General features: G+C 70.8%; 48 protein-coding genes, 1 tRNA gene and 1 pseudogene (2 of these 50 only partly in view). 27 read left to right on the top strand and 23 right to left on the bottom strand.

Translation table 11 applies throughout. The features are described from left to right. A protein-coding gene (locus tag ACWC2T_RS17420) for a sugar phosphate isomerase/epimerase family protein (RefSeq protein ID WP_450671210.1) crosses the window boundary here: on the top strand, positions 1-791 show its 3' portion. Its footprint begins 10 nt before the window's first position; the window shows 791 of its 801 coding nt (coding positions 11-801); the start codon falls outside the window, past its left edge; it ends in the stop codon at positions 789-791. Positions 792-913: 122 nt separating this feature from the next. On the opposite strand, the gene ACWC2T_RS17415 is transcribed toward ACWC2T_RS17420, so the two are convergent. The 5 genes from ACWC2T_RS17415 to ACWC2T_RS17395 form a co-directional block, all read right to left on the bottom strand. Next, the gene (locus ACWC2T_RS17415) at positions 914-1,528 is read right to left on the bottom strand and encodes a hypothetical protein (protein WP_450671209.1); all 615 of its coding nucleotides are present in this window, start codon (positions 1,526-1,528) and stop codon (positions 914-916) included. A gap of 70 nt (positions 1,529-1,598) precedes the next feature. Beyond that, positions 1,599-3,452 (bottom strand): glycoside hydrolase family 3 protein, encoded by a 1,854-nt coding sequence (locus ACWC2T_RS17410; protein WP_450671208.1) that lies wholly within the window; start codon positions 3,450-3,452, stop codon positions 1,599-1,601. 362 nt (positions 3,453-3,814) lie between these two features. Next, positions 3,815-4,207: a hypothetical protein gene (locus ACWC2T_RS17405; RefSeq protein ID WP_450671207.1), complete on the bottom strand. Its 393-nt coding sequence runs from the start codon at positions 4,205-4,207 to the stop codon at positions 3,815-3,817. A gap of 143 nt (positions 4,208-4,350) precedes the next feature. Further along, on the bottom strand, positions 4,351-8,070 hold the full coding sequence (locus ACWC2T_RS17400; protein ID WP_450671206.1) for an ABC transporter ATP-binding protein: 3,720 nt from the start codon (positions 8,068-8,070) through the stop codon (positions 4,351-4,353). A gap of 236 nt (positions 8,071-8,306) precedes the next feature. Then, a complete protein-coding gene (locus ACWC2T_RS17395; protein WP_450671205.1) occupies positions 8,307-9,227 on the bottom strand; it encodes a serine hydrolase in 921 nt (306 codons plus the stop codon). A 146-nt stretch (positions 9,228-9,373) separates the two neighbouring features. Here ACWC2T_RS17395 and ACWC2T_RS17390 point away from each other — a divergent pair, with 146 nt between their 5' ends. Next, entirely contained in the window at positions 9,374-11,617 is a 2,244-nt protein-coding gene (locus ACWC2T_RS17390) for a glycosyltransferase family 39 protein (RefSeq protein ID WP_450671204.1), read from the top strand. Positions 11,618-11,882: 265 nt separating this feature from the next. On the opposite strand, the pseudogene ACWC2T_RS17385 reads toward ACWC2T_RS17390, so the two are convergent. Further along, positions 11,883-12,319, bottom strand: a pseudogene (locus ACWC2T_RS17385) (hypothetical protein); the annotation flags it as partial. Beyond that, a complete protein-coding gene (locus tag ACWC2T_RS17380) occupies positions 12,319-12,729 on the bottom strand; it encodes an ATP-binding protein (RefSeq protein ID WP_450671203.1) in 411 nt (136 codons plus the stop codon). The pseudogene ACWC2T_RS17385 and the gene ACWC2T_RS17380, both read right to left, overlap by 1 nt. A gap of 204 nt (positions 12,730-12,933) precedes the next feature. Between ACWC2T_RS17380 and ACWC2T_RS17375 the strand changes: the two genes are divergently transcribed. The 3 genes from ACWC2T_RS17375 to ACWC2T_RS17365 all read left to right on the top strand — a co-directional run bounded on the left by ACWC2T_RS17375 (position 12,934) and on the right by ACWC2T_RS17365 (position 14,348). After that, the gene (locus tag ACWC2T_RS17375; RefSeq protein WP_450671202.1) at positions 12,934-13,785 is read left to right on the top strand and encodes a helix-turn-helix domain-containing protein; all 852 of its coding nucleotides are present in this window, start codon (positions 12,934-12,936) and stop codon (positions 13,783-13,785) included. 8 nt (positions 13,786-13,793) lie between these two features. Continuing rightward, complete coding sequence (locus tag ACWC2T_RS17370) at positions 13,794-14,009, top strand: DUF397 domain-containing protein (protein ID WP_450671201.1); 216 nt, start codon at positions 13,794-13,796, stop codon at positions 14,007-14,009. A gap of 93 nt (positions 14,010-14,102) precedes the next feature. Next, the gene (locus ACWC2T_RS17365) at positions 14,103-14,348 is read left to right on the top strand and encodes a DUF6210 family protein (RefSeq protein ID WP_450671200.1); all 246 of its coding nucleotides are present in this window, start codon (positions 14,103-14,105) and stop codon (positions 14,346-14,348) included. Between the two features lie 3 nt (positions 14,349-14,351). Here the strand turns inward: ACWC2T_RS17365 and ACWC2T_RS17360 are convergent, their stop codons facing one another. The 4 genes from ACWC2T_RS17360 to ACWC2T_RS17345 all read right to left on the bottom strand — a co-directional run bounded on the left by ACWC2T_RS17360 (position 14,352) and on the right by ACWC2T_RS17345 (position 19,684). Continuing rightward, complete coding sequence (locus tag ACWC2T_RS17360; protein ID WP_450671199.1) at positions 14,352-15,242, bottom strand: helix-turn-helix domain-containing protein; 891 nt, start codon at positions 15,240-15,242, stop codon at positions 14,352-14,354. A gap of 241 nt (positions 15,243-15,483) precedes the next feature. Beyond that, positions 15,484-17,172 carry a thiamine pyrophosphate-binding protein gene (locus ACWC2T_RS17355; protein WP_450671198.1) on the bottom strand — a complete coding sequence of 563 codons (1,689 nt, stop codon included), beginning with the start codon at positions 17,170-17,172 and terminating at the stop codon, positions 15,484-15,486. Continuing rightward, positions 17,169-18,149 (bottom strand): agmatinase, encoded by a 981-nt coding sequence (gene speB / locus ACWC2T_RS17350; protein WP_450671197.1) that lies wholly within the window; start codon positions 18,147-18,149, stop codon positions 17,169-17,171. The genes ACWC2T_RS17355 and speB overlap by 4 nt, the downstream gene beginning before the upstream one ends. A gap of 74 nt (positions 18,150-18,223) precedes the next feature. Beyond that, positions 18,224-19,684 carry a sodium:solute symporter gene (locus ACWC2T_RS17345; protein WP_450671196.1) on the bottom strand — a complete coding sequence of 487 codons (1,461 nt, stop codon included), beginning with the start codon at positions 19,682-19,684 and terminating at the stop codon, positions 18,224-18,226. A gap of 115 nt (positions 19,685-19,799) precedes the next feature. On the opposite strand from ACWC2T_RS17345, the gene ACWC2T_RS17340 reads away from it, so the two are divergent. Then, positions 19,800-21,305: a PucR family transcriptional regulator ligand-binding domain-containing protein gene (locus ACWC2T_RS17340; protein ID WP_450671195.1), complete on the top strand. Its 1,506-nt coding sequence runs from the start codon at positions 19,800-19,802 to the stop codon at positions 21,303-21,305. A 77-nt stretch (positions 21,306-21,382) separates the two neighbouring features. Then, on the top strand, positions 21,383-22,171 hold the full coding sequence (locus tag ACWC2T_RS17335; protein ID WP_450671194.1) for a phosphatase: 789 nt from the start codon (positions 21,383-21,385) through the stop codon (positions 22,169-22,171). Positions 22,172-22,247: 76 nt separating this feature from the next. On the opposite strand, the gene ACWC2T_RS17330 is transcribed toward ACWC2T_RS17335, so the two are convergent. The 4 genes from ACWC2T_RS17330 to ACWC2T_RS17315 all read right to left on the bottom strand — a co-directional run bounded on the left by ACWC2T_RS17330 (position 22,248) and on the right by ACWC2T_RS17315 (position 25,543). Then, positions 22,248-22,571 (bottom strand): hypothetical protein, encoded by a 324-nt coding sequence (locus ACWC2T_RS17330; protein WP_450671193.1) that lies wholly within the window; start codon positions 22,569-22,571, stop codon positions 22,248-22,250. Between the two features lie 212 nt (positions 22,572-22,783). After that, complete coding sequence (tesB, locus tag ACWC2T_RS17325; RefSeq protein WP_450671192.1) at positions 22,784-23,650, bottom strand: acyl-CoA thioesterase II; 867 nt, start codon at positions 23,648-23,650, stop codon at positions 22,784-22,786. A gap of 36 nt (positions 23,651-23,686) precedes the next feature. Beyond that, a complete protein-coding gene (locus tag ACWC2T_RS17320; protein WP_158921020.1) occupies positions 23,687-24,844 on the bottom strand; it encodes an acyl-CoA dehydrogenase family protein in 1,158 nt (385 codons plus the stop codon). A 99-nt stretch (positions 24,845-24,943) separates the two neighbouring features. Next, positions 24,944-25,543, bottom strand: coding sequence for an SACE_7040 family transcriptional regulator (locus ACWC2T_RS17315; RefSeq protein WP_450671191.1), 600 nt, complete (start codon positions 25,541-25,543; stop codon positions 24,944-24,946). Between the two features lie 109 nt (positions 25,544-25,652). Between ACWC2T_RS17315 and ACWC2T_RS17310 the strand changes: the two genes are divergently transcribed. Genes ACWC2T_RS17310 through ACWC2T_RS17295 form a run of 4 tightly spaced genes read left to right on the top strand, consistent with a single transcriptional unit; the run spans position 25,653 to position 31,304 of the window. After that, positions 25,653-27,269, top strand: coding sequence for a carboxyl transferase domain-containing protein (locus ACWC2T_RS17310; RefSeq protein WP_450671190.1), 1,617 nt, complete (start codon positions 25,653-25,655; stop codon positions 27,267-27,269). An 11-nt stretch (positions 27,270-27,280) separates the two neighbouring features. Continuing rightward, positions 27,281-29,197, top strand: a complete 1,917-nt coding sequence (locus ACWC2T_RS17305) for an ATP-binding protein (protein ID WP_450671189.1) — start codon at positions 27,281-27,283, stop codon at positions 29,195-29,197. Beyond that, positions 29,194-30,138: a hydroxymethylglutaryl-CoA lyase gene (locus ACWC2T_RS17300; protein WP_450671188.1), complete on the top strand. Its 945-nt coding sequence runs from the start codon at positions 29,194-29,196 to the stop codon at positions 30,136-30,138. The genes ACWC2T_RS17305 and ACWC2T_RS17300 overlap by 4 nt, the downstream gene beginning before the upstream one ends. A gap of 5 nt (positions 30,139-30,143) precedes the next feature. Continuing rightward, positions 30,144-31,304, top strand: a complete 1,161-nt coding sequence (locus tag ACWC2T_RS17295) for an acyl-CoA dehydrogenase family protein (protein ID WP_450671187.1) — start codon at positions 30,144-30,146, stop codon at positions 31,302-31,304. Here the strand turns inward: ACWC2T_RS17295 and ACWC2T_RS17290 are convergent. Beyond that, positions 31,273-31,935: a biliverdin-producing heme oxygenase gene (locus tag ACWC2T_RS17290; RefSeq protein ID WP_450671186.1), complete on the bottom strand. Its 663-nt coding sequence runs from the start codon at positions 31,933-31,935 to the stop codon at positions 31,273-31,275. The two genes, ACWC2T_RS17295 and ACWC2T_RS17290, sit on opposite strands and share 32 nt — an antisense overlap. Continuing rightward, positions 31,932-33,062, bottom strand: a complete 1,131-nt coding sequence (locus ACWC2T_RS17285; protein WP_450671225.1) for a polyprenyl synthetase family protein — start codon at positions 33,060-33,062, stop codon at positions 31,932-31,934. The genes ACWC2T_RS17290 and ACWC2T_RS17285 overlap by 4 nt, the downstream gene beginning before the upstream one ends. A 257-nt stretch (positions 33,063-33,319) precedes the next feature. Here ACWC2T_RS17285 and ACWC2T_RS17280 point away from each other — a divergent pair, with 257 nt between their 5' ends. The 7 genes from ACWC2T_RS17280 to ACWC2T_RS17250 all read left to right on the top strand — a co-directional run bounded on the left by ACWC2T_RS17280 (position 33,320) and on the right by ACWC2T_RS17250 (position 41,298). After that, the gene (locus ACWC2T_RS17280) at positions 33,320-34,366 is read left to right on the top strand and encodes an ABC transporter substrate-binding protein (protein ID WP_450671185.1); all 1,047 of its coding nucleotides are present in this window, start codon (positions 33,320-33,322) and stop codon (positions 34,364-34,366) included. A gap of 10 nt (positions 34,367-34,376) precedes the next feature. Then, complete coding sequence (locus ACWC2T_RS17275) at positions 34,377-35,198, top strand: siderophore-interacting protein (RefSeq protein WP_450671184.1); 822 nt, start codon at positions 34,377-34,379, stop codon at positions 35,196-35,198. A gap of 76 nt (positions 35,199-35,274) precedes the next feature. Continuing rightward, a complete protein-coding gene (gene desA, locus ACWC2T_RS17270) occupies positions 35,275-36,717 on the top strand; it encodes a lysine decarboxylase DesA (protein ID WP_450671183.1) in 1,443 nt (480 codons plus the stop codon). Then, a complete protein-coding gene (locus ACWC2T_RS17265; protein WP_450671182.1) occupies positions 36,701-37,978 on the top strand; it encodes a lysine N(6)-hydroxylase/L-ornithine N(5)-oxygenase family protein in 1,278 nt (425 codons plus the stop codon). The genes desA and ACWC2T_RS17265 overlap by 17 nt, the downstream gene beginning before the upstream one ends. Next, positions 37,975-38,520: a GNAT family N-acetyltransferase gene (locus tag ACWC2T_RS17260; RefSeq protein ID WP_450671181.1), complete on the top strand. Its 546-nt coding sequence runs from the start codon at positions 37,975-37,977 to the stop codon at positions 38,518-38,520. The genes ACWC2T_RS17265 and ACWC2T_RS17260 overlap by 4 nt, the downstream gene beginning before the upstream one ends. Then, entirely contained in the window at positions 38,517-40,289 is a 1,773-nt protein-coding gene (locus ACWC2T_RS17255) for an IucA/IucC family protein (RefSeq protein ID WP_450671180.1), read from the top strand. The genes ACWC2T_RS17260 and ACWC2T_RS17255 overlap by 4 nt, the downstream gene beginning before the upstream one ends. Before the next feature lie 343 nt (positions 40,290-40,632). Then, on the top strand, positions 40,633-41,298 hold the full coding sequence (locus ACWC2T_RS17250; RefSeq protein WP_450671179.1) for a transglycosylase SLT domain-containing protein: 666 nt from the start codon (positions 40,633-40,635) through the stop codon (positions 41,296-41,298). A 163-nt stretch (positions 41,299-41,461) separates the two neighbouring features. On the opposite strand, the gene ACWC2T_RS17245 is transcribed toward ACWC2T_RS17250, so the two are convergent. Next, positions 41,462-43,129, bottom strand: a complete 1,668-nt coding sequence (locus ACWC2T_RS17245) for a beta-N-acetylhexosaminidase (protein WP_450671178.1) — start codon at positions 43,127-43,129, stop codon at positions 41,462-41,464. Between the two features lie 62 nt (positions 43,130-43,191). Between ACWC2T_RS17245 and ACWC2T_RS17240 the strand changes: the two genes are divergently transcribed. Continuing rightward, positions 43,192-44,067, top strand: a complete 876-nt coding sequence (locus tag ACWC2T_RS17240) for a DUF4429 domain-containing protein (RefSeq protein WP_450671177.1) — start codon at positions 43,192-43,194, stop codon at positions 44,065-44,067. A 51-nt stretch (positions 44,068-44,118) separates the two neighbouring features. On the opposite strand, the gene ACWC2T_RS17235 is transcribed toward ACWC2T_RS17240, so the two are convergent. After that, a complete protein-coding gene (locus ACWC2T_RS17235) occupies positions 44,119-45,684 on the bottom strand; it encodes a fibronectin type III domain-containing protein (RefSeq protein ID WP_450671176.1) in 1,566 nt (521 codons plus the stop codon). Positions 45,685-45,849: 165 nt separating this feature from the next. On the opposite strand from ACWC2T_RS17235, the gene ACWC2T_RS17230 reads away from it, so the two are divergent. Both ACWC2T_RS17230 and glmS read left to right on the top strand, forming a co-directional pair. Next, positions 45,850-46,107, top strand: a complete 258-nt coding sequence (locus ACWC2T_RS17230) for a hypothetical protein (RefSeq protein WP_351207360.1) — start codon at positions 45,850-45,852, stop codon at positions 46,105-46,107. A gap of 12 nt (positions 46,108-46,119) precedes the next feature. Beyond that, positions 46,120-47,937, top strand: a complete 1,818-nt coding sequence (gene glmS, locus ACWC2T_RS17225; RefSeq protein WP_450671175.1) for a glutamine--fructose-6-phosphate transaminase (isomerizing) — start codon at positions 46,120-46,122, stop codon at positions 47,935-47,937. A gap of 70 nt (positions 47,938-48,007) precedes the next feature. On the opposite strand, the gene ACWC2T_RS17220 is transcribed toward glmS, so the two are convergent. Both ACWC2T_RS17220 and ACWC2T_RS17215 read right to left on the bottom strand, forming a co-directional pair. Further along, positions 48,008-48,550 (bottom strand): GPR1/FUN34/YaaH family transporter, encoded by a 543-nt coding sequence (locus tag ACWC2T_RS17220; protein ID WP_450671174.1) that lies wholly within the window; start codon positions 48,548-48,550, stop codon positions 48,008-48,010. A gap of 149 nt (positions 48,551-48,699) precedes the next feature. After that, positions 48,700-49,227, bottom strand: coding sequence for a universal stress protein (locus tag ACWC2T_RS17215; RefSeq protein ID WP_351207354.1), 528 nt, complete (start codon positions 49,225-49,227; stop codon positions 48,700-48,702). 327 nt (positions 49,228-49,554) lie between these two features. Between ACWC2T_RS17215 and ACWC2T_RS17210 the strand changes: the two genes are divergently transcribed. From ACWC2T_RS17210 to ACWC2T_RS17195, 4 genes are all read left to right on the top strand, one after another. Continuing rightward, a complete protein-coding gene (locus ACWC2T_RS17210) occupies positions 49,555-49,824 on the top strand; it encodes a hypothetical protein (protein ID WP_450671173.1) in 270 nt (89 codons plus the stop codon). Between the two features lie 379 nt (positions 49,825-50,203). Further along, entirely contained in the window at positions 50,204-51,421 is a 1,218-nt protein-coding gene (locus tag ACWC2T_RS17205) for a helix-turn-helix domain-containing protein (protein ID WP_450671172.1), read from the top strand. Positions 51,422-51,577: 156 nt separating this feature from the next. After that, complete coding sequence (gene orn, locus ACWC2T_RS17200; RefSeq protein ID WP_450671171.1) at positions 51,578-52,180, top strand: oligoribonuclease; 603 nt, start codon at positions 51,578-51,580, stop codon at positions 52,178-52,180. 129 nt (positions 52,181-52,309) lie between these two features. Next, positions 52,310-52,382: transfer RNA gene (locus ACWC2T_RS17195), tRNA-His, on the top strand. A 56-nt stretch (positions 52,383-52,438) separates the two neighbouring features. Here ACWC2T_RS17195 and sigJ read toward each other — a convergent pair. Together sigJ and ACWC2T_RS17185 are read right to left on the bottom strand one after the other, a co-directional pair. Next, positions 52,439-53,371: an RNA polymerase sigma factor SigJ gene (gene sigJ / locus ACWC2T_RS17190; protein WP_450671170.1), complete on the bottom strand. Its 933-nt coding sequence runs from the start codon at positions 53,369-53,371 to the stop codon at positions 52,439-52,441. 92 nt (positions 53,372-53,463) lie between these two features. Continuing rightward, on the bottom strand, positions 53,464-54,519 hold the full coding sequence (locus tag ACWC2T_RS17185) for a LacI family DNA-binding transcriptional regulator (protein WP_450671169.1): 1,056 nt from the start codon (positions 54,517-54,519) through the stop codon (positions 53,464-53,466). Positions 54,520-54,903: 384 nt separating this feature from the next. Here ACWC2T_RS17185 and ACWC2T_RS17180 point away from each other — a divergent pair, with 384 nt between their 5' ends. Together ACWC2T_RS17180 and ACWC2T_RS17175 are read left to right on the top strand one after the other, a co-directional pair. Further along, entirely contained in the window at positions 54,904-56,235 is a 1,332-nt protein-coding gene (locus ACWC2T_RS17180; protein ID WP_450671168.1) for an ABC transporter substrate-binding protein, read from the top strand. Further along, positions 56,232-56,893: the 5' portion of a carbohydrate ABC transporter permease gene (locus ACWC2T_RS17175; RefSeq protein WP_450671167.1), read on the top strand. Its footprint extends 364 nt past the window's final position; only the first 662 of its 1,026 coding nucleotides appear in the window; it begins with the start codon at positions 56,232-56,234; its stop codon lies beyond the right edge, outside the window. The genes ACWC2T_RS17180 and ACWC2T_RS17175 overlap by 4 nt, the downstream gene beginning before the upstream one ends.

Genomic DNA, 56,893 nt, shown 5'->3' with positions numbered 1-56,893 from the left:
CGTTCTCCACTCTCGGTGTCCCCGGCCTGCCCCTCCCTGAGGTCCTGGCGCTCGCGACCGCGCACGGCTACCACGGCGTCGAACTGCGCGCCCACCCGGAAGAGCCGGTCCACCCCGGCCTCTCCGCCGCCGAACGCGCCGCGGCCGCGGCCCTGTTCAAGGAGGCCGGGATCGAGGTGCTGGGCCTCGCCGGGTACGCGCGTGCCGCCGCGCCCGGTGACGACGCACCCGTACTGGCGGAGATCCGGGACCTCCTCCACCTCGCCCACGACCTGGGCGCGCCCTACGTCCGGGTCTTCCCCGGCGCGGACCCCGAGCGCCCCGTCGAGGAGTCCGACGCCCTGGCCGCCCGGCGGCTCGGCAGCGCCGCGGAGGACGCCGCCGCGCTGGGGGTGCGGATCCTGCTGGAGACGCACGACTCGCATCGCACCGGTGCCGACGCGATCCGGGTGCTGGGCCCGGTCGGGCACCGGCAGGTGGGTGCGCTGTGGGACGTCATGCACACCTGGCTGGGCGGCGAGCAGCCCGCCGACACCTACGCGGCGCTGGCTCCGCACCTGGGGTATGTGCAGGTCAAGGACATCGCGTCGGCCCAGGACACGGCGCCGCTGCCGCTGGGCTCAGGGGTGCTTCCGCTCACCGAGTGCGTGGACGTGCTGTGCCGGCACGGGTGGGACGGGTGGCTCTGCTGGGAGTACGAGAAGCGGTGGTATTCGGCTGCCGCGCCGCTGGAGGGGTTGCTGGGGGCGGGGAGGGAACACTTGCTGAGGCTGCTGGACGAGGCGGCGTAGGGGCGGTGGATGTGCGCGGCGGCTTGGTGGCCTGGGGCGGCGGCGCGAGGGCGAGCCGCTCGTCCGGAGCGTCCAACTCCTGCGGGTAGCAGGCGAGTTCAGCGGGCCGCAGCTTCAGGCCGTCAGAGCCGTCGTGCGCAGCCCACCGGGTCGGTTCCGCCCAGTTGGACGTACAGCGCCGTCGACGGCGGGCAGTCCGCGCGCGTCCGTGCCGCCCTGGTGATGCGGTACTGGGGGCGGTGGGCGCCGGAGCCGTTGCAGGGGGTCTCGCGGACCTGGCCCTTGCCGGAGGCGTACACGCAGTCGCCGGGGATCGTCCGGGGGCCTCCCCCGCCGCCGGGGTCGCCGGGGTGCGGGGGCTCCAGGTTGCGCATGCAGGCGTAGCCCTGGGGGACGGCGCCGTCGCCGTTCTCGGCACCGGCCGCGGACCGGTCGCTGATGTGCAGCACGAAGTCGGTCGTCGCCGGGCACAGCGGGCCGTCGGTGCTCGCGCCGTCGTAGCGGGCGACGACCCTGGCCGCCGCCCGCTCGCTGGCGCAGGGCACCTCGGTGAAGCTGGTCGTACCGAAGGAGCTGCACGCGCCGACCGCGAGGAACTCGGCGCCGTAGCCGCTCGTGACGGGGGTGGGGCGGGCGTCACCGACGGGGGTGCCCGCCGTGCCCCGGCAGCCGGCCAGCAGGGCGGCCGGCAGCAGGCAGGCGAGGCACGCGGCCCTCACGGCACCTTTCCCACGCATGGCCACCCCCCTGACACCCCGGTCCAGCGTGGCCCTCGGCGGCACGGCCACGCCAGACGTGCGGGAGGATTTACCCCTGTTGGGGGTATTGCGCCCGGTGTGTGGCGTACGGCTGGTACGTCAGCCCATGCCCGATCGGGTACAGCACCTGCGTGGGGTCGTCGGCCCGCTGCACCGGTACCGGCAGCCTGCCGCGCGGGCCGACGCGTCCGGCGATCACCCGTGCTGCGGCGCGCACCTCGACATCCGTCCAGCCGTAGGACGTCAGACAGGCCTTGAGGGAGGGGAACTGGGCCACGTCGTACGGGTTGCGGACGGCCAGTGCCGCGACCGGCCTGCCGGTGGCCGCCAGCTGCTCCACCAGGGTGCGCTGCGCGTCGCCCGCCGTCACGTTGTAGGTCGCGACGACCACGGCGTCCGCGTCCTGCGCGGCCGTGACGGCACGGGCGATGGCCGCGGCGGAGGGTGCGGTGCCGGTGGACAGGGCCGTGGCGGTGAAGCCCAGCTCGGTGAGGGCGGCGGCCAGGACGGCGGTGGGCGGGCCGTCGGTGCCGGTGGGGGAGGCCGGGTCCGCGCCGACGACCAGGAGGCGGGGCACGGCGCTCGGGGAGAAGGGGAGGGTGGCGTCCTCGTTGACCAGCAGGGTCGTGGTGCGTTCGGCGATCCGGTCGGCGGCGGCCAGATGCGCCTGGGTGCCCACCGTGCGCTCGATGCTCGTCCGGCCGGCCCGCCGGTCGTCGAAGAGGCCGAGCCGGGCCTTCATGCGCAGGATGCGCAGGATCGATTCGTCGAGGCGGGCCTCGGTCAGCTCGCCGTCCTGGACGGCCCGCAGTACGGCGTTCCACGCCACGTCGAGGGACGGCGGGTTCAGCAGCTGGTCCACCCCGGCCTTCAGCGCGAGCACCGGCACCCGGTCGTCGCCGTACTTGGTGCGGACGCCCTCCATGCCGAGGGAGTCGGTGATCACGACCCCGTCGTAACCGAGTTCGCCGCGCAGGATGCCGGTGAGGATCGGGGGCGAGAGGGTGGCCGGGTCGCCGGAGTCGTCCAGGGCGGGGAACTGGATGTGCGCGGTCATGATGCAGTCGATGCCCGCGGCGATCGCGGCCCGGAAGGGGACGGCGTCCAGCTTCTCCCACACTTCACGGCTGTGGGTGATGACCGGGAAGCCGGTGTGGCTGTCGGTGGCCGTGTCGCCGTGGCCCGGGAAGTGCTTGGCGGTTGCCGCGACCCGGGACGCCTGATAGCCCTTCACCTCGGCGGCCACCAGCGCGGCGACCGCGTCCGGGTCGGCGCCGAACGACCGTACGCCGATGACCGGGTTGGCCGGGTTGACGTTGACGTCGGCGTCCGGGGAGTAGTCCTGGTTGATGCCCATCGCGCGCAGTTCGGCGCCGGAGATCCGGCCGAGGGTGTGCGCGTCCGCGCGGGAGCCGGCGGCGCCGAGGGCCATGGCGCCGGGGAAGAGGGTGGCGGGCTTGCCGACCCGGCAGACCGCGCCGTGCTCCTGGTCGGTGGCGATGAGCACCGGCAGGCCGCGCGGCTGGTCCAGGGAGGCCTGCTGGATGCCGTCGGAGAGGCCGGCGATCTGGTGCGGGTCGCGGGTGTTGTGCGTCCAGGTGAAGTAGATGATCCCGCCGACCCGGTACTTCGCGATCAGCTCGGCGGCCGTGCGGACGCCGATCTCCTTGAGGTTGGCGTCGATGTCGGCCTGGTCGGGAGCGGTGGCGGAGTGGCCGTAGACCCGCATCACGAAGAGCTGGCCGACCTTCTCCTGGAGCGTCATCCGGGAGATCAGGGCGCGCAGCCGGCTCTCGTCGCCGGGCGTGGCGGCGCGGGCGGTCGTCGGTACGGTGAGCGCGGCGGTGAGGCCCGCGGTCGCGGCGAGAACGGCGCGTCTGGAGGGTCTGCTGGGGTCGGACACGTGCGCTCCTTCCGGAGGAGGAACCACTGAAGGAAACTTCCAGGGAGTCACCAATATCCGGGAGGTTTCTTTCCGTCAAGGCAATGCACAGGCAAGGCACAGTACCCAGCGAGGGGCCGCCGTCGGCGCATTGAGGGGGCGCGCGCCGACGGCGGCGGGCTGTCGGCCGGGTGCGGCGGAGAGGGTGCGTCGGCGCTCGCTGCCAGGCGTACAGGCCGACACCGCACCACGGAGACTCGTCCGGCAGCCTGGCCGTTGGACGGGCGCGGGCCGACGACGGTTCCCCCGAGGACCCGGCCGTCCAGTGCGCGCCCCCTGTGCTGCGACGACACGACGACACCGAGAGGCCTATGCGTACCGCGTCAGCAGAGAATCCACCCCTTGCTGACCGACCCCTGGCCCACCGCGCCCTTGATCCACACACACCGGTGGCCTGCGTGCACCGTCACCGGCCCGGCGTGGTACCGGTAGGTGCCCGTGTCGACGACCGGGCGGCTGCCGCGGGCCTGGACGCTCACGGACATCGTCTGGGCGGGGCCGGGCTGCCGGGCGACGGTGACGGCGCAGACGTACCCGTCGCTCTTGTAGATGTGGGTGACCCCGGTACTGAACGGCAGGGACCGCACCTCCGGCCCGGCGCAGCCGCCGCCCGTGTCCGCCTGGGCGGTGCCGGACGTCACGAGGGCGAGCACCCCGCTCGCGGCCAGCACAGCCGCTCCGAGCGCCAGACGCCTGCGTATCCCACCACTGTCCACTGTCGTCCTCCCCGTACTACTCGTACTCCCCCGCCGGCCGTACTGATGTACGGACGCACGACGTATGTCGGATGGTTGCACGGCCGTCAGCGACACGCGTCGACAGGGTCGGCGGGAGGGAGCAGCCGGAGGCAACGCGGGCCTCAGCGGGTGGCGGTGACCGGCTCCTCCGGTTCGGGGCGGCCGACGAAGGTGCGCCACAGTTCGGCGTACCGGCCGTCGCGGGCGAGGAGTTCGTCGTGGGTGCCGTCCTCCGCGACCCGGCCGTGGTCCATCACCACCACCCGGTCCGCACGGGCCGCCGTGGTCAGCCGGTGGGCGACCACCAGCGTCGTACGGCGGCCGGCCAGGCGGTCGGTGGCCTGGTTGACCTGGGCCTCCGTGGCCAGGTCCAGGGCGGCCGTGGCCTCGTCCAGCAACAGCACGTCCGGGTCGACCAGTTCGGCGCGCGCCAGGGCGATCAGCTGGCGCTGGCCGGCCGAGAGGTTGCGGCCGCGCTCGGCGACCTCGTGCAGATAGCCGCCCTCCAGCGTCGCGATCATCTCGTGCGCGCCGACCGCCCGTGCCGCCGCCTCCACCTCGGCGTCGGTGGCGTCGGGACGGCCGTAGGCAATGGCGTCCCGGACGGTGCCGGGGAACAGGTACGCCTCCTGCGGGACGACCCCCAGCCGGTGCCGGTACGAGGTCAGGTCCAGGGCGCGCAGATCCGTGCCGTCGACCGTGACCCGCCCCGCGGTGGGGTCGTAGAACCGCGCGACCAGCTTGACGAGGGTCGACTTGCCGGCGCCCGTCTCGCCGACGAAGGCCACCGTCTGCCCGGCGGGAATCGTCAACTCGATGCCGGTGAGTGCCTCTTCGTCGGCGCCGTACGCGAAGTGGACGTCCTCGAAGGCGATCTCGCCCCGCAGGGACAACACTTCCCGGGGCTCGTCCGCCGACCTCGTGGACGTCGGCTCGCGCAGCAGCTCCTGGATGCGGCCCAGGGAGACGGTGGCCTGCTGGTAGCCGTCGAAGACCTGGGACAGCTGCTGGACCGGCGCGAAGAACAGGTCGATGTAGAGCAGGTAGGCGACCAGGGCACCGGTCGTCAGGGTGGCGGCCTCGATACGGTGGGCGCCCGCGATCAGCACGCTCGCCGCCGCCACCGAGGACAGCAGCTGCACGAACGGGAAGTAGACCGATATCAGCCACTGGCCGCGGATGCGGGCGCGCCGGTAGTCGGCGCTGCGCTCGGCGAACCGCCGCCCGCCGTCCCGCTCGCGCCGGAAGGCCTGCACGATCCGCAGCCCGGCGACCGACTCCTGCAGGTCGGCGTTGACCACCGAGACGCGTTCCCGCGCGAGTTCGTACGCCTTCACGCTCGCCCGGCGGAAGAAGAAGGTCGCGACGATCAGCGGGGGCAGCGTCGCGAAGACCACCAGGGCGAGCTGGACGTCGATCACCAGCAGGACGACCATGATGCCGAAGAAGGTGACGACCGAGACGAACGCGGTGACGAGCCCCGTCTGCAGGAAGGTGGACAGGGCGTCGACGTCCGTCGTCATCCGGGTCATGATCCGGCCGGTCAGCTCGCGCTCGTAGTAGTCGAGGCCGAGCCGCTGCAGCTGGGCGAAGATCTTCAGCCGCAGCGTGTACAACACCCGCTCGCCGGTACGGCCGGTCATCCGGGTCTCGCCGATCTGCGCGGCCCACTGCACCAGCACGGTCAGCAGGGCGAGCAGTGAGGCCGCCCAGACCGCGCCGAGGGCCATCTTCGACACGCCCGAGTCGATGCCGTGCCGGATCAGCACCGGCAGCAGCAGGCCCGCGCCCGCGTCCACGGCGACCAGCAGCAGGCTGAGCAGCAGGGGCAGGCCGAACCCGTGCAGCAGGCGGCGCACGCCGTAGGAGTCCTCCGGCCTGACCGCCCGGGCCTCGTCGACGCCGGGGGTGTCGGTGGCCGGGGGCAGCGCCGCCACCTGGGCGAGGAGTTCCGGGGTGGCGGGGGTGCCGCTGAGCGGCTGGTCCCTGGGGGTGCGATCGCCGGTCCACAGCCTGGGGGTCACCCCCCGCTCGGCGTCGAACTCGGCGTCCAGCTCCTCACGGACCGAGGTGTCCTCGTGCACTGCGGCGGGCTCGGCGTGCCCCGGGGATACCCCGCCCAGCTCGTCCGGGTCGGTGAGCAGGCGGCGGTAGAGGGCGGACCGCTGCTGGAGTTCCTCGTGGGTGCCGAGGTCCGCGAGCCGGCCGCCGTCCAGGACGGCGATGCGGTCGGCGAGGTTGAGGGTGGAGCGGCGGTGCGCGATCAGCAGGGTCGTACGGCCCTCCATGACCTGCTTCAGCGCCTCGTGGATCTCGTGCTCCACGCGGGCGTCCACGGCCGAGGTGGCGTCGTCCAGGACCAGCAGCCGCGGGTCGGTGAGCAGGGCGCGGGCGAGCGCGATGCGCTGGCGCTGGCCGCCGGAGAGGGTCAGGCCCTGCTCGCCGACCTTGGTGTCGTAGCCCTCGGGCAGCTCGGCGATGAAACGGTCCGCCTGGGCGGCGCGGGCGGCGGCCTCGATCTCCTCCCGGGTGGCGTCCGGGCGGCCGTACGCGATGTTGTTGCGCACGGTGTCCGAGAAGAGGAAGGAGTCCTCGGGGACGAGCCCGATCGCCGCCCGCAGGCTCTCCAGGGTGAGCTCGCGGACGTCGTGGCCGCCGATCAGGACCGCGCCGTGGGTGACGTCGTAGAAGCGCGGCAGCAGCAGGGAGAGCGTGGACTTGCCGGAGCCGGAGGAGCCGACGACGGCGAGGGTCTCGCCGGGCCGGATCTCGAAGGTCAGCCCGTCCAGGACCGGGCGCTGATGGTCGTACCCGAAGGACACGTCGTCGAACTCGACGGTCGCGGGCGCGTCGGCCGGGAGGGTCTTGCCGCCCTCCCGGAGCGTCGGCTCGGTGTCGATCAGCTCCAGGACGCGCTCGGTGCCGGCGCGGGCCTGCTGGCCGACGGTGAGGACCATCGCGAGCATGCGGACCGGCCCGACCAGCTGGGCGAGGTAGGAGGAGAAGGCGACGAAGGTGCCGAGCGTGATGTGCCCGCGCACGGCCAGCCAGCCGCCGAGGGCCAGCATCGCGACCTGGCCGAGGGCGGGGACGGCCTGCAGGGCGGGCGTGTACTTGCTGTTCAGCCGGATGGTGCGCAGCCGCCCCGCGAACAGCCTGCGCCCGACCTCCCGGAGCTTGCCGGTCTCCTGCTCCTCCTGCCCGAAGCCCTTCACCACGCGTACGCCGCTGACGGCACCGTCGACCACGCCCGCGACGGCCGCGGCCTGGGCCTGGGCGTACCAGGTGGCGGGGTGCAGCTTGGTGCGGCTCCGCTTGGCGATGTAGCCGAGCGCGGGCGCGACGGCCAGGGCGACCAGGGTCAGGGGCAGCGACAGCCAGGCCATGATCACCAGGGAGATCAGGAAGAGCAGGACGTTACCCAGCGTCATGGGCAACATGAACAGCAGCCCTTGTATCAGCTGCAGGTCGCTGGTGGCCCGGCCGACGACCTGGCCCGTGGACAGCTCGTCCTGGCGGCGGCCGTCGAGCCGGGTGATCGTGCCGTACATCTCGGTCCGCAGGTCGTGCTGGACGTCGAGGGCGAGGCGGCCGCCGTAGTAGCGGCGGATGAAGGTGAGGACGTAGACGAGCAGGGCGGCGGCCATGAGGGCGCCGGCCCAGGGGGCCATGGAGCGGGTGTGGTTCCCGATCACGTCGTCGATGATCACCTTGGTGATCAGCGGCACGACGGCCATGACGGCCATGCCGGCGAGGGAGGAGCCGAGGGCGAGGACGACGTCCTTCGGATACCGCCAGGCGTATGCCGCCAGGCGCCGTGCCCATCCCCGTTGCGCTGCCACGCCGGTGCCTTCCTGTTGTCCTGCTCTACCAGAGAGCACCAACGCGCAGGTGAGCGGATTTCATCCCTCCGCAACAAAACGCTCCGCTGGTTCGGCCGTCTTCCACGTGCGGGTCCGTTGTGGCTTGTCGCGCCCACGCGGCGGAGCCGCATATCGATACCGCCCCGCGCCCCTGGGTTGGCCGCCCCTCCCGAAGTCAGATCCGAACCCTGGTGATCGTCCGGCGGGGCACCGCGTCAGCCCTGGGGCGGCACCGCGACGAACGCCTCGCTGGGCCGGCTGGTCGGGGTGTACACCGCCGTGCCGGGGCTGGTCGGCACGATGTCCTTGTGGATGGCCTTGGCGACGTTCTGGATGGTGGTGACGCCGTAGTCCATGGTGCTGTTGTCCTGCGTCAGCACCGAGATCATGTAGTCGTGCCCGGCGCCGTTGAAGGTGCCGAGGCTGTGCACCCGCCAGCCGTGGGTCGCGCGCTGCAGCCAGCCGTTCTTGACGTGCACGGAGACCGTGGACGGCGCCCCGGCCGGGGTGCCCCAGCGCTGCGAGGAGATGACCTGGCCCATCAACTTCAGGATGTAGGCGCGGGAGTTGTCGCTCAGCACGCTGTTGCTTGCGGTGATGAGCTTGAGGAGCTTCTGCTCGTCGGTGACGTTCTCCTGGGTCAGGCCCCAGTAGCCGTTCGCGCCCGGCACGGTCTTCGTCATCCCGGCGGCGGCCAGGAAGCCCTTGATCTTCGTCAGGCCCAGCTGTTTCCACAGCGTGGTCGTGGCGTTGTTGTCCGACTGGGTGATCATGGCCTTGGCGAGCGAGGCCTCCCGGTCCGTCAGGTACCGGTTGTGCTTCTTGGCGTCCCACAGCAGCGTGGCGAGCACGGTGACCTTGACGGTACTGGCCGAGTCGTAGGAGCTGGTGGCGCGCAGGGTGCAGGTCGTGCTCGTGCTGCGGTCGTACAGGCCGAGGGCGACCGTGCTCCTGCGGTTCGCGAGGGCGGCCGTGATGTCCTTCTGCAGCTTGGCGGCGAGGCCCGCCTTGGCGGACGTGCAGCTGACGGTGGGCGTGGCCGCGACGGCGGGGGTGGCGGCGGTGACGGCGGTGACCGCCGGTATGAGCAGGGCGGCGACGAGCGCGCCGGTACGCCTCGATGTCCGGGAATTCATGCCCCAGTTGACTCACGGAGGCGGTCCAATGGTTGCACTCCGTTCTTACCGAGGGGATCGGGGACCTTACCCGGCTTTCACCGACCCACAGCTTCCGCCCAGGTGCACCACAGCGCGCACCCATCGCCGGTCTGCAGGGTGCAGTGGTGACATCTGCCACCGATCCCCTCCCTCGCGCCACGACGACGACCCCCGCTCCCTGGGCACCGGACGCCGTACCGCCGGAGCGCGCACCGCGCTGGTCGCTGCCGGCGCTGCTCGCGATCCTGCTGCTGGCGGCCGTGCTCTACACCTGGAACCTCTCGGGCGCCGGCCTCAACAGCTTCTACAGCGCGGCCATCTACAGCGGCACGCAGAACTGGAAGGCGTGGTTCTTCGGCTCACTCGACGCCGGGAACTTCCTCACCGTCGACAAACCGCCGGTCGCCGACATGGTCATGAGCCTGTCGTGCCGGATCTTCGGCTTCGGCACCTGGCAGATGATGCTGCCGGAGGTCGCGGCCGGGCTCGCCACGATCTGGATCCTGCACTCCTCCGTGAAGCGGGTGTTCGGGCACGCGGCGGCGGCCGTGGCCGCGCTGGTCCTCGCGCTGACCCCGATCACGGTCGCCATCAACCGGGACAACAACCCCGACACGATCCTCGTCCTGCTGATGGTCGGGGGCGCGGCCCTCGCCCTGCGCGCGGTGACGAACGGCCGCCTGCTGCCGCTGCTCGGCTCGGCGGTGTGCTTCGGCCTGGCCTTCAACACCAAGATGCTGGCGGGCTACATCGCCCTCCCCGGCGTCTTCGCGGTCTACCTGCTCGCGGCGCGCCCGAAGCTCGCACGACGGATCGTGAACCTGCTGCTCGCCGGTGTGGTCCTGGCGGTCTCCAGCTTCTGGTGGGCGGTCGCCGTGTCCCTCGTCCCCGCCTCCGAACGGCCGTACATCGGCGGTTCGACGGACGGCACCGCCTGGGACCTGATCATGGGTTACAACGGCCTCGGCCGGATCTTCGGCGGCGAGGGCAACGGCGGCGGGGGCGGCGGAGGCGGCTTCTCCGGCTCCGCGGGCCTCGGCCGGATGTTCAACGACATCCTCGGCGGCCAGATCTCCTGGCTGCTTCCCTTCTCCGCCGTGGCGCTGGCCGCCGGCCTGATCCTGTGCGGCCGAGCCCCGCGCACCGACCTCACCCGGGCCGCGCTGATCCTCTGGGGCGGCTGGACGGTGCTGCACTACGTGACCTTCGCGACCGCCGAGGGCACGATGCACCCGTACTACACGACGGCCCTGGCACCCGGCATCGCGGCGCTGTGCGCAGGCGGTGGCGTGCTGTTGCTGCGCGCGTTCCGTACCGACAAGCGCTGGGCGTGGGTGCTGCCGACGGGTCTGGCGGTGACGGCTGTCTGGGCGGTCGTGTTGCTGCGCCGGGCCGCCGGCTGGAACACCTGGCTGTGGCCGGCCGTCGGTGTGCTCATGACGGCGGCGATCGCCGGCCTGTTCGTCTTCCGGTCGGGGGGCCGGGTACGGCTGCTCGCGGCATCCGTGGCGGCGGCCGTGGTGGCGGCGCTCGCGGGCCCGGCGGCGTACGCCTGGTCGGTGCCGTCCGGTTCGGGTGGCGGCATGAGCGGGGTGAACCCGACGGCTGGGCCCTCGACGGGTGGCGGCTTCGGCGGCCCCGGTGGGGGCCGGGGCTTCGGCGGGAGCCGGGGCGGCTTCCCGGGCGGTGGTGAGCTGCCGGGGCAGAGCGGCGGGACCGTGCCCGACGGACCGGCGAGCGGCGCGCCCGGGGGCGCCTCGGGCGGAGTGCCGGGCGGAGCCTCCGGTGGACAGATGCCGAGCGGCGGACAGCAGTCCGGTGGCTTCCCCGGCGGCGAACTCCCCGGAGGCCAGGGCGCGTCGGGCGATACGGCCCCGGGCGGAACCGGCGCCCCGAACGGCGGCACGGCAGGCACGGGCGGCCGTATGGGAGCCGGAATGCGCGGCGGCATGATGCGCGGCGGCATGGGCGGGGCGAACAGCGAGCTGATCGCCTACCTGAAGAAGCACCAGGACGGCGCCACCTGGCTGCTCGCGGTCTCCAACTCGCAGAGCGCGGCCCAGATCGAGCTGAGCGCCAAGGTCCCGGTCATCTCCATGTGGGGGTTCACCGGCACCGACAAGGCGATGACCGTCGCCAAGCTCGAGGAACTGGTGAAGAAGGGCGAGCTGCACTACATCCAGCTCGGCGGCGGCATGATGGGCGGCGGCCCCGGAGGGAACAACAACAGCGTGTCGTCCCTGGTGACGGCCTGGGTGAAGAAGCACGGGACGCTGGTGAAGGAGAGCGCGTACAGCAAGAGTTCAAGCTCTTCCTCCTCCGCCAACCAGTCCACGCTCTACCGTCTGGACCCGTCGGACGTGAGCTGAGACGGACGTCGACAGCGCGCCAAGGGCCTCGATGCCGCTGGCGCGCTGTGCTGTTCGATCAGCCGGCCGGCCGGCTCGGAGCAGGGTCGAAGCTCAGCCCGTTCTCGTCGAGGGCGTTGAAGATCGTCACTCGGCCTGTCTCGAAGGCGAAGCGGACGTCGACGTTCCCCTGAGCGACATCCTTGCCCGTCCACTCGAGCAGTTCGGCACCCTTGAGGGCCAGGCCCCGCAGAGCCTGCAGTTCCGGGAGAGGCTCGGGACGCGCATCGATGGTCCGCAGGGCGGCGGCCAGGGATTGCAGTTTGGCCGCAGCCTGCGGTCCACGCCCGTGTGTCATGGCCGAGAGCACCGCAAGGGGGACGTCCTTCTCGGCCTGCCGCTCGTCCGCGATCACCGGCACATTGTCCGGACCCAGCACCAGCGGACGTACCGTCAGCGAGTGCCAGTCGCGGAAGCCGAGCCGGATCGGGCGCGAGGCCCACTGGGCGGTCCTGCTGCTCTGGGTGATGACGATCAGCACCGGCTCGCAGCGGTACTTCTCGTACAGGTAGGACAGGTAGTACGGCCAGCTGCCCCGCTTGCGCTCGTCCACCTTCCCCTGCGACTCCACCACCAGTAGATAACTTTCTGTAACGCCTTCGTCAGCAGCGTCGGATCCTTCTGGAAGATCCGGTGCAACGCCTCCTGCGACGAGCCGACCATCACGCGACCCCCAGCTCACACCACACGTACTTCCCCCGGTCCCCGAACCGAGCCGTCGGCTGCCACCCCCAGTACTCCGCACACGCCTTCACCAGGCCCAGCCCCCGCCCCTCCTCCAACTCCCCCACGTGCTCCAGCGGACGCGGCGGGTCCGGCGGCGCCGGGTCGGTGTCCCACGCCCCGATCCACACGGTGCCCTCCGGGGTTCGGCGGACCCTGAGCGCGGCCGGTCCCTTCGTGTGGCGTACGGCGTTCGACACCAGCTCCGTCGCCAGCAGCTCCGCCGGGTCCACCAGGCCGATCAGACCGTGCAGAGTCAGGATCAGACGCAGGGTGTGGCGGCAGACCGTCCCGGCTCTGAGGTCGTTCGGGATGTAGAGCGTGTCGTCCCAGGTCTCGATTTCGGGCATGCGTCATCGACTCCAGTCGGTGAGTGGGGAGTTCGCGCGCGGTGGCCTGCCGCAGCCGTCATGGCAGGACGGCGCGGTGCGCTTCCGCTGCGTGTGCGGTACGTCACCGAAGGTAGACCTTAGAATTAAGAGCAAGCAAGCCGATCCCGTAATCTGACCCCGAACGAGTCGCATAGTCAGGCGTGTTGAAACGAGGAGCGGCCGATGGGGACCAAGCGCGAACCCACAGCGCGGCAAATGCGGCTGGCCGTGGAACTGCGCCGACTCCGGGAGGCAGCAGGCCTCAGCTCCCGCGAGGCGGCCGCGATGCTCGGTGTGAACTCCGTTCAGATCAGTCAGATCGAGGCCGGTACCTCAGGGGTGAGTGAGCAGCGCCTGCGTCGCATGGCTGCCAACTACGCCTGTGCCGATGCAGAGCTGATCGATGCCCTCGTAGCCATCGCGTCCGACCGGACCCAAGGTTGGTGGGAGGAGTACCGGAGCGTCCTTCCCGCCGCCTACCAGGATCTCGCCGAGCTGGACCATCACGCGACGTTCCGCAACGACGTGGCCGTCATCCACGTACCGGGGCTCTTCCAGACGGAGGACTACGCCCGAGCCCTCTTCGCCTACATGAACCCCGAGTTCCAGGACAGCGAAGTGGACCTCCGCGTGGAGCACCGAATGAAGCGGAGGGTCGTCATCGACGGGCCCGAGCCCATCCCGTACGAGACCGTGATCCATGAGGCGGCACTCCGCATCCAGGTCGCCGGACGGGCGGCCTCCCGGACTCAGCTGAGTCGCATTCTCGAAGCGTCCGAGGCCGACCACGTCTCCGTGCGGGTCATTCCCTTCGCCTTGCACGACTTCGCGGGAGCCGGAAGCACCATGGTGTACCTCGGCGGAGCAGTCCCCCGGCTGGACACCGTCGTACGCGACGCTCCACACGGCACGGCCTTCGTCGACTCCGAAGCCCAACTGGAGCGCTTTCGAACACTTTTCCGTAAGGTGAAGGAACAGGCACTGCCCCCAGAGCAGTCACGTGACCTCATCCACCAGTTGGCGAAGGAGCTGTGAGGACCAGCATGATCACCCCTGCCTCATGGAAGAAGTCGCCCTTCTCCGGCGGAGGCGAGGGGAACGACTGTGTCGAAGTCGCCCACCTGGACTCCCACATAGCCGTCCGCGACTCAAAGGCCCCCGCCCGGGCCACCCTCACCTTCCCGGCCGCCGCCTTCGCCCCGTTCCTCGAAGCCCTGAAGGAGGCTCACTCCACGCAGGCGGGCTTCACTCACCGGTGAGGTACATCTACCTCGACCCGGACGGCACAGGCACCGGTTGGGTGTTCGTCATCGTCGCGGCCGAGACCGGCGTCGTCTACGAGGTGCAGGGTGGTGAAGGAGATCTTCGTCGGCGCCTGGAAGGGACACGGTGCCCGCCACGCGGACTGGCCTCCGGCGCTGCTCGACCGGCTGCGCGCGGCCGTCGCCTCCCATGTGTACGGTTCCGCGAACCGGGACGACCTCTTCCCCACCCCGCTCGCCCTCGACGAGTCCCGCCTCGCCGACGTCGACGAGGCGTGGGTGCCGGTCGTCACCCCCGACGGGCCCGGGGTGCTCGTCTGGGAGAACTCCGACTAGCCCCTACAGCTCCGGACCGAAGCAGTGCCGTTTGCCGTCCCGGACCAGGCAGGCGCGCACCTGGTCCAGGTCGGACGGGGTGGCGGCGACCATCGGGGTCGACAGTGAGTCCTTGGCGTCGTACCGGTCCTTGACCTCGATCCGCCAGGGCGCGTGATGCGGTACGAGGATCTCCGCGCGGTCCCCCACCTCGCCCAGGTCGATCCGCGCCCACACCGCACCGCAGGCCGTACTGTGCCGGATCTTCACCACTGTCGGCCCGGGGAAGCTCTGCCGCCCCAGGGTCACCGGCACGGGGTCGGCTCCGCAGCCGTACATCTCGGGGTCCTTGCCCGTGCAGCCGGTGCCGTGGCATCCCTGCACCGGTACGGGTGCGGAGGGAGACGGGGACGGGGATGCGTCCGAGCCGGACTCGCTGAAGGCGCCGGTGGCCGCCAGTGTCAGGACGAGCGCGGCTACCGTGAGCCCACCGCCCATGACTCCGGCGATCAGGCCGCGCCGGGCCGGACGCGGAACCGAAAGCGGGAGGGACTCGGCGGGGTCAGGCGCGGGCACTGCCGTAGGAGGGAGCCCGCCCGCCGCACGCCCGGCAGAGGCCGCCCCACCCGCCGTACGTCCGCTCGCCGCCCGCCCACTGGACACCGCGTCGGCCAGCTGCCACAGCGCGAGCGCCCGTCCGGGGTCCTCGCCCGCCAGGTCGCACAGGTCCGCGACGGCCTGCCGGGGCGGGACGGTCCTGCCGTTCAGGTAGCGGTCCCAGGACGACTTGCTGTACGGCGTCTTCGCGGCCAGCGCGGCCAGGCTCAGCCCGGTCCGGGCCCGCAGCCCGCGCAGGGTCTCCGCCAGCCGCTCGCACTCCAACGGACGGCCGGCGGACGGGTCACCGGAGGTCATTTCCGCAGCACCCCCCATGTGTGGCATGCGCCGAGGCCGGCCGACCGACGACGTGGCCTACGTGAGGTTCTCCAACCACCCGGCCATCTGCATGAAGCCCGGCGAGGGATGGGCATTCAACGGGGCGCACCCGACGCAGGTCCACATCAGCAGCTCCAGCACCTGCCACTGAGGCCGCCCCGGCCCCGGACGGTCCGCCCCGGCGCAGGTTCCGCACCCGCGCCGGGGCGGCGCCGGGCGCTCACTGACCGAGATGCGTCGGCGCGAACATCCGCAGCACCGCCGGGAGGACGACCACCGACGGCCCCGGAGCCGACAGCGCCTTCCGCAGGTCCTCCTCCAGGGTCTCCGGGGTCGTACGGACGCCCGGCACCCCGAAGGACTGCGCCAGCGCCACGTAGTCCGGGCGCGTCAGCTCCGTCGCCGTCGCCTGGCCGAAGGCGTCCGTCATGTACTCGCGGAGAATGCCGTAGCCGCCGTCGTCGACGATCAGCCAGGTGACGGGGAGGTCGTACTGCTTGGCCGTGGCCAGCTCGGCGATCGAGTACAGAGCTCCGCCGTCGCCCGACACCGCCAGCACCGGGCGAGCCGGGTCGGCCGCCGCCGCGCCCAGCGCCGCCGGGAAGCCGTAGCCGAGGCCGCCGGCGCCCTGCGCGGAGTGCATGGTGTTCGTGCCCCGGGGGTCGAAGGCCGACCACGCCCAGTACGCCAGGATCGTCATGTCCCAGAAGGACGGGGAGTCGGCGGGCAGGGCGCGCCGTACGGCTCCCAGCACCTCGTGTTCCAGGGTGAGTTCCTGGGACGCGATGCGCTCACCGACTCGGGACAGCAGCCCCCGCACCCGCTCCGGGGCCGAGTCGTCCGTGCGCTCCTCCACCGTCTCCAGCAGCGCCTGCAACGCCAGGCGCGCGTCCGCGTGGATGCCCAGCGCCGGGTGGTTGGACTCCAGCTTGCCGAGGTCGGCCTCGATCTGGACGACCCGGCCGCGCGGCTTGAACGTGTGGTAGTTGGAGGAGAGTTCACCGAGGCCCGAGCCGACCACCAGGAGTACGTCCGCGTCCTCCAGGAAGTCCGTCGTGTACCGGTCCTCCAGCCAGGACTGCATCGACAGCGGGTGCTCCCACGGGAACGCGCCCTTGCCGCCGAAGGTGGTCACGACCGGCGCCCGCAGCTTCTCGGCCAGCTGAAGCAGCTTGCCCGAGGCATCCGACCGTACGACCCCGCCGCCGGCGATGATCGCCGGACGTTCGGCCCGCGACAGCAAGTCGGCGGCCACCGCCGTCAGTTCGGGGCGCGGGACCAAGTCCTCGGGAGTCGCGTCCGGCGCCGTCACCACCGGCAGGGCGGTCGGAGCCAGCAGCACGTCCTGCGGGATCTCCACCCACACCGGGCCGTGCGGTGCCGTCAGCGCCGACTTCCAGGCCGCCGCGATCGCGGACGGGATCTGGGACTGCGTGCGGACCGTGTGGACCGACTTCACCACGCCCCGGAACGAGGCCGCCTGGTCGGGGAGTTCGTGGAGGTAGCCGTGGCGGCCGCCGCCCAGGCCCGCCGTGGGGATCTGGCTGCTGATCGCCAGCACCGGAGCCGAGGCGGCGGCTGCCTCCTGGAGCGCCGCCAGCGACGTCAGCGCGCCCGGGCCGGTCGACAGCAGCAGCGGCGCCGCCTCGCCCGTCACACGGCCGTACGCGTCCGCCGCGAAGCCCGCGTTGTTCTCCACGCGCAGGCCCACATAGCGAAGAGAGGACCGGCGCAGGGCGTCGAACATGCCGAGGGCGTGCTGGCCGGGCAGGCCGAAGACCGTGGTCGCGCCGAGCCCGGCCAGGGTCTCCACGACCAGGTCTCCGCCGCTGCGGCCGGGAGGGGGATTCAGCGCGGCCGCCGTCTGCTGGTCGGTCGGGCGGAGTACCAGGTCGTGGTCGTGAGTCACTTCGCTTCCGAGTCCTTCCGGGCCGCCGCGATCTGGCGGCTCATGATGGTGGTCAGTTCGTACGCCGTGTGCGAGGCCGCCACCGAGGTGATCTCGGCGTGGTCGTACGCGGGCGCCACCTCGACCACGTCCGCCGAGACCAGGTTGCAGGATGACAGACCGCGCAGGATCTCCAGCAGCTCCCGCGAGGTCATGCCGCCGGCCTCCGGCGTGCCGGTGCCGGGCGCGTGCGCCGGGTCCAGGCAGTCGATGTCGATGGAGATGTACAGCGGGCGGTCGCCGATGCGCTGGCGCAGCTGGTCGGCGACCTCGTCGGCGCCCCGGCGGTAGATGTCGGCGGACGTGACGATGCCGAAGCCCATCTTCTCGTCGTCCGTCAGGTCCTGCTTGCCGTACAGCGGGCCGCGGGTGCCCACGTGGGACAGGGCCGAGGTGTCGAGGATGCCCTCCTCCACGGCGCGGCGGAACGGGGTGCCGTGGGTGTACTCGGCGCCGAAGTAGGTGTCCCAGGTGTCCAGGTGGGCGTCGAAGTGGAGCAGGGCCACGGGGCCGTGCTTCTTCGCCACCGAGCGCAGGAGCGGCAGGGCGATGGTGTGGTCGCCGCCCAGGGTCATCAGGCGGGCGCCCGTGCCGAGCAGTTCGTCCGCCGCGGCCTCGATGGTCTCGACGGCCTCGTTGATGTTGAACGGGTTCACGGCGATGTCACCGCCGTCCGCCACCTGCGCCAGGGCGAAGGGGGAGGCGTCCTGCGCGGGGTTGTACGGGCGCAGCAGCCGGGACGCCTCGCGGATGGCGTTGCCGCCGAAGCGGGCGCCCGGCCGGTACGAGACGCCGGAGTCGAACGGCACGCCCACCACGGCGACGTCGGCGGTGCCGACCTCGTCCAGGCGGGGCAGCCGGGCGAAGGTCGCGGGGCCGGCGTACCGCGGGATGCGGGAGGAGTCGACGGGGCCGCGGGGCGTCTCGTTGCTGCTCATGGTCAATTGCCTTCTTTCTTGCGCTTCATCGCGCATGTACTGCTTGTGTCGCATGTACTGCTTGTCATACGACTCTACTGGTGAGCCGGGACCGGTTCGGGGGCGAGTTCGGGGTCGCGGCCGGCGAGGCGTTCGCGCCAGACGGCGAGGACGGTCTCGTCGGTGGGCCTGGTCGCCAGGGAGACGGCGACATAGGCGGCCAGGGAGGCGAGCAGGCCGTAGTAGACGGGCTCGTTGGCGAGGATGCCGTAGCCCGCCATCAGGCCGATGACCGCGAGGCCGCCGACGATCACGGAGGCCAGCGCGCCCTGGACCGTGCCGCGCTTCCACAGCAGGCCGCCGAGGATCGGCACGAGCAGGCCGGCGACGAGGAGGTTGTACGCCACGGTCAGCGCCTCGACCACGTTGTTCAGGGCGATCGCCGTACCGATCACCGCCACGCCCATGATCAGGATGAAGGCCCGGTTGCCGCCGACCTCGTCGTGCTCCTCGCCATCGCGTCGTACGGCACCCTTCAGCCGCGACCAGATGTCGTTGTTGGCGACCGTGGCGCAGGCGATCAGGGCGCCCGAGGAGGTGGACATGACGGCGGCGAGGGCGGCGGCCAGGACCAGGCCGCGCACGCCGATGGGGAGTTCGTCCTTGACGATGGTGGCGAAGGCGTCGTCGGGGCTGCCGAGCCTGGGGTACAGCACCTTGGCGGCCGTGCCGATCACTGCACCGGCGAGGGCGTAGGCCAGACAGTAGGTTCCGGCCACGGTGCCGCCCCACCTTGCGGTCCGGTCGCTGCGGGCGGTGAACACGCGCTGCCAGATGTCCTGGCCGATCAGCATGCCGAAGGTGTAGATCAGCACATAGGTGAAGATCGTCTGGCCGCCGATGCCCAGCGGGTCGAAGTACGAGGTCGGCAGCTTGGCCTTCATCTCGGAGAAGCCGCCCGCCTTGACGACCGCGATGGGCAGCAGCAGGAGCAGCACGCCGATGGTCTTCACCACGAACTGGACCATGTCGGTCAGCGTGATGGACCACATGCCGCCGAGGGTGGAGTAGGCGACGACGATCGAGCCGCCGAGGATGATCGCGACGGTCCGGTTCATGTCGAACAGGACGTCGAAGATCGTGGCGTAGGCGATGGTCGAGGTGACGGCCAGCATGAGGGTGTACGCCCACATGACCACGCCGGAGATGACCCCGGCCCGGCCGCCGTAGCGCAGGTCGAGCATCTCGGAGACGGTGTAGACCTTCAGCCGGGCGATGCGGGCGGAGAAGAACACGGACAGGGCGAGCAGACCGAGGCCGATGGTGAAGACCATCCAGGCGCCGGAGAGGCCGTACTGGTAGCCGAGGCCCACGCCGCCGATGGTGGAGGCGCCACCGAGGACGATCGCCGCCATGGTGCCGGAGTACATGGCCGGGCCCAGACGGCGGCCCGCCACCAGGAACTCGCTCTTGGACCTGGCGCGGCGCATGCCCCACCAGCCCATCGCCAGCATGCCGGCGAGATAGACGACGATCACTGTGTAGTCGACGGCCATGGGGCCACCTCCACTCGAAGTCGTGCTGGGGATCGCCGGCGGGTGATGTCCATCGACACTAGGTGGCCGGAAAGCGACTGCGAAGTGTACGTTTCATCCATCTGAACGGGGCGGGATGGAGGGAACGCACACCATGCCGGAAACAAGCGCCTCGGCCGCCCCGGCGGTCCCGCCGACCCCACCGGTACCGCTCTCGGCCCTGCTGGCCCGCGAGGACCTCGCCCTGCGCCAGATCGCCGGCCCGGAAGACCGGGGGACCGTGATCCACTGGGCGCACACCTCGGAGATGGCCGACCCGTACCCGTATCTGCTGGGCGGCGAGCTGCTGCTCACGGCGGGGGTGCACATCCCGGAGGCGGCGGGCTCGGGCACGTACTTCGACGACTATGTCTCCCGGATCGTCGCGGCGGGCGGCGCGGCCCTCGGCTTCGGTCTGGCCCCGGTGCACGACACGGTTCCGCGCGCCCTGGTCGCGGCCTGCGAGCGCTACGGGCTGCCCCTCCTGGAGGTCCCGCCCCAGACCACCTTCTCCGGGGTGGCCCGCGCGGTGTGGCAGCTGATGGCCCAGGCCCGCCTGGCCGAGCTCCGCCGCGTCACGGAGGCCCAGCAGAGCCTGGCGGCGGCGGCCTCCCGACCGGATCCGGTCCCCTCGGTACTGCGCCAGCTGGCCCAGCGCCTGGCCGGGCACGCGGTCCTGCACGGCCCCGACGGCACCGAGATCGCCGCGGCGGGCCGGGAGCCGGTCGAGGGGGTGCGGGCGGCGCTCGCGGAGCTCTCGGGCGTGGTGCGGCCCACGGGGCGTACGGCGCCCAGGGCCACCTCCGCCACCAACACCGTCGGCGACACCCACCTGGCCGTCTACGCCCTCGGCGTCGGCGAGGGGTTCGTGCTCGGCGTGGCCACCCCCCGGCGCGACCCCGGCGACCACACCATCGCCTCCGTCGCCGCCGTACTGCTGTCCCTGCTGACCGGAGAGCACCACAGCGGTGCCGGTGCCGCCCGTTCCTCCGCTCTCGTGCGGCTGCTGCTGGGCTCCCCGCCCGAGGAGGTGGCCCCGCTGCTCGGCACCGGAAGTTGGCTGGTGGTGCACGCGCGGCCGGAGGCCCAGCTGCCCGATGCCGTCGCCGCCTCCGCGCTCGGTGCCGCCCTGGGCTCGCCGCTGGTCGACCTCGGGCACGACGTCGTACGGGTGCTGGTGCCGGGCGGGCGGGTGCCTCAGGCGCAGGCCGGCTGGACGCTCGGGGTGAGCACGGCCGTGGAGCCGCGGGAGTGGGCGGCAGCCGACGCGCAGGCGGGGCGGGCGCTCGCCCGGGCCCGTGCCGTCCGCGCCCCGCTGGTCCGGCACGGCGACCGGCCCGGGTTCGAGGACCTGGTGCCGCGGGCGGACGCCGAGGCACACGCCCGCGCGCTGCTCGCACCGCTCGCCGGCCGGCCCGAGCTCACCGAGACACTGCGCAACTGGCTTGCCTTGCATGGCAGTTGGGACCGTACCGCGGTGGCCCTTGAGGTGCACCGCAACACCGTGCGGCAGCGCATCGCCCGCTGCGCCGCCCTGTTGGACACCGACCTGGACGATCCGGACGTGCGCATGGAGCTGTGGTTCGCGCTGCGGCACAGCTGACCGGGCACCCGCGTGAGCCACGTCCCAGCGGGCGGTATGCCGAGGACGGCGGTCGAACGCTGCCTCACAATGGAGGCATGCCGATACCCGGGACACCCAGCCGCGCCCAGCTCGTCGACCACCTGGTGAGGACCCGTATCGCGGGGGACGTCGCCACGCCCCGCGAGAACAACCTCTCCCACTACCGTCAGCTCGCCAACGGTGTCCGGGGCTTCTGGCTCGGCCTGGAGCTGGGCGAGCGCTGGACGGACGAGCAGGACGTGCTCGCGGTGATGGCCGAGAGGGTCGGCGTCAACGACGATCCCGAGTACCGGTACGGAGGGGACACCATCGACCCCGAGCTGACCGTGGACGCGCTGGAGCGGATGGCGGCGCGGCTGCGCAAGGCGGCCGAGGGGCAGCAGCGGGTGCTGTTCGCGACCGGGCATCCGGGCGGGCTGCTGGACGTGCACCGGGCCACCGCCGCCGCGTTGCGCGCCGCGGGCTGCGAGATCGTGGTCATCCCGGACGGGCTGCAGACGGACGAGGGGTACGTCATGCAGTTCGCGGACGTCGCGGTGCTGGAGCACGGGGCGACGCTGTGGCACACCCACTCCGGGGAGCCGATGCGGGCCATTCTGACGGGACTTGAGCGCGCGGGCCGCCCGCTGCCGGACCTGGTCGTCGCCGACCACGGGTGGGCGGGTTACGCGGGGCAGCACGGCCTGGACTCGGTGGGATACGCCGACTGCAACGACCCGGCACTGTTCCTCGCCGAGTCCGAGGGCACCCTCCAGGTCGTCGTACCGCTCGACGACCATGTGGTGAGCCCGCGCCACTACGACCCCATGACGGCGTATCTGCTGGCGGAGGCCGGGCTCTCCTGACCGTCCCGGGCACTCGGCACGGCGCTGTGCGGCCCCTCGGACGGAGCCGCACAGTGCGGGCACGACCGGCGTCGGATCAGCTCTTGCCGTTGTTCTCGTTGCCGTTGCCGTTGTTCTCGTTGCCGTTGCCCTTGTTCCCGTTGTCGTTGTTCCCCTTGTTGCCGTTGTCGTTGTTCCAATTGCCGTTGTTCCAGTTGCCGTTGTTCCGGTCACCGCCCCAGCCACGGTCGTGGTGGCGACCGTGGTGGCCGTGGTGCCGACCGCAATGGTCACCGTGCCGGCCGTGGTGGTGTGCCGGGGCCGCCGAGGCGGTGCCCGCCGCGCCGATCGCGGCTCCGCCCGCCAGCAGAAAGCCCGCCGCGGACATCACGACATAACGCCTAACGCGCTGTGCTCGCATGGGAAAGTACCCTTCTGTCTCCACCCTCCCCGCGGCTCCGTGAGGAGTACGCGGGGTGGATGGCGGCGCCGTGCTCACGGAAGGGGGAAGGCACGGCGCGCTCTTCAGGTGTCGCCGCAGGGGAAACCGTCAACCGGTTACGCCATGTGCTGCGGCCGTCACTCATAGAGATTAGTTCCCCACCCGTCACTCGGCACCTCGAGCGTCCGGGCTCAGCGCGGCACGCGGACGACACCCTCCTGGATGACGGTGATGGCGAGCCGCCCGTCCTGTGTGTAGATGCGGGCCTGGCCGAGGCCGCGGCCGCCGTGCGCGGACGGCGACTCCTGGTCGTACAGCAGCCAGTCGTCGGCGCGGAAGGGGCGGTGGAACCACATCGCGTGGTCCAGGGAGGCGCCCACGACGTCCCCGACCGCCCAGCCGCCGCGGCCGTGCGCGAGCAGCACGGAGTCGAGGAGGGTCATGTCCGAGACATAGGTGGCGAGTACGACGTGCAGCAGCGGGTCGTCGTCGAGCTTGCCGTTGGTGCGGAACCACACCTGGCTGTGCGGTTCGCGGGGCGCGCCGAACTGCCCGTACGGCGGCTCCTCCACGTACCTGAGGTCGATCGCCTCGCGGGCCTCGAGGAACTTCTCGACGACCTCGGGGGCGAGGTGGCCGTAACCGCGCAGCCGCTCCTGCGAGGTGGGCAGCGTCGCCGGGTCGGGCGAGGCGGGCATGGGCGCCTGGTGCTCCAGTCCCTCCTCGTACGTCTGGAAGGACGCCGAGAGATGGAAGATCGGCTTGCCGTGCTGGACGGCAACCACGCGGCGGGTGGTGAAGGACCGGCCGTCGCGGATGCGGTCGACGGTGTAGACGATCGGCGCGCCGGGGTCGCCCGGGCGCAGGAAGTACGCGTGGAGGGAGTGGGCGGGGCGGTCGGCGGGGACCGTGCGCCCCGCGGCGACCAGCGCCTGCGCCGCGACCTGCCCGCCGAAGACGCGGGGTACGACGGCGGAGCGGGACTGGCCGCGGAAGATGTTCTCCTCGATCTGCTCGAGGTCGAGCAGATCGAGGAGATCCTGGAGTGCCTGGCTCATGGTTGGTAGTTGTACCGGCCAGTGATTACCGGCGTCCTACAGGCCCATGTCCTTCGCGATGATCGTCTTCATGATCTCGCTGGTGCCGCCGTAGATGCGGTTGACGCGGTTGTCCGCGTACAGGCGGGCGATCGGGTACTCGTTCATGTAGCCGTAGCCGCCGTGCAGCTGCAGGCAGCGGTCGATCACGCGGTGGGCGACCTCGGTGCAGAACAGCTTGGCGGAGGCGGCCTCGGCCGGGGTCAGCTCGCCGGCGTCCAGGGCCTCCGTCGCGCGGTCGGCGACGGCCTCGGCGGCGTCCACCTCGGCTTGGCAGGCGGCCAGCTCGAACTTGGTGTTCTGGAAGTGGGCGACCGGCTTGCCGAAGACGGTGCGCTCCTGCACGTACTGCTTGGCGAACCGGACGGCGGCCTTGGCCTGCGCGTAGGCGCCGAAGGCGATGCCCCAGCGCTCGGAGGCGAGGTTGTGGCCGAGGTAGTAGAAGCCCTTGTTCTCCTCGCCGAGCAGGTCCTCGACCGGGACCTTGACGTCGACGAAGGCCAGCTCGGCGGTGTCGGAGGTCTTCAGGCCCAGCTTGTCGAGCTTGCGGCCGACGGAGTAGCCCTCGGACTTGGTGTCCACGGCGAACAGGGAGATGCCGTGGCGGCGGTCCTCGGCGGTCGGCGCGGAGGTGCGGGCGCAGACGATGACGCGGTCGGCGTGGACGCCGCCGGTGATGAAGGTCTTGGCGCCGTTGAGGACGTAGTGCGTGCCGTCCTCGCTCAGCTTGGCGGTCGACTTCATGCCCGCGAGGTCGGAACCGGTGCCCGGCTCCGTCATCGCGATGGCCCACATCTCCTCGCCGGTGACGAACTTCGGCAGGTAGCGCTTCTTCTGCTCGTCGGTGGCGAGCATCTTGATGTACGGCAGGGCGAGCAGCACGTGCACGCCGGAGCCGCCGAACTGGACGCCCGCGCGGGCGGTCTCCTCGTAGAGGACGGCCTCGAACTTGTGGCTGTCCAGGCCCGCGCCACCGAACTCCTCGGGGACGTTGATGCCGAAGATGCCCAGCTCGCCGAGCTTGTAGTAGAAGTCGCGCGGCGCCTGGCCGGCGGCGAACCACTCGTCGTAGACCGGGACGACCTCGGCCTCGATGAAGGCGCGCAGGGTCTCCCGGAACGCCTCGTGATCCTCGTTGAACACCGTACGGCGCACGCCGCCCACCTCCGCTACCTGTCTAAGCGCTTGCTCAGACTCCAAGGTACTGGTGAGTATCTTCCGGCGTCCAGGGTGACCTTGACCACGTCGGCCCGGTCAGTCCTCCCCCGCCGCCTCGAACGCCCCCCGCGCCATCCGGTGCAGCAGCGCCGCCGTGGCGCCGCGACCGGGCAGGGTTCCCGCGCGGCCCAGGTGGGGGGTGGAGTTCAGCAGGCCGAAGACCGAGTGGACGGCCGAGCGGGCCGACGGCTCGGACAGCCCCGGGTAGACCTCGCGGACCACCTCCACCCACAGCTCGACGTACTGCCGCTGGAGCTGGCGCACCAGCTTGCGGTCGCTGTCGCGCAGGCGGTCCAGCTCGCGGTCGTGCAGGGTGATGAGAGGGCGGTCGTCCAGGGCGAAGTCGATGTGGCCCTCGATGAGGGAGTCGAGGACGGCCGAGGCACCCCTCTCCCCGTCGGCCTCCGCCAGGCGGCGCTTCGCGCCCGTCAGCAGCTGGCCGCTGATGCCGACCAGCAGCTCGGCGAGCATCGCGTCCTTGCCGGGGAAGTGCCGGTACAGGCCGGGGCCGCTGATGCCCACCGCGGCGCCTATCTCGTCCACGCCGACGCCATGGAAACCGCGCTCGGCGAAGAGCCGGGCGGCCTCCTTGAGGATCTGCTCGCGGCGGGTCGGGGCGTCGGTTCTGGTGACCATGCAGGCAATTCTAGACAGCGAGGTTAGCGGTCGTTAACCTGGAGGAAATGGTTAACGCTCATTAACACGTTCGACCAACAGGTTCGATCACCGGTGAGGGGACCGCAGGATGCAGGAGGCACCGGAGCTTCGGAGCGCGGCAGATCCCGCGTCGGAGGCCTGGCGGGCCAATGAACAGGCGCATCTCGCGCTCGTGGAGGAACTGCGCGGCAAGCTGGCCGCGGCGGCCCTCGGCGGCGGCGAGAAGGCGCGGGCCCGGCACACCGCGCGGGGCAAGCTGCTGCCGAGGGACAGGGTGGACACGCTGCTCGATGCGGGCTCGCCGTTCCTCGAGCTGGCGCCCCTCGCGGCGGACGGGATGTACGACGGACAGGCCCCGGCCGCCGGAGTGATCGCCGGGATCGGGCGGGTCAGCGGGCGCGAGTGCGTGATCGTGGCCAACGACGCCACCGTCAAGGGCGGCACGTACTACCCGATGACCGTGAAGAAGCACCTGCGCGCGCAGGAGGTGGCCCTCGACAACCGGCTGCCGTGCGTCTACCTCGTCGACTCCGGCGGCGCCTTCCTGCCCATGCAGGACGAGGTGTTCCCGGACCGCGAGCACTTCGGCCGGATCTTCTACAACCAGGCCCGGATGTCCGGCGCCGGGATCCCGCAGATCGCGGCCGTGCTCGGCTCCTGCACCGCCGGCGGGGCGTATGTGCCGGCGATGAGCGACGAGGCCGTGATCGTCCGCAACCAGGGGACGATCTTCCTCGGCGGGCCTCCGCTGGTGAAGGCCGCCACCGGCGAGGTCGTCACGGCGGAGGAGCTGGGCGGCGGCGAGGTCCACTCGCGGATCTCCGGGGTCACCGACCACCTCGCCGAGGACGACGCGCACGCCCTCAGGATCGTGCGGAACATCGTCGCCACGCTCCCGGCCCGGCGGTCCCTCCCCTGGGAGGTCACGCCCGCCACGGAACCCAAGGTGGACCCCTACGGGCTGTACGGCGCCGTCCCGGTCGACTCCCGCACCCCCTACGACGTCCGGGAGATCATCGCGCGCGTGGTCGACGGCTCCCGTTTCGCCGAGTTCAAGAGCGAGTTCGGGCAGACCCTCGTCACCGGCTTCGCGCGCATCCACGGCCACCCGGTCGGGATCGTCGCCAACAACGGCATCCTGTTCTCCGAGTCCGCCCAGAAGGGCGCCCACTTCATCGAGCTGTGCGACCAGCGCGGCATCCCGCTGGTGTTCCTGCAGAACATCTCCGGGTTCATGGTCGGCAGGGACTACGAGGCGGGCGGTATCGCCAAGCACGGCGCCAAGATGGTGACGGCCGTCGCCTGCACGCGCGTGCCGAAGCTGACGGTGGTGGTCGGCGGGTCGTACGGCGCGGGCAACTACTCGATGTGCGGCCGGGCCTACTCCCCCCGCTTCCTGTGGATGTGGCCCAACGCCAAGATCTCCGTGATGGGCGGCGAGCAGGCCGCGTCCGTGCTGGCGACCGTCAAGCGGGACCAGCTGGAGGCCCGGGGAGAGTCCTGGCCCGCCGAGGACGAGGAGGCCTTCAAGGCTCCGATCCGCGCGCAGTACGAGCGCCAGGGCAACGCCTACTACGCCACCGCCCGCCTGTGGGACGACGGCGTGATCGACCCACTGGAAACCCGTCAGGTGCTCGGACTCGCCCTGACGGCCTGTGCCAACGCGCCCCTGGGAGAGCCCCAGTTCGGCGTCTTCCGGATGTGAGGAGGGGAACCGTGTTCGACACAGTGCTGGTCGCCAACCGGGGCGAGATCGCCGTACGCGTCATCCGTACGCTCCGCTCGCTGGGCGTGCGCTCGGTGGCGGTCTTCTCCGACGCCGACGCCGACGCGCGGCACGTCCGGGAGGCCGACACGGCGGTACGGATCGGTCCGGCGCCCGCGGCCGAGAGCTATCTGTCGGTGGAGCGGCTGCTTCAGGCCGCCGCCCGCACCGGAGCGCAGGCCGTCCACCCCGGGTACGGCTTCCTCGCCGAGAACGCCGGCTTCGCGCGCGCCTGCGCGGAGGCGGGGCTCGTCTTCATCGGGCCGCCCGCGGACGCGATCGCGCTCATGGGCGACAAGATCCGCGCCAAGGAGACGGTGCAGGCGGCCGGGGTGCCGGTCGTGCCGGGCGGCAGGGACCCCGACCTCGCCGGGGCGGCCCGCGAACTGGGCGCGCCCGTGCTGCTCAAGCCCTCCGCCGGCGGTGGCGGCAAGGGCATGCGGCTGGTGCGGGACATGACCGTGCTGGAGGAGGAGATCGCCGCCGCCCGTCGCGAGGCCCGCGCCTCCTTCGGCGACGACACGCTGCTGGTGGAGCGGTGGATCGACCGGCCCCGGCACATCGAGATCCAGGTGCTGGCCGACGGGCACGGGAACGTCGTCCACCTCGGCGAGCGCGAGTGCTCGCTCCAGCGGCGGCACCAGAAGATCATCGAGGAGGCGCCCTCGGTCCTGCTGGACGAGCGGACGCGTGCGTCGATGGGCGAGGCGGCCGTGCAGGCGGCGCGCAGTTGCGGGTACCGGGGCGCGGGCACGGTGGAGTTCATCGTGCCGGGCGGGGACCCCTCGCAGTACTACTTCATGGAGATGAACACCCGCCTCCAGGTGGAGCACCCGGTCACCGAGCTCATCACCGGGGTGGACCTGGTGGAGTGGCAGCTCAGGGTGGCCGCCGGGGCGAAGCTGGGCTTCGCGCAGGAGGACGTGACGCTCACCGGCCACGCGATCGAGGCCCGCATCTGCGCGGAAGACCCCGCCCGCGGCTTCCTGCCCTCCGGCGGCACGGTCCTCAGGCTCCGCGAACCCCAGGGCGACGGCGTCCGCACCGACTCCGGGCTCAGCGAGGGCACCGAGGTGGGCAGCCTGTACGACCCGATGCTGTCCAAGGTCATCGCACACGGCCCCGACCGCGAGACGGCGCTGCGCAAGCTCCGGGCAGCCCTCGCGGAGACGGTCACGCTGGGCGTGCAGACCAACGCGGGCTTCCTGCGGCGGCTGCTGACCCATCCGGCGGTCGTGCAGGGGGACCTGGACACCGGACTGGTCGAACGGGTCGTGGACGAGCTGGTCACCACGGACGTGCCGGAGGAGGTGTACGAGGCGGCCGCGGCGGTACGCGCGAAGGCGCTCCATCCCCGCACGGACGGCTGGGTCGACCCCTTCTCGGTGCCGAGCGGCTGGCGGCTGGGCGGCACCCCGAAACCGCCCGCCTTCCACCTCCGGGTCCAGGACCCGGTGACGTACACCCCGCGCGGCGCGGCGACCGTCACCGATGCCACGGTCTCCGTCACCCTCGACGGCGTCCGGCACGCCTTCCACCGGGCCGGTGACTGGCTCGGCCGCGACGGCGACGCCTGGCAGGTGCGGGACCACGACCCGGTGGCCGCGTCCCTCAGCCGCTCCGCGCACGCCGGCGCCGACTCCCTCACCGCGCCGATGCCGGGCACGGTGACCGTGGTCAAGGTGGCCGTCGGCGACGAGGTGGCCGCCGGGCAGAGCCTCGTGGTGGTGGAGGCGATGAAGATGGAGCACGTCATCTCCGCCCCGCACGCCGGCACGGTCGCCGAGCTGGACGTGACTGTGGGCACGACGGTCGCGATGGACCAGGTGCTCGCCGTGATCGCACCGCACGAGGAGGTGGCGCAGTGACCGCCGAGGGACTGCCCATGGTCGTACCGGCAACGGACCTGCCCGCCCGGGTGCGCATCTACGAGGTCGGCGCGCGCGACGGCCTGCAGAACGAGCAGCGGACCGTACCGGCCGAGATCAAGGCGGAGTTCATCCGCCGGCTGGCCGACGCGGGCCTGACGACCATCGAGGCGACGAGCTTCGTGCACCCCAGGTGGGTGCCCCAACTGGCCGACGCCGAGCAGCTGTTCCCGATGGTCGGCGACCTCCCGGGGGTCGAGCTGCCCGTGCTGGTGCCCAACCAGCGCGGTCTGGACCGGGCGCTGGCGCTCGGCGCCGACCGGATCGCCGTCTTCGCCAGCGCCACCGAGTCCTTCGCGAAGGCCAATCTCAACCGCACACTGGACGAGTCGCTGGCCGTGTTCGAGCCGGTGGTCCGGCAGGCGAAGGACCGGGGCGTGCACGTGCGCGGCTATGTGTCGATGTGCTTCGGCGACCCGTGGGAGGGCGCCGTCCCGCTGCACCAGGTCGCCCGGGTCTGCACGGCCCTCAGGGACATGGGCTGCGACGAGCTGAGCCTCGGCGACACGATCGGCGTGGCCACGCCCGGCCATGTGCTGGAACTGCTCAATCTGCTCAACGAGGAGGGCGTGCCGACCGACATGATCGGCGTGCACTTCCACGACACCTACGGCCAGGCGCTCGCGAACACCTACGCGGCGCTGGAACACGGCGTGACGACGATCGACGCGTCCGCCGGGGGCCTCGGCGGCTGCCCGTACGCGAAGTCCGCCACCGGCAACCTCGCCACCGAGGACCTCGTCTGGATGCTGCAGGGCCTCGGCATCGAGACCGGGGTCGACCTCGGCCGTCTGACCGCCACCAGCGTGTGGATGGCCGCCCATCTGGACCGGCCCAGCCCGTCCCGTACCGTCCGCGCTCTCTCCCACAAGGACCAGTGATCAGCATGGACCACCGTCTCAGCCCCGAGCTGGAGGAACTCCGCCGTACGGTGGAGGAGTTCGCGCACGACGTGGTGGCGCCGAAGATCGGCGACTTCTACGAGCGGCACGAGTTCCCGTACGAGATCGTCCGCGAGATGGGCCGCATGGGCCTGTTCGGGCTGCCGTTCCCGGAGGAGTACGGCGGCATGGGCGGCGACTATCTGGCGCTCGGCATCGCCCTGGAGGAACTGGCGAGGGTCGACTCGTCGGTGGCGATCACCCTGGAGGCGGGTGTCTCGCTGGGCGCGATGCCGCTGCACCTGTTCGGCACGGAGGAGCAGAAGCGCGCGTGGCTGCCCCGCCTTTGCGCGGGTGAGATGCTCGGTGCCTTCGGCCTGACGGAGCCGGACGGCGGCAGCGACGCGGGCGCGACCCGCACCACGGCCCGTCTCGACGCGGACACGAACGAATGGGTGATCAACGGCACGAAGTGCTTCATCACCAACTCGGGGACGGACATCACCGGGTTGGTGACGGTCACGGCGGTGACGGGCCGCAAGCCGGACGGCAGGCCGCAGATCTCGGCGATCATCGTGCCGTCCGGCACCCCGGGCTTCACGGTGGCGGCGCCCTACTCGAAGGTCGGCTGGAACGCCTCCGACACCCGCGAGCTGTCCTTCCAGGACGTGCGGGTACCGGCCGCCAACCTGCTCGGCGAGGAGGGCCGCGGCTACGCCCAGTTCCTGCGCATCCTGGACGAGGGCCGGATCGCCATCGCGGCCCTCGCCACCGGCCTGGCCCAGGGCTGCGTCGACGAGTCGGTGAAGTACGCCAAGGAGCGCCACGCCTTCGGCAGGCCCATCGGCGCCAACCAGGCCATCCAGTTCAAGATCGCCGACATGGAGATGAAGGCCCACACGGCCCGTCTGGCCTGGCGCGACGCCGCCTCCCGCCTGGTCGCGGGCGAGCCCTTCAAGAAGGAGGCGGCCCTGGCCAAGCTGTACTCCTCCACCGTCGCCGTGGACAACGCCCGCGACGCCACCCAGATCCACGGCGGCTACGGCTTCATGAACGAGTACCCGGTGGCGCGCATGTGGCGCGACTCCAAGATCCTGGAGATCGGCGAGGGCACGAGCGAGGTGCAGCGGATGCTCATCGCACGGGAGTTGGGGCTGGTGAGCTAGCCTCCGCCTGCGTCAGGCCGGCCGAGAGGGCGGCGGTGATGCGGGCCGTGTGCCGGTAGGCCAGCCGGGCCGCGGCCAGGGCGCGGTCCTGGGCGGCCGGGTCGGCCAGGGCCTCGTCCAGCCGGGCGGTGAACCGGGTCCAGCAGGCCCGGTCGCCGCTGGTGTAGTAGGCGGTGCCGTCGGTGCCGTACAGGCCGTGGGCGCGGTGGAGGTACCGGCACAGGTGCAGTGCGCCGAGGGTGGAGCCCTCCAGGACGTACAGGAAGCCGAGCAGCGCGGGCGGGTCCGCGGCCGCCGTCGTACGGATGTCCGCCGCGAAGGCCTCCGCCTGCGCGGCCGGCCATCGGCGGGGTGCGGCGCCGCGGCCCGCGAGGTGGCGCAGATCGCGTTCGATCAGCGGGACCTTGCGCAGGTCCTCCGCCGCCCACAGGCCGGCGACGGCCGGATGGGTGGCGTGCGAGAGTGCCGCCTCCAGGGCGCTCAGGACCACCTTCAGCGCGGCGAGTTGGGCCGCATAGCGGGTGAGCGGCAGGGTGCCGGCGAGGAGTGCGGTGGCGAAGGCGCTGCGCTCCAGGGTGTCGTGCCGGTCCCGGGTGGCGGCGCGCAGGCGGGCCGCTGCCGTCGCCGTCATGCCGCGCTCCGGCGCCGGAGGGTGTCGTGGAGGCGGTCGATGAGGTGGCCCTTGCGTTCGACGGTGAGATCGAAGTAGGCGGCGCTGTGCGGGGAGCGGCACACGTGGCGCACGGCGTCCTTGGCGGCCTGTTTGCGCTCGGCCGCCTCCGCGGACAGGGCGAGCAGCGTCCGGTCGAGGTCCGGATGGCCAAGGACGTACGACCGCAGCCGCTCGCCGGACAGCCCGGCGCGGCCGGCCGGGGCCGCGGAGTCGAGGAGTTCCAGGAAGACGCGGTTGCTCAGTCCGTCGTAGTCCTCGTGGGTGCGGGCGCCGGCGAACTCCGGCACGAAGTCGGTGACGTCGTTGAACAGCTGGCTGGCCAGGCCGAGTTGGCGCATGGCCTCCTTCAGGGTGTCGCGCTCGTCGGCGACGACGTGCAGGGCCGCCAGCGCCGCGTCGAGCGGCATCCGGAACAGGGTGCCGGTCTTCAGCGCGGCCATCGACTCCCAGAAGCCGACCCGCTGCTCGTGCGGCGCCTCGGCCAGCTCGCTCCGGGTGCGGGGCGAACGGGTGGCGATGTCGACGGCCTGTCCTCTGAAGCCGTCGGCCACCGACCGGAGCAGGCTGTCGACGACGGCCGGGGCGGCCGCGTGTGTCAGCGCGGCCGCGATCAGCCAGGAGCCGGTGTTGACGGCGAGCGGCACACCGTGGGTGATGTGGAGCGCGGGTTCGCCGTAGCGGACGGCGCTGCCGTCCTGCACGTCGTCGAGCGCGACGGCGGCCTTCAGCAGCACGCGGACGGCGACCGCGGCCCGGCGGACCGCGCCGAACCCCTCGGCCCCGGAGTCCTGCTGTGCCAGGTCGCCGAATCCGCGGTAGTTGCGGTAGGCCCAGTAGACCATCGAGGGCCGCAGCGGTCGCTCGCCACCGGGCGCTCCGGGAGCGGGCCGCAGGGCCTCCTGGCCCACCTTGGAGCCGACGGCGTCGGCGACCGGCCCGTGGAGTGCGCGCGCGAGGGCGGCGTCGTGGACGGCTCCGGCCGCACCGGACGGCGCCGGGCCCAGCCTCGCGAGAAACCGGTCCAGGTCCGCCTCCAGGAGTGCGGCGTCCGTGCGGACCTCCGCCTCCACCTGCACGTCCGACATCGTCGTCACACCCACCTCCGGCCGCCTCGAACCGCTCCGCACAGGAGCCGACACGCGATCGAACGTAGCGGGACATGATCGGAACGGCCAGAGAAACAAGGGGCGTTGAGGCGGCGGACGACGCAACTTGACCGGATTCGCTTCCCCACCCGGGCCGCGCGAGCCGCCCCACTCCCTGGACGGCAACAAAGGTTAGGCTAACCTTTCTTCGAACCTGTCCGGCGGGCGTTTCGCCCCGTTCGAAAGCAGTCACAGCCATGCCCCTTGCCCGTGCCACCCACCTCACCCGCCGTGGCCTCCTCGCCGCCGGCGGCGCCGTCGGACTCGGCGCCGCGCTCGCCGCCTGCGGGGACGGCAAGGCCAAAAACGGTGACTCCGGCAAGGGCACGACGGCCGCCCGGTCCGGGCCCTGGTCCTTCGAGGACGACCGCGGCACGACCGTGAAGCTCGACAGGGTTCCCGCGAACATCGTCGCCTTCACCGGCATCGGCGCCGCGCTCCACGACTACGGCATCCAGGTCAAGGGCGTCTTCGGTCCGACGACGACCAAGGACGGCAAGGCCGATGTGCAGGCCGGCGACATGGACGTCAGCAAGGTGACGGTCCTCGGCAACGCCTGGGGCCAGTTCAGCGTCGAGAAGTACGCCTCGCTCGCGCCGGACGTGCTGATCACGACGATGTTCGACGGCGCCGGCACCCTCTGGTACGTCCCCGAGGAGTCGAAGAAGAAGATCGCCCAGCTGGCCCCCAGCATCGGCATCTCCGTCTACGACCGCCAGCTCACCCGGCCCCTGCAGCGCGTGTGGGACCTGGCCGAATCGCTCGGCGCGGACATGAAGGCCGCCAAGGTGACCGACGCCAAGAGGCGGTTCGAGGCGGCGGCCGCCCGGCTGCGGGCCGCGGCCAAGGCCAAGCCCGGCCTCAAGGTGATGGCCGGCAGCGCGAGCGAGGCGCTGTTCTACGTCTCCGGCACCAACCTCTCCGTCGACCTGGAGTACTTCAAGGCCCTCGGCGTGAACTTCGTCGAACCGCCGGAGAGCGCCAAGAAGCAGGGCGGCGGCTGGTACGAGTCGCTGAGCTGGGAGAACGTCGACAAGTACCAGGCCGACATCATCATGATGGACGACCGGTCCTCGGCGATCCAACCGGCCGACATCACCAAGCCGACGTGGAAGAAGCTGCCCGCGGTGAAGGCGGGCCAGGTCATCACCCGCTCCCCCGAGCCGATCCTCTCCTACGACAAGTGCGTACCGCTTCTGAACAACCTGGCCGAGGCCCTGGAAAAGGCCAAGAAGGTCAGCTGAGGAGTCCCTTATGACGACGGCCGTAGCCGCCCCGTTCCGTTTCTTCTCCCTGCACGTGGTGCGGACCCGGCGGCTGGGGCCGTCGCTCGTCCGCGTCACCTTCAGTGGGAGCGATCTGCACGCGTTCCACTCCGACGGGCGCGACCAGTCCCTCTCCCTGTTCCTGCCACACCCGGGTCAGCCGGAGCCCGTCGTGCCCCTGGATCTGGGGGACGGGTGGTGGCAGGCCTGGCGGGAACTGCCCGACGACGTAAGGGCGGTGATGCGGTCGTACACGCTGCGGTCGCTGCGCCGCTCCCCCGACGAGATCGACATCGACTTCGTTCTGCACACCCCGGCCGGCCCCGCCTCCCACTGGGCCTCGCGGGCCACCCCGGGCGACCGGGTGCTGCTGCTCGGGCCCGCGATCGCCGACAACCGTGCCATTCGCTTCCGCCCGCCCGAGGACACCGACCTCATCGTCCTGTGGGGTGACGAGACCGCCGTACCGGCCGCGACGGCCATCCTGGAGTCCCTCCCGGCCGGCGCCCGCGTCCGGGCCTGGCTGGAGGTGCCGGACGCCGGGGACATCCAGGACGTGCGCACGGAGGCGGACGCGGAGATCACGTGGCTCGTACGGCACGACGGGTCCCCCATGGCCGTCGACGCCGTACGGGCCGCGCAACTGCCCGCCGCCGAGCGGCCGTACGTATGGATCGCGGGCGAGTCGGGGCAGGTCAAGGCGTTGCGCCGGCACTTCGTCGGGGAGCGCGGGGTGGACCGGCGGCGGGTGACGTTCGTCGGGTACTGGCGGCAGGGGATGACCGAGGAAGAGCTGCGCGCGGCGGAGTGATCCGATCCGGAAACTTAGGTTAGGCTAACCTAAGTTGAAATCCCCGCACGGACTTGTCCCCTCGGAGGACCCCCACATGCGCTCGCACCTGCTCAATGGCCTCACCGCGGAGCACTACCGCAGCTCCGTGACCGAAGGAGTCGAGCGGGTGGCGGCCAAACTCGCCACCACCGACCGTCCGTTCACCGGCGTCACCGTCGACGCCCTGTCCCCCCGGATCGACGCCATCGACCTGGACCGCCCGCTCGGCGACACCACCGCCGTCCTGGACGAGCTGGAGGACGTGTACCTCCGCGACGCGGTCTACTTCCACCACCCCCGCTACCTCGCCCACCTCAACTGCCCCGTCGTCATCCCGGCGGTGCTCGGCGAGGCCGTGCTCTCGGCCGTCAACTCCTCCCTCGACACCTGGGACCAGTCGGCCGGCGGCACCCTCATCGAGCGCAAGCTCATCGACTGGACGGCCGCCCGGATCGGCCTCGGACCCGCCGCCGACGGCGTGTTCACCTCCGGCGGCACCCAGTCCAACCTCCAGGCGCTGCTACTGGCGAGGGAGGAAGCCAAGACGGACTCGCTCGCGAAACTGCGCATCTTCGCCTCCGAGGTCAGCCACTTCAGCGTGCAGAAGTCCGCCAAACTGCTGGGCCTCGGCCAGGACGCGGTCGTCCCCGTCCCCGTCGACCACGACAAGCGGCTGCAGACCGTCGCCCTCGCCCACGAACTGGAGCGCTGCCGGCGCGACGGGCTGGTCCCGATGGCGGTCGTCGCCACCGCCGGCACCACCGACTTCGGCTCCATCGACCCGCTCCCGGAGATCGCCGAGCTGTGCGCCCAGTACGGCGTGTGGCTGCACGTCGACGCGGCCTACGGCTGCGGGCTGCTCGCGTCGCCGAAGTACCGGGACCGCCTCGCCGGCATCGAACGCGCGGACTCCGTCACGGTCGACTACCACAAGTCCTTCTTCCAGCCGGTGAGTTCGTCGGCCGTCCTGGTGCGGGACGCGGCGACCCTGCGGCACGCCACCTACCACGCCGACTACCTCAACCCGCGCCGCATGGTGCAGGAACGAATCCCCAACCAGGTCGACAAATCACTGCAGACCACCCGCCGCTTCGACGCCCTCAAGCTCTGGATGACGCTGCGGGTGATGGGCGCCGACGGCATCGGCGCGCTGTTCGACGAGGTCTGCGACCTGGCCCACGAGGGCTGGGAACTGCTCGCCGCCGACCCCCGCTTCGACGTCGTCGTCGAGCCCGCCCTGTCCACCCTGGTCTTCCGCTACATCCCGGCGGCCGTCACCGACCCGGCCGAGATCGACCGCGCCAACCTCTACGCCCGCAGGGCCCTGTTCGCCTCCGGTGACGCCGTGGTCGCGGGCACCAGGGTCGGCGGCCGCCACTATCTGAAGTTCACCCTGCTCAACCCCGAGACCACGCCGGCCGACATCGCCGCCGTTCTCGACCTGATCGCCGGCCACGCCGAGCAGTACCTGGGAGAGTCCCTTGACCGCGCTTGCTGAAGCCACCCGTGTCCATGACTTCGTGGGGATCGGGCTCGGCCCCTTCAACCTCGGCCTCGCCTGCCTCACCGAACCGATCGACGCGCTGGACGGGGTCTTCCTGGACTCCAAGCCGGACTTCGAGTGGCACGCCGGGATGTTCCTGGACGGCGCCCACCTCCAGACCCCGTTCATGTCGGACCTGGTCACCCTCGCCGACCCGACCTCGCCGTACTCCTTCCTCAACTACCTGAAGGAGAAGGGCAGGCTGTACTCGTTCTACATCCGCGAGAACTTCTATCCGCTGCGGGTCGAGTACGACGACTACTGCCGCTGGGCGGCGGGCAAACTCAGCAGCGTCCGCTTCGGCACGACGGTCACCGAGGTGACGTACGAGGACGAGCTGTACGTCGTCCGCACCGAACGCGGCGAGACCTTCCGCGGCCGGCACCTGGTCCTCGGCACCGGGACCACACCCTACGTCCCGCAGCCCTGTCGGGGTCTGGCCGGTGACGGTGTGCTGCACACCTCCCAGTACCTGCACCGCAAGGCGGAGCTGCAGGCGAAGAAGTCCATCACGATCGTCGGCAGCGGCCAGAGCGCGGCCGAGATCTACCACGAGCTGCTCACCGAGATCGACGTCCACGGCTACCAGCTCAACTGGGTCACCCGCTCCCCGCGCTTCTTCCCCCTGGAATACACCAAACTCACCCTGGAGATGACCTCCCCGGACTACATCGACTACTTCCGGGCGCTGCCCGAGGAGACCCGCTACCGGCTGGAGAAGCAGCAGAAGGGGCTGTTCAAGGGCATCAACTCGGACCTGATCGACTCGATCTTCGACCTGCTCTACCAGAAGAACCTCACCGGCCCCCTGCCGACCCGGCTGCTCGCCAACTCCACGCTGTGCAGCGCCACTTATGCGGACGGCGCGTACACCCTGGGCTTCCACCAGGTCGAGCAGGACAAGGACTTCCAGATCCGCACCGAGGGCCTGCTGCTGGCCACCGGCTACCGCTACCGGCCCCCGGCGTTCCTCGCCCCGATCCGCGACCGCCTCCGCTTCGACGGCCACGGCCGCTTCGACGTGGCCCGCAACTACGCCATCGACGTCACGGGCCGCGGCATCTTCCTGCAGAACGCCGGCGTCCACACCCACAGCATCACCAGCCCCGACCTGGGCATGGGCGCGTACCGCAACGCGTACATCGTCCGCGAGCTGCTCGGCACCGAGTACTACCCGGTCGAGAAGACGATCGCCTTCCAGGAGTTCGCCGTATGACCAGCCAGAACCCCACCTTCACCTTCCGCCCCGTCGATCCGCTGCGGGACGCCGGTCTGCTGCACTCCTGGGTCACCCACCCCAAGGCGGCCTTCTGGATGATGCAGGACGCCCGGCTGGAGGACGTCGAGCGGGCGTACATGGAGATCGCGGCCGACGAGCACCATCACGCGCTGCTCGGACTGCGCGACGGGGAACCGGTGTTCCTGACGGAGAAGTACGACCCGGCGCACCGGGAACTCGTCGGGCTCTACGAGCCGCAGCCGGGTGACGTCGGCATGCACTTTCTCACCCCGGCAACCGACACCCCCGTCCACGGCTTCACCAGGTCCGTCATCACCGCGATCATGGCCCAGCTGTTCCAGGACCCGTCGGTGGAGCGCGTCGTGGTCGAACCGGACGTGCGCAACAAGGCCGTGCACGCGCTCAACGAGGCCGTCGGGTTCGTGCCCGACCGGGAGATCGACAAGCCGGAGAAGAAAGCGCTGCTGAGCTTCTGCACACGGGAACGGTTCCTCGCGGCGACGGGGGTGGCCGCATGAGCCTCGCCGACGCCGTGGCCCACCTCTCCCCCGAACGCTGGGCGACCGCCAACCGTCTGCTCATACGCAAGGCGCTCGCGGAGTTCGCGCACGAGCGCCTGATCACGCCCGAGGCCCTCGGCGACGGACGGTACGTCGTCCGCAGCGACGACGGTCTCACCGCGTACCGTTTCTCGGCCGTCCGCGGCGCCCTGGACCACTGGCACGTGGACGCCGGCTCCGTCACCCGGCACCGCGACGGAGTCGAAGTACCGCTTGCGGCCCTGGAGTTCTTCATCGAACTGAAGGAGTCCCTGGGCCTGAGCGACGAGATCCTGCCGGTCTATCTGGAGGAGATCTCCTCCACCCTCTCCGGCACCTGCTACAAGCTGACCAAGCCCCGCGTCACCTCCGCGGAGCTCGCGGCGAGCGGCTTCCAGGAGATCGAGACCTCGATGACCGAGGGCCACCCCTGTTTCGTCGCGAACAACGGGCGGCTCGGGTTCGGCATCCACGAGTACCTGTCGTACGCCCCGGAGACGGCGAGCCCCATCCGGCTGGTGTGGCTGGCCGCGCACCGCTCGCGGGCCGCGTTCACGGCGGGCACCGGGATCGAGTACGAGTCCTTCCTGCGGGAGGAGCTGGGCGAGGAGACGCTGAACCGTTTCCGTACGCTCCTCACCGACCAGGACCTGGACCCCGCCGACTACCTGCTCATCCCGGTCCACCCCTGGCAGTGGTGGAACAAGCTCTCCGTCACCTTCGCCGCCGAGGTGGCCCGCCGGCATCTGGTCTGCCTCGGTGAGGGCGACGACGAGTACCTGGCCCAGCAATCCATCCGGACGTTCTTCAACACGAGCCACCCGCACAAGCACTACGTCAAGACGGCCCTGTCCGTCCTCAACATGGGTTTCATGCGGGGCCTGTCGGCCGCCTACATGGACGCCACCCCGGCGATCAACGACTGGCTGGCCCAGCTGATCGAGAACGACCCCGTGCTGAAGTCGACGGGCCTGACGATCATCCGCGAACGCGCGGCCGTCGGTTACCGCCACCTGGAGTACGAGCAGGCCACCGACCGCTACTCGCCGTACCGCAAGATGCTGGCCGCACTGTGGCGGGAGAGCCCCGTGCCCTCCCTCGCGGAGGGCGAGTCCCTCGCCACCATGGCCTGTCTCCTCCACGTGGACCACACCGGCGCCTCCTTCGCGGGCGCGCTGATGGCCCGCTCGGGCCTGACGCCGACGGAGTGGCTGCGCCGCTACCTGCGTGCCTACTACACCCCGCTGCTGCACAGCTTCTACGCCTACGACCTCGTCTTCATGCCGCACGGCGAGAACGTGATCCTGGTCCTGAAGGACGGGGCGGTGCAGCGGGCGGTCTTCAAGGACATCGCCGAGGAGATCGCGGTGATGGACCCGGACGCGGTCCTGCCGCCGGAGGTCGCGCGGATCCGCGTCGAGGTCCCGGACGACAGGAAACTCCTCTCCCTCTTCACGGACGTCTTCGACTGCTTCTTCCGCTTCCTGGCCGCGCACCTCGCCGCCGAGGGGATCCTGGAGGAGACCGCCTTCTGGCGCACGGTCGCGGAGATCACCCGCGAGTACCAGCAGGCGAACCCGGAGCTGGCCGACAAGTTCCACCAGTACGACATGTTCGCCCCCGAGTTCGCCCTGTCCTGCCTGAACCGCCTCCAGCTCCGCAACAACGAGCAGATGGTGGACCTCACCGATCCCTCGGGCGCCCTGCAACTGGTGGGCACGCTGAAGAACCCCCTGGCGGCCTTCTGACGGCCCAGGCATCCCCGATGTCCGAATTAATCCAGTTTGGCGCAAAGTCTTGCTATTTCACTATTTAAACCGTTTAGCCATCTCACCTGGGACGCGTGACCCAATTCACTTACGAGGCTTCTTAGGACTTTGAAAGGCCTTGATTTCCGGAGTCCAGGGGGATTGAGGGCCGCCCGGCAACGGGGGGACAACTAGCCCGGCTAGTACATGGGGCAATTGCCGATTAAATTCCGGTGATTTAACAATGTTCCCGCCGCAGCGCACCGCTAATCGATATGCAGTGCTGTTTGCCGAAGGGAACCGGCAACTGCGGGTGATCCAATTCCCGGAAAAGGACCGCTCCATGCCCCGTCATGCCCGTAAGCCCTCATCCCGGACCCCTCGGTTCCTCGCCGGCGGCGCCGCCGCCATCGGCACGCTCGTCCTGGCCTGCACGGCCACGGGCACGGCCCAGGCCGCTGCCGCCACGTCCACCGGCGCGACCACCTACACCGTCCGGGCCGGCGACCACCTGGCGTCGATCGCCCGATCCCGCCACGTGCCGGGCGGCTGGCAGGCCATCGCGTCGGCCAACCACCTCACCAGCCCCTACGCGATCCAGCCGGGGCAGGCCCTCACCCTGCCCGCCGGGGCGGCCTCGGCCACGCCGGCCCCCTCCAGCACGCCGTCGTCCGCGGGACAGACCTACACCAACAACCTGGACGGCTGGATCAAGCAGGCTCTGGCGATCATGGCCAAGAACAATATTCCGGGGAGCTACAACGGGATCTACCGCAACATCATGCGTGAGTCCTCCGGCAACCCGAAGGCCATCAACCTCTGGGACTCCAACGCGGTCAAGGGCACCCCGTCCAAGGGCCTGCTCCAGGTGATCCAGCCGACGTTCGACGCGTACCACGTGCCCGGCACCTCGTCGGACATCTACGACCCGGTCGCCAACATCACCGCCGCCTGCAACTACGCCTACCACCGCTACGGCTCGATCGACAACGTCAACAGCGCCTACTGACCGCGGAATTCCCGACGGGCCGACATGCCATTCGTGGCGGCAGTCACACATGCCTCCCATTGCGACGGCAAAGATCCGGATCACCGGAATGCCGACGGCCCCGGCTTGGACACGCGGACGGGAACCCCGGAGTACGTACTCCGGGGTTCCCGTCCGCGTGTGATCAGTTATTCGGCCAGGGAACCTGCGGCGAGCGGTAATAGGTGATGCCGAGGGCGTCCCAGCGGGGGGCCTGGGCGGCCAGGCGGAGTTTGTAGGTGTCCCAGTCGTGCGTGGCCGCCGGGGACCAGCCCAGTTCGGCCGCGCCCGGGAGGCGGGGGAACGCCATGTACTCGATGTCGGCCGTTGTCCTCAGGGTCTCCGACCACAGGGGGGCCTCCACGCCCCGGATGGCCGAAGCCGGGGCGCCGGGGAGGTAGGTGCCGGGGTTCCAGTCGTACGACCGCTGCGCCTCGACGTAACCGGCCCACTTCGTGCCCAGGCCGGTGCTGCTGGTGTACTTCATGTCGAGGTAGACCCGGTCCGCCGGGGACAGGATCAGCCCGGTGCCGTTCTGGGCGGCCTGGACGACCTGGGCCTTCTCGGCCGCGCTCGTGCTGTCCAGGCCCCAGTACTGGGCGAGGGCACCCTGGGCGGGGTGGGCGCCGGTGAGCTGGTGCCAGCCGATGACCGTCTTGCCGTACTTGGCGACGATCGGCTGCACCCGGTCCATGAACGTCACGTAGTCGGTGTGGCTGGTGGAGTGGGCCTCGTCGCCCCCGATGTGGAGGTACCGGCCGGGGGTGAGCGCGGCCAGCTCCCTGATCACGTCGTCCGCGAAGGTGTACGTGACCTCCTTCGGCACGCACAGCGAGCTGAAGCCGACCTGGGTGCCGGTGTACAGCGGGGGTGCCGTGCCGTTGCAGTTCAGCTCGGCGTAGGAGGCGAGGGCCGCGTTGGTGTGGCCGGGCATGTCGATCTCGGGGACGACCTCCAGATAGCGGGAGGCGGCGTAGGAGACGATCTCGCGGTAGTCCGCCTTGGTGTAGTGGCCGCCCTTGCCGCCGCCGACCTCGGTGGAGCCGCCGTAGGTGGCGAGGCGCGGCCAGGAGTCGACGGCGATGCGCCAGCCCTGGTCGTCGCTGAGGTGCAGATGCAGCTCGTTGATCTTGTAGAGGGCCAGCTGGTCGATGTAGCGCTTGACCTGGGCCACGGTGAAGAAGTGCCGGGAGACGTCCAGCATGGCGCCCCGGTAGGAGTAGCGGGGGCGGTCCTCGACCGTGCCGCCGGCGATTCTCCAGGGGCCGGGCTGGGCCGTCTTCTTCTCGACGGCCGCCGGGAGGAGCTGACGCAGCGTCTGGACGCCGTGGAAGAGGCCGGCGGGCGCGCTCGCGGTGATGGTGACACCGGCCGGGTCGCTGTGCAGCCGGTAGCCCTCGGCACCGAAGTCGCCCTGGGCGAGATGGAGTCGGATGCCCCCCGTGCCTCCGGCGCCCGGGCCGGTGCTGATCGGCAGCGGGTAACCGGTGGAGGGCCGCAGGATGCCGGTGAGGTAGGCGCCGATCCGGCGGACCTCGACGGAGTCGTCGACGTGGACGCCGGTCGCCCGGGTGATGCGGTACGGGGCACCGCCGGGCTGGACCGAGGCGGGCTCGGGGACCACCCGGTCCAGCGAGGTCGGGGCGGCCGCCTGCGCCGCGGAGGCCGCGGGGGCCGCGGGGGCCGCGGGGGCCGCGGGGGCCGCGGGGGCCGCGGGGGCCGCGCCGAGGGTGAAGACCCCGGCCGTGGCCAGAAGCAGCAGGGATCCGAGGATTCGGGTCGTCTTGGGAGTCGTGCCGTGGTTCCGTCTCACATGCGCTCCCTTCAGATGTGGTCGAGACCACTCTCCCGCACATCCGGTGAAACAATCCCTCCATGGCGGAAATCATCCAGAAGGACGGCACCTGGGCGTTCGACGGCGATGCCCTGCGGCTCACCCCGGGGCGGGACAAGAGTGTGAGCCCGCTCCGCCGGGACCTGGGCGAAGTCGTCGTCCCGCTGGGCGCGTTGGCCGGCGTCTCCTTCGAGCAGGGGCGGAGGTCGGGGCGGCTGAGGCTGCGGCTGCGCGACGGCGCCGATCCGTTGACGCAGGCCACCGGAGGCCGGCTCACCGAGCCGAACGACCCGTACCAGCTGACGGTGGAGTCCGACCGGTACGGCGTCGCCGAGTACTTCGCGGAGGAGGTGCGCAATGCGCTCCTGCTGGACGGGGTTTCACCTGATCCGGTCGCCGAGTACCTGCTGCCGGGGCCGCCGCTGCCGGTGTCCGCCTCCGCCGGGGACGGCACGGCGAGCTTCGACGGGGAGCGGGTGCGGCTGGAGTGGAACTGGAAGACGGAGGACGCCAAGTCCTCCGGCGGCCCCCGCACGATCGCCCTCGCGGACGTCACCGGCGTGGAGTGGCAGCCGGCGGCGGGCCTGGAGAACGGCCATCTGCGCTTCCTGGTGCGCGGCGCCCCGGTGACGGCGCCGCCCAAGTACGACCCGAACGCCGTCGAGCTGTGGGGGTTCAAGAAGGACCCGCTGATGGCGCTGGTGGCGGCCGCCGTACAGGCCCGGCTGCCGCATCCGGCGGCGGAGGCGGTCGTACGGGAGGAGCCGCCGCGGCTCACCGGGGTGCCGGAGCCCGCGGGGGACGACCACGACGTCCTGCTGCGCCGCCTGCGCGAGCTGGGCGAACTGCACCGCGACGGGATACTGACCGCCGAGGAGTTCGCCCTGGCCAAGCAGGCGGTCCTCAAGCGCCTGTGAGAGCGCGTGCAAGAGTGCCGGTGAGGACCGCCCGCTGCCCGGGCCGGGGAGTTACCTGGCCGTGCGGGACACCGTGAAGTGGTCGATGCGGTCGCCGGTCTCGGCGATGCCCGACACCTTCAGCGTGGTCTGGCGGCCCTTCGGCGCGGGGGTGACGTCCACGCGCAGGAAGGAGTAGTTGAGGTAGCGGACCCGGGACCAGGTGACGGTCTCGTTGACCTTGCCGTCCTTGGTGTTGATGAAGGACGCGACCGAGTCGACCTCGTTCTCGTGGCCCTCGTAGGAGTCGGGGGCGCTGAACGCGTACAGGCTGCGGCCCGCGGCGCCGGCGGTGACGTAGACCACACCCTCGGTCTCGGGGTACGCCGTGCCGCCGATCGGGAGCTTCTTGGTGACCTGGCCGCCCTTGATGACGTCGGTGCGCTCGTACTGGTGGTTGTGGCCGTTGATGACCAGGTCGACCTGGTACTTCTCGAACAGCGGCACCCACTCCTGGCGCACGCCCCCCTCCGAGGCGTGCGCCGTGGAGGTGCAGTACGCGCAGTGGTGGAAGAAGACGACGATGAAGTCGATGTCGTCCCGGGCCCGCAGGCTCTTCAGCCGGGCCTCGAACCACTTGGTCTGGGTTCCACCCGATATGCCCAGGTTCGCCGGGATCTCGAAGGAGACGTCGTTGGGGTCCAGCGAGATGACCGCGGTGTTGCCGTGGACGAAGGAGTAGACACCGGGCAGGTTCTTCGCGTCCGGCCCGTTGTCGGGGAGGGTCCAGCGGGCCTCCTCGCCGCCGTAGCCGTTGGGCGAGTACCAGGCCTCCATGTCGTGGTTGCCGTACGACACCATCCACGGCACGGACTTGGCGACCGACTCGGTCTGGTACAGGAACTGGTCCCAGGTGCGCGAGTCGAAGCCCGTGTCGGTGGCCTTGCCCTGGCCGGCCGGGTCGCCGTACGCGATGTCGCCGGCATGCAGGTGGAAGGCCGGGTTCTGGCCGAGGATCAGGCTGTCGTTGGCGAGGGCGTGGTAGCTGACGCCCTGGTCGCCGAAGGCGGTGAAGGTGAACGGCGCCTTGTGGGCGGGGGCGGTGGTGAAGGTGCCCAGGGTGCCCAGCAGGTGCCGCTCGGCCGGGTCGAAGCCCTCGTGGCCGACGCCGTAGTAGTAGGTCCTGCCGGGGCGCAGATGGGTGAGCTTGGCGTGCAGGTAGTACTGCGTGTGGTCGCCGCTCGCGCCGACGCCGGCCGGGGTGTAGAGGGTCCGGACCTCGGCCTCGATCCTGCGGGAGAGGTCCCAGGGGTGCGCGCCGATGCGGATGAACGGCTTCTTCACGGCGACCGGGACCTGCCAGGAGACCGTCATCTCGGTGCGCGGGTCGTTGCCGTAGGCGAGGTGACGGCCGAAGGGGGCGACGAGGGCGCCGTCGACCGTCTCGGTGGCGGGGGCGGAGCCTTGCGTCGGTACGGCCGCCTGGGCGGTGGCGCCCGGCACGAACGCGCCACCCGCGACGGCGCCGAGCGTGACGGCGCCGCCTCTGATCAGGTTGCGCCGGGAGAATCTGGCGCGCAGGTACTCGTGCTGCTCGGCCATGCTCATGCGCGCGGCCAGCTTCTCGGGTACTCCCATACGAGGAATGTCCATGGCGTCTGAAAATGGTCCACATCTTCAACGAGACGCAGGCCACAGGATGGACGCCGCGCGAACAAAGATCCACGGGGCCCCGAACCCAGGGTTGCCCGAAATCGGGCAGGATTCTTGCGAAACCGGCGCCGGTACCCCAGGATCTACCGGGTGCACGACGAACTCGTTGATCATCTGACGCGCTCCACGCCCCTCGCCAGGGGCGAGGCGCTGCGGGTGATCCAGGACGTGCTCGCCTACTTCGACGAGTCGACGGAGGACTACGTCCGTCGCCGCCACCGTGAACTGCAGGCCCAGGGCCTGGTGAACACGGAGATCTTCGAACGGATCGCGGCGGACCTCAAGTACCGAGCGGTGGCACCGCCCGAGCTGACCCTCAGGCAGCTGCGCCGCATCGTCTACGGCTAGGAATACCAATACATGTGCGGAATTGTCGGATACATCGGGAAGCGTGACGTCGCCCCTCTCCTCCTGGAGGGCCTGCAGCGGCTGGAGTACCGCGGCTACGACTCCGCGGGCATCGTCGTCAGCTCCCCGAAGACGCCCGGTCTGAAGATGGTCAAGGCCAAGGGCCGGGTGCGCGACCTGGAGGCCAAGGTCCCGGCGCGCTTCAAGGGCACCACCGGCATCGCCCACACCCGCTGGGCCACCCACGGTGCCCCCTCCGACGTCAACGCCCACCCGCACATGTCGGCCGACAGCAAGGTCGCCGTCGTCCACAACGGCATCATCGACAACGCCGCCGACCTGCGCCGCAAGCTGGAAGCGGACGGCGTGGAGTTCCTCTCCGAGACCGACACCGAGGTCCTCACCCACCTGATCGCCCGCTCCACCGCCGAGAAGCTGGAGGACAAGGTCCGCCAGGCGGTCCGGGTGATCGAGGGCACCTACGGCATCGCCGTGCTGCACGCCGACTTCCCCGACCGGATCGTGGTGGCCCGCAACGGCTCCCCGGTCGTCCTCGGCATCGGCGAGAAGGAGATGTTCGTCGCCTCCGACATCGCCGCCCTGGTCATGCACACCCGCCAGATAGTGACCCTGGACGACGGTGAGATGGCCACCCTCAAGGCCGACGACTTCCGTACCTACACCACCGAGGGCACGCGCACCACCGCCGAGCCCACCACGGTGGAGTGGGAGGCCGAGTCGTACGACATGGGCGGCCACGACACCTACATGCACAAGGAGATCTTCGAGCAGGCCGACGCCGTGGACCGCGTGCTGCGCGGCCGCATCGACGACCGCTTCTCCACCGTGCACCTCGGCGGCCTCAACCTGGACGCCCGCGAGGCCCGGCAGATCCGCCGCGTGAAGATCCTCGGCTGCGGCACCTCGTACCACGCGGGCATGATCGGCGCCCAGATGATCGAGGAGCTGGCCCGCATCCCCGCGGACGCCGAGCCGGCCTCGGAGTTCCGCTACCGCAATGCGGTCGTCGACCCCGACACCCTGTACGTGGCGGTCTCCCAGTCCGGTGAGACGTACGACGTCCTGGCCGCCGTGCAGGAGCTGAAGCGCAAGGGCGCGAAGGTCTTCGGCGTCGTCAACGTGGTCGGCTCGGCGATCGCCCGGGAGGCGGACGCCGGCATCTACGTGCACGCCGGCCCCGAGGTCTGCGTGGTGTCCACCAAGTGCTTCACCAACATGACGGTCGCCTTCGCGCTGCTCGCCCTGCACCTGGGCCGCACCCGTGACCTCTCGGTCCGCGACGGCAAGCGGATCATCGAGGGCCTGCGCAAGCTGCCCGAGCAGATCACCGAGATCCTCAAGCAGGAGGAGCAGATCAAGGAGCTGGCCGAGCTGTACGCCGACGCCCGCTCGATGCTCTTCATCGGCCGCGTGCGTGGCTACCCGGTGGCCCGCGAGGCCTCCCTGAAGCTCAAGGAGGTCTCCTACATCCACGCCGAGGCCTACCCCGCCTCCGAGCTGAAGCACGGCCCGCTGGCCCTGATCGAGCCGGCCCTGCCGACGGTCGCGATCGTCCCCGACGACGACCTGCTGGAGAAGAACCGCGCGGCCCTGGAGGAGATCAAGGCCCGCAGCGGCAAGATCCTCGCGGTGGCCCACCAGCACCAGGAGAAGGCCGACCAGACGATCGTCGTTCCGAAGAACGAGGACGAGCTCGACCCCATCCTGATGGGCATCCCCCTCCAGCTCCTCGCCTACCACACGGCGAAGGCCCTGGGCCGCGACATCGACAAGCCCCGCAACCTCGCGAAGTCGGTGACGGTCGAGTAGACCGAGCCGGAAACAGAACGGACCCCCACGTAGCCACCTTTACGTGGGGGTCCGTTCAGTGCTGCTCGTTTCAGCCGGCGGCCGTCACCCCCCGGCCCGCAGCACGCCCGGGAAGCGCCGTCGGCCAGTGCGCCAGCGCGGCCGTGGCCGCGTACCAGGCCACCGCACCCGAGACGGCTGCCACCCAGCCCCCGACCTTGGCCAGAGAGGAGCTGTCGGCGAAGGCCGCGACGGCCAGCACCAGCATCGCCAGGAACAGCAGCCCGTGCATGACCTGACCGAGGCTGTCCCCGCCGGCGAGGGTCAGGGTGAGCGCCACCAGGGCGAAGAGGAGCAGGAAGAGTCCGGCCGCGTCGGCCGAGCCGCTGCCCGCGACGGCCCAGGTGAACCACAGTGCGCCGAGGGCCACAAAGCCCGTACCGGAGGCGGCGTCACCGCCACGGAAGGCCAGCAGGCCGACCAGGAACAGGGCAACTCCGCCCACATAGTGGGCCAGTGACACGGCGTCGGACGCGGCCACGCCGTGGATCACGCCTGTCGTACCGAGACCGAACGCCAACAGGGTGATTCCCAGGGCGAGTCGGCCGACCACCGTAGTACTTCCGTTGTCCACGGCGGGCTCCCTTCATGCTGTGCTGTTGCGCGGTGACCGATATATGCCCTTCACAAGGGCACAAACCACCTCTACGCGCGAGTAGTTTCGCGCTGCACAAAGGGAGTTAAAGGGAGCTAAAGGGAGTTGGGGGGCTCAGAGAACGCGGTTCACGGGATGACGATCACGGGCCGCTGCGCCCGCTTGGCGAGCCGCCCCGCGACGGAGCCGAAGATGCGGCCGACGATGCCGTGCGTGGAGCCGACGACGATCGCGTCCGCCTCGTACTCCCGCCCCACCTCTTCGAGTTCGTGGCAGATGTCACCGCCCCGCTCGACCAGGATCCACGGCACCTCGGCCAGATAGTCGGCGCACGCCAGCTCCAGACCGAGGACCTCGGTGCGGTGGTCCGGCACGTCCACGAAGACGGGCGGCTCGCAGCCGGCCCACACCGTGGTGGGCAGCCGGTTGGCGACATGGACGATGATCAGGCCCGAGTGCGAGCGGTGGGCCATGCCGATGGCGTAGGCGAGGGCGCGCTCACTGGAGGTGGAGCCGTCGAAGCCGACGACGACCCCGTGCCGGAAGGCTGGGTCGCATGAGGGGCGTGGCTCTTCCGCCGCCAGGGGATCGGCCGCCGTGGGGTCGGCGACCGGCCGCTTGCGGTCCGCGGGTTCGAAGAATTCGTGACCGGCCATGGCTGTCTCGGCGTTGTGATCCTTTATGGGTGGGGACGACAGTGTGCGCGGAACTGTGTCACGGAGCTGTGTCCGGGAAACATCTTCCCAACCCCATACCCCCAAGGGTACGGCGGCACGCCTCCCGAGCCCAGATCCCGCGCACGCTCCGTAAGCGGTCCCCCGATGTCTGTAGGGGTTCACCGGAGCATGCACGAGCGGCGCCCGTAACGCAATGGTTGCTGCCCCGTACAGGCGGTTTGCACGGGATTCACAGAAGTACGGCCGGTGACCGACCGGTCGAACGGGCGTTGAACCGGCTGAGCCGCCACCCAGGGAGTACGCGTCATGCCCGGTCACCGATCCACCTCCGCGCCGCCGTCCGCGCCGGACACCGTGCGCGATGTGATCCGCTGGGCCGTCTTCAGCTGCGCGCTCGTCCCCGTGGTCCTGGTCTGGTACGGCACCTCGCTGGCCGGCGCGACGGGCGCCGCCCTCGGTCTGGCCGCCGTCACGGCCGCGTGCCGCTTCCTGCTGCGCCGGTCGGAGCGGTGTGCAGCGCGTTGCGGCGTGCAAAGAGGCGGACGTCACACCCGTCGGCGGACACCGGTCGACTGACCTGTTTCCGTACCCTCGAACGCTTCTTTTCAGCCAACTTCTGAATACCGCCCAAGAGGGGCCCCAACCACCCTCCAACCCGGGTTCGACCTGCACGGAAAGGGCCCACGGGCGGATGCGCACCCTACGCGGTTTGGCCACTGCGACAAGGCGCACTTCCCTGCGCGCTCCGCGAGTGCAACGCTTCGTGATCGAATGCTTCACGCCAAGTTGTCATGTCGACAATCTCGGGCGTGTGGAACTGGTCACCGTCAGACCGCGGGAACCAGTAGATTCGATCTTGACTGTCTTTACGGCGGGGGACTCGTGCAGGACCGAGGGGAAACGTGCAGGAGCGACACAACCGAGGAGCCGCGACCACCGAGGGGGGCTTAGCAGTATGAGCCACGACTCCACTGCCGCGCCGGAAGCCGCGGCCCGGAAACTCTCCGGGCGCCGCCGCAAGGAGATCGTCGCGGTGCTGCTGTTCAGCGGCGGCCCCATCTTCGAGAGTTCCATTCCGCTGTCGGTGTTCGGGATAGACCGCCAGGACGCCGGCGTGCCGCGCTACCGGCTGCTGGTGTGCGCCGGCGAGGAGGGCCCGCTGCGGACCACAGGGGGCCTGGAACTCACCGCGCCACATGGGCTGGAGGCGATCTCACGCGCCGGGACGGTCGTCGTACCGGCCTGGCGGTCGATCACCGCGCCACCACCGGAGGAGGCGCTCGACGCGCTGCGCCGAGCGCACGAGGAGGGTGCCCGCATCGTCGGGCTGTGCACCGGCGCCTTCGTCCTCGCGGCGGCCGGCCTGCTGGACGGCCGCCCGGCGACGACCCACTGGATGTACGCGCCGACACTGGCCAAGCGCTATCCGTCGGTGCACGTCGATCCGCGCGAGCTGTTCGTGGACGACGGTGACGTCCTGACGTCGGCGGGTACGGCGGCCGGAATCGATCTCTGTCTCCACATCGTGCGGACGGACCACGGCAACGAGGCGGCCGGCGCGCTGGCCCGCCGCCTGGTGGTCCCACCGCGCCGGTCGGGCGGCCAGGAGCGCTACCTCGATCGGTCTTTACCGGAGGAGATCGGCGCCGACCCGCTCGCCGAGGTCGTCGCCTGGGCGCTGGAACACCTCCACGAGCAGTTCGACGTGGAGACCCTGGCGGCACGCGCCTACATGAGCCGCCGCACGTTCGACCGCCGGTTCCGCTCGCTGACCGGCAGCGCGCCGCTGCAGTGGCTGATCACCCAGCGGGTGCTGCAGGCACAGCGGCTGCTGGAGACGTCGGACTACTCGGTGGACGAGGTCGCGGGCCGCTGCGGCTTCCGCTCACCGGTGGCCCTGCGCGGACACTTCCGCCGCCAGCTCGGCTCGTCCCCCGCCGCCTACCGGGCCGCCTACCGGGCCCGCAGGCCGCAGGGCGAGAAACCGGCCGACGCGGAACCGGCGATGCCGGCCTCCGGCCAGCCGGGTCCGCCCACGGGCCTCGCGGGTCCCGGACCGGTGGGCCACGCACCCGTGCTGCACCCGGACCGGGACAGCGGGGTACCGATACAGAGCCGCCGCACGGCGGCGGGCGCGGTGGGACTGCTGCCGGGACCGCGGGCCGGCAGCTGAGCGGGAGCCGGTAGCCGGGCGGGAGGGGGCGAGCACACGCTCGCCCCCTCCTCCAGCGAGCCCGCCCCCTCCTCCAGCGCCCTCGGCGCCTTCTCCAGCGAGCTCGGCGTCGGCACAGGGCGCCACAAAAGTTCAGGTCCGCCTTAGGGTGGTCGCATGAACGATCGCATGGTGTGGATCGACTGCGAGATGACCGGCCTCTCGCTGTCCGACGACGCGCTCATCGAGGTGGCCGCCCTCGTCACCGACTCCGAGCTGAACGTACTCGGCGAGGGGGTGGACATCGTCATCCGCCCGCCGGACCAGGCGCTGGAGACGATGCCGGAGGTGGTGCGTCAGATGCACACCGCGTCCGGGCTGCTCGCCGAGCTCCCGAACGGCACGACACTCCAGGACGCCGAGGAGCGGGTCCTCGCCTATGTGAAGGAGTACGTGAAGGAGCCCGGCAAGGCCCCGCTGTGCGGCAACTCCGTCGGCACCGACCGCGGCTTCCTGCTGCGGGACATGCCGACCCTGGAGGACTACCTCCACTACCGCATCGTCGACGTCTCGTCGATCAAGGAGCTGGCCCGCCGCTGGTACCCGAGGGCGTACTTCAACAGCCCGGAGAAGAACGGCAACCACCGGGCCCTCGCCGATATCCGCGAGTCGATCGCCGAGCTGCGCTACTACCGCGAGGCCATCTTCGTCCCGCAGCCCGGCCCGGACTCCGACACCGCGAAGGCGATCGCCGCCAAGCACGTGCTGCCCGCGCAGTGACGACTCGTCTGCGCCCTTTCGGGGTCCGCCCGGGGACCTGCGCGAAAACCTGTGCGCGAGCACCCCTTCGGACCCTGTAGACTTCTTCTCGGCCGGTCGGGGAAACGACAAGTTCCACCGCCGGTCGTGGTGGGTGTAGCTCAGCTGGTAGAGCACCTGGTTGTGGTCCAGGATGTCGCGGGTTCGAGTCCCGTCACTCACCCTCACCGATCAGCCGGTGACTCCGTCGGAGTCACCGGCTGTTTCGTGTGCGGACCGTCACCTCTCCCGCAGCCGCCCGATGTCCGACACCGGTCCCAGATGATCGAGCTTGTCGGGGTTGGAGACGGCGCGGATCGCCCGGATCCTGCCGTCGGCGATGTCGAGCTCGATCACGCTGGCCACGCGGCCTTCGGCGTCGTGGATCACGCCACCCGGGCGGCCGTTGACCCGGGCCGCCTTGAGGAAGGCACCGAGCTTCCCAACCCGGCGCAGGCCGCCGACCAGCAGCTGCGCGATGGGGCGCGCCTCGGTGATCGACTTCGCGAGCGCCCGCGCCTTGCCGCCGCCGTCGCCCTGGAAGACCACGTCGGGGGCGAGCATGTCGAGCAGCGCGTCCATGTCGCCGCCCTCGGCGGCCGCGAAGAACTTACGGGCGAGCTCCTCGCTCTCCGCCCGCCGCGCCGGGGGCGCCGCGATGTCGGCCACCTGCCCGCCTGGGGCGATGCGCTTTCTGGCGCGAGCGAAGATCTGCCGGCAGTTCGGCTCGGACCTGCCGGTGAGCCGCGCCACCTCCGGGTAGCCGTACCCGAAGACCTCGCGCAGCACGAACACCGCCCGCTCCACCGGGGAGAGGGCCTCCAGCAGGACGAGGAAGGCCATCGACAGGGAATCGGAGAGCTCGGCGTGCTCGGCCGGTCCGGGCCGGTCGGCGGAGATCACGACCGGCTCGGGCAGCCAGTCGCCGACATAGGTCTCCCGCCGTACGCGCGCCGAGCTCAGGTAGTTGATGCCCAGCCGCGTCACCGAGGTGGTCAGGTACGCCTTCAGGTTCTCGACCGTGGTCCCGGCCTGGCGCGCCCGGGTCAGGCCGAGGAAGGCGTCCTGCACGATGTCCTCGGCGTCGCCCACGGATCCGGTCATCCCGTAGGCGATGGAGAACAGCAGCGACCGGTATCCGTCCGCGTCCGTCTCCCTGACTGATCCCGCCACGGAGTCCCCCCTCCGAAGATCGGCACGACGTCCAGCAGGGTATCCGAGAGGTACGACACCGCGGTCCCGTCCTCGTCGCGGCCCGACCGTCGTCACGACGACGCCCGCGCCACCAGTTCCGTCGGCAGCACCGCGTGCCGGCGCTCCAGCCCCCGGGACGCGGGTGGGCGGCGGTCGGCGATCTCCGTGAGGAGCAGGTCGATCATGGCCCGGCCCATCTCCTCGATGGGCTGGCGGACGCTGGTCAGCGGCGGTTCCATGTGGCGGGCGATGGCCGAGTCGTCGTAGCCGACGAGGGCCACGTCGTCCGGGATACGGCGGCCCGCCTCGCGCAGCACCTGCCGGGCGCCGGCCGCCATCACGTCCGAGCCGGCGAAGACCGCGTCCAGGTCGGGGCGGCGGTCGAGGAGCACGGACATGGCCCGGCGACCGCCCTCTTCCGTGAAGTCCCCCGGTTCGACGAGGAGTTCGTCCACCTCCCGGCCCGCGTCGCGCAGGGCGTCGCGGTAGCCGTCGACGCGGCGCTGGGCGCCGTAGACGTCGAGGCGGCCGGTGATGTGGGCGATGCGGGTGCGGCCTCGGGAAAGCAGGTGCTCCACGGCCGAGCGGGCGCCGCCGTAGTTGTCCGAGTCCACCGAGGTGAGCGTCTCGCCGGCCGAGCGGGGGCCGCTGATCACGGCCGGGATCTCCAGCTGGGCCAGCAGGTCGGGCAGGGGGTCGTCGGCGTGGACCGAGACCAGCAGGACGCCGTCCACCCGGTGCGCCGCCAGGTACTGCGCGAGGCGCCGGCGCTCACGGTCGCTGCCCGCGAAGATCAGCAGCAACTGCATCTCGGTGTCGGACAGTTCGGAGCCGACTCCGCGCAGCATGTCGGAGAAGTAGGGCTCCGCGAAGAAGCGGGTCTCCGGCTCGGGGACCACCAGCGCGATGGCGTCGGTGCGGTTGGCGGCGAGGGCGCGGGCGGCGGTGTTGGGGACGTAGCCGAGCTCGGCGACCGCCGCCTCGACCGCGGCGCGAGTGGCGTCGCTGACCCGGGGCGAGCCGTTGATCACCCGCGAGACCGTACCCCTGCCGACCCCGGCCCGGGCGGCGACCTCCTCGAGCGTGGGCCGACCCCCGCTGCGGCCCCGCGCTCCGTGGCTTGCCATGGGCTCCGCCTCTCTCGACCGACTCCTGGTGCTGGCCTGGAATGTAACAGCACCGCTCGCTGCAGTGGCCGTCCCAGGGGCTGCCGCCCCTGGACCCCCGCTCATCGGCCTTCGGCCTCGTCCTCAAGCGCCGGACAGGCTGAGTTTTCCGCCCCGGCACTCGCCAGTTAACACTCAGATAACCGAACGCAGTTCCCGTCGTCCGCTCCCTTGACACCCCGCCCCCGACCCGCGACTCTTCAACACATCACTCGTGGGAGCGCTCCCACACTACCTGGCACCTACACATCCCGCACGTTCCCCGCCCGAGCCGCAGCGCGTACGAACGGGCCCGATTCATGCAGTTGGCCGGGGGGTCGGCACGTCAGGCAACAGGAGGACGCAATGCGCACGAGCATCCGCCGGTCCCAGCGGCTGATGGCCCTCGCGGCCGTTGCCGCGTTGACCACGGGGCTGCTGGCCGGCTGCGCCAAGGACGACAACAGCTCGTCGGACAACTCCGACGGCGGCGGAAACGGCAGTGGCAAGGGCAAGATCACGCTGACCATCGGCACCTTCGGCGTCTTCGGCTACCAGCAGGCCGGCCTCTACGCCGAGTACATGAAGCTGCATCCCGACATCAACATCAAGGAGAACGTCACCACCCGCACCGACGTGTACTGGCCGAAGGTGCTCACCCGTCTCCAGGCCGGCTCCGGCACGGACGACATCGAGGCCATCGAGATCGGCAACATCACCGAGGCCGTGCAGACCCAGGCCGACAAGTTCGTGGACCTCGGCAAGGAGGTCGACAAGTCCCAGTGGCTGGACTGGAAGAACGCCCAGGCCACCACCAAGGACGGCAAGCTCATCGGGCTCGGGACCGACATCGGGCCGATGGCCATCTGCTACCGCAAGGACCTGTTCCAGAAGGCCGGGCTGCCGACCGACCGGAACAAGCTCGCCGAGATGTGGAAGGGCGACTGGAGCAAGTACGTCGACGTCGGCAAGCAGTACATGAAGAAGGCGCCCAGCGGCACCAAGTTCGTGGACTCCGCCTCCTCCGTCTACAACGCGGCGGTGGGCGGCGCGAGCGAGCGGTACTACGACAAGGACGGCAACGTCGTCTGGGACAAGTCCGACGGCGTGAAGAAGGCCTGGGACGCCGCCATGAGCGTCGCGACCAGCAACATGTCGGCGAAGCTCAAGCAGTTCGACCCGACCTGGGACCAGGGCTTCGCCAACGGCACCTTCGCCTCCGTCGCCTGCCCGGCGTGGATGATCGGCTACATCGAGCAGAAGTCCGGTGACTCCGGAAAGGGCAAGTGGGACGTGGCGGCGGCGCCGGCGGCGTCCAACTGGGGCGGCTCCTTCCTCGGCGTGCCGACGGCCGGCAAGCACCAGAAGGAGGCCATCGCGCTGGCCAAGTGGCTGACCGCGCCCGAGCAGCAGGAGAAGGTCTTCGCCAAGCAGGCCAGCTTCCCGTCGACCCCGTCGGCGTACGCGAGCCTGAAGCCGGCCGCGGACACCACGGCGTACTTCTCGAACGCGCCGCTCACCCAGATCTTCTCCGATGCGGCCAAGACCATCCCCGCACAGCCCCTCGGCCCCAAGGACAAGCCGATCGACAACGCGATCAGTGACATCGGGATCCTCCAGGTCGAACAGAAGGGCAAGACGCCCGCGCAGGGCTGGGACGCCGCGAAGAACGAGATCAAGGACGTGCTCGGCCAGTGACCAGCCCGAAGCAGGCTCTCGCGCATCCCGCGTCGAGCGCCGACGCCGCGCCCGGCATCCCGCCGGGCGCGGCGCGGGGCGCTCGCGGTCGCGGTGCGCCGGCGGGCGCCGACTCCTGGCGCAGCCGGTTGTACCGCTGGGACATGAAGGCGTCGCCGTACGCGTTCGTGTCCCCCTTCTTCGTCCTGTTCGGGGCGTTCACGCTGGTCCCGCTGCTCTACACGGCCTGGTACTCGCTGCACCACGTGCAGCTGTCCTCCCTGGACCACCAGAGCTGGGCGGGGCTGGACAACTACAGGAACCTGTGGTCCTCGGAGTTCTTCTGGAACGCGCTGAAGAACACCCTGACCATCGGTGTCATCTCGACCGTGCCGCAGCTGCTGGCCGCGATCGGGCTCGCGCACCTGCTGAACTACCGGCTGCGGGGCTCCACCGTCTGGCGCGTGGTGATGCTGACCCCGTACGCCACCTCGGTGGCCGCGGCGACCCTGGTGTTCACGCTGCTGTACTCGTGGGACGGCGGCATGGTCAACTGGATCCTGCACTTTTTCGGGGTGAACCCGGTCAACTGGCGTGAGTCCAACTGGGGTTCGCAGTTCGCGGTGTCGTCGATCGTGATCTGGCGGTGGACGGGCTACAACGCGCTGATCTACCTCGC

The sequence above is a fragment of the Streptomyces sp. NPDC001393 genome, from assembly GCF_053597455.1.
This window is presented reverse-complemented; position numbering and strand designations above follow the sequence as displayed.

What these genes read in the sequence shown, in the direction of transcription:
- ACWC2T_RS17415 (WP_450671209.1), bottom strand. Translation starts at nt 1,528, where the DNA reads ATGCGTGGGAAAGGTGCCGTGAGGGCCGCGTGCCTCGCCTGCCTGCTG.
- ACWC2T_RS17395 (WP_450671205.1), bottom strand. Translation starts at nt 9,227, where the DNA reads ATGAATTCCCGGACATCGAGGCGTACCGGCGCGCTCGTCGCCGCCCTG.
- ACWC2T_RS17380 (WP_450671203.1), bottom strand. Translation starts at nt 12,729, where the DNA reads ATGCCCGAAATCGAGACCTGGGACGACACGCTCTACATCCCGAACGAC.
- ACWC2T_RS17375 (WP_450671202.1), top strand. Translation starts at nt 12,934, where the DNA reads ATGGGGACCAAGCGCGAACCCACAGCGCGGCAAATGCGGCTGGCCGTG.
- ACWC2T_RS17370 (WP_450671201.1), top strand. Translation starts at nt 13,794, where the DNA reads ATGATCACCCCTGCCTCATGGAAGAAGTCGCCCTTCTCCGGCGGAGGC.
- ACWC2T_RS17360 (WP_450671199.1), bottom strand. Translation starts at nt 15,242, where the DNA reads ATGACCTCCGGTGACCCGTCCGCCGGCCGTCCGTTGGAGTGCGAGCGG.
- speB (WP_450671197.1), bottom strand. Translation starts at nt 18,149, where the DNA reads ATGAGCAGCAACGAGACGCCCCGCGGCCCCGTCGACTCCTCCCGCATC.
- ACWC2T_RS17345 (WP_450671196.1), bottom strand. Translation starts at nt 19,684, where the DNA reads ATGGCCGTCGACTACACAGTGATCGTCGTCTATCTCGCCGGCATGCTG.
- ACWC2T_RS17340 (WP_450671195.1), top strand. Translation starts at nt 19,800, where the DNA reads ATGGAGGGAACGCACACCATGCCGGAAACAAGCGCCTCGGCCGCCCCG.
- ACWC2T_RS17335 (WP_450671194.1), top strand. Translation starts at nt 21,383, where the DNA reads ATGCCGATACCCGGGACACCCAGCCGCGCCCAGCTCGTCGACCACCTG.
- ACWC2T_RS17330 (WP_450671193.1), bottom strand. Translation starts at nt 22,571, where the DNA reads ATGCGAGCACAGCGCGTTAGGCGTTATGTCGTGATGTCCGCGGCGGGC.
- tesB (WP_450671192.1), bottom strand. Translation starts at nt 23,650, where the DNA reads ATGAGCCAGGCACTCCAGGATCTCCTCGATCTGCTCGACCTCGAGCAG.
- ACWC2T_RS17315 (WP_450671191.1), bottom strand. Translation starts at nt 25,543, where the DNA reads ATGGTCACCAGAACCGACGCCCCGACCCGCCGCGAGCAGATCCTCAAG.
- ACWC2T_RS17310 (WP_450671190.1), top strand. Translation starts at nt 25,653, where the DNA reads ATGCAGGAGGCACCGGAGCTTCGGAGCGCGGCAGATCCCGCGTCGGAG.
- ACWC2T_RS17295 (WP_450671187.1), top strand. Translation starts at nt 30,144, where the DNA reads ATGGACCACCGTCTCAGCCCCGAGCTGGAGGAACTCCGCCGTACGGTG.
- ACWC2T_RS17290 (WP_450671186.1), bottom strand. Translation starts at nt 31,935, where the DNA reads ATGACGGCGACGGCAGCGGCCCGCCTGCGCGCCGCCACCCGGGACCGG.
- ACWC2T_RS17285 (WP_450671225.1), bottom strand. Translation starts at nt 33,062, where the DNA reads ATGTCGGACGTGCAGGTGGAGGCGGAGGTCCGCACGGACGCCGCACTC.
- ACWC2T_RS17280 (WP_450671185.1), top strand. Translation starts at nt 33,320, where the DNA reads ATGCCCCTTGCCCGTGCCACCCACCTCACCCGCCGTGGCCTCCTCGCC.
- ACWC2T_RS17275 (WP_450671184.1), top strand. Translation starts at nt 34,377, where the DNA reads ATGACGACGGCCGTAGCCGCCCCGTTCCGTTTCTTCTCCCTGCACGTG.
- desA (WP_450671183.1), top strand. Translation starts at nt 35,275, where the DNA reads ATGCGCTCGCACCTGCTCAATGGCCTCACCGCGGAGCACTACCGCAGC.
- ACWC2T_RS17260 (WP_450671181.1), top strand. Translation starts at nt 37,975, where the DNA reads ATGACCAGCCAGAACCCCACCTTCACCTTCCGCCCCGTCGATCCGCTG.
- ACWC2T_RS17255 (WP_450671180.1), top strand. Translation starts at nt 38,517, where the DNA reads ATGAGCCTCGCCGACGCCGTGGCCCACCTCTCCCCCGAACGCTGGGCG.
- ACWC2T_RS17250 (WP_450671179.1), top strand. Translation starts at nt 40,633, where the DNA reads ATGCCCCGTCATGCCCGTAAGCCCTCATCCCGGACCCCTCGGTTCCTC.
- ACWC2T_RS17240 (WP_450671177.1), top strand. Translation starts at nt 43,192, where the DNA reads ATGGCGGAAATCATCCAGAAGGACGGCACCTGGGCGTTCGACGGCGAT.
- ACWC2T_RS17235 (WP_450671176.1), bottom strand. Translation starts at nt 45,684, where the DNA reads ATGGGAGTACCCGAGAAGCTGGCCGCGCGCATGAGCATGGCCGAGCAG.
- glmS (WP_450671175.1), top strand. Translation starts at nt 46,120, where the DNA reads ATGTGCGGAATTGTCGGATACATCGGGAAGCGTGACGTCGCCCCTCTC.
- ACWC2T_RS17215 (WP_351207354.1), bottom strand. Translation starts at nt 49,227, where the DNA reads ATGGCCGGTCACGAATTCTTCGAACCCGCGGACCGCAAGCGGCCGGTC.
- ACWC2T_RS17210 (WP_450671173.1), top strand. Translation starts at nt 49,555, where the DNA reads ATGCCCGGTCACCGATCCACCTCCGCGCCGCCGTCCGCGCCGGACACC.
- ACWC2T_RS17205 (WP_450671172.1), top strand. Translation starts at nt 50,204, where the DNA reads ATGAGCCACGACTCCACTGCCGCGCCGGAAGCCGCGGCCCGGAAACTC.
- orn (WP_450671171.1), top strand. Translation starts at nt 51,578, where the DNA reads ATGAACGATCGCATGGTGTGGATCGACTGCGAGATGACCGGCCTCTCG.
- ACWC2T_RS17185 (WP_450671169.1), bottom strand. Translation starts at nt 54,519, where the DNA reads ATGGCAAGCCACGGAGCGCGGGGCCGCAGCGGGGGTCGGCCCACGCTC.
- ACWC2T_RS17180 (WP_450671168.1), top strand. Translation starts at nt 54,904, where the DNA reads ATGCGCACGAGCATCCGCCGGTCCCAGCGGCTGATGGCCCTCGCGGCC.